The sequence below is a fragment of the Rhizohabitans arisaemae genome, from assembly GCF_025996515.1.
GTDB classification, from domain to species: domain Bacteria; phylum Actinomycetota; class Actinomycetes; order Streptosporangiales; family Streptosporangiaceae; genus Rhizohabitans; species Rhizohabitans arisaemae.
Map to the genome: position 1 here is coordinate 114,199 of NZ_BLRH01000024.1, position 56,833 is coordinate 171,031.

The window sequence follows — 56,833 nt, forward strand, 5'->3', positions numbered from 1 at the left end:
CTCCTCCACGATGCCGTCCACCAGATCCCGGCATACGGCACAGGCGGGTGCCCCGCCGTAGGCGTACCCGCCGCACGTCGTACACCGGCGCAGGGGCGCGCCCACCGCAGGTCTCATCACAACACTTTCCCGTTCCGCTTTGCCGGTTGACCTGGTGAGTCTCTCGCATTTCCGGCCCATACAGGAAACGGCACAGGAACGGGTTCACGGCCTTCCCGGCGCGAGTGGCAGACGGGTGGGGCCGGAGTTCGCGCTTCGCGTCGGTCGTGTTCTGCGATACGGGTGAGATCGCCGTTCAACGCTTCTCGCGCAGCAGGTGGGTGCGGAGGGTTTCGCGATCGGGCTTGCCCGCGGGGGTGAGGGGGAGTTCGGCGAGGAGAAGCAGGTGTTCGGGGTGTTTGCCGCGATCGACGCCGTGCCGGGTGAGGTGGGCGGTGAGGTCGGCGAGGTCGGGGGTGCGGCCCGGGCGGGGGACGACACAGGCGGCGAGACGTTCGCCCATGAGGGGGTCCGGCACTCCGACGCAGACCACGTCCCTGACCTTCGGATGGACGGCGAGCACGGTTTCGACTTCGGCTGGGCTGATGTTGGCGCCGCCGCGGATCACGACCTGCTTGAGGCGGCCGACCAGGCGCAGGCGGCCGTCGTCGCCGAGGAGGCCCAGGTCGCCGGTGCGGACCCAGCCGTCCGCGGTGCGGTACCGGGTGTTCAGCTCCGGGGCGCCGACGTAGCACATGGGGGTCATCGGGCCGCGGGCCACGATTTCGCCGACGCCGTCGGCGACGACCTCGTCCGGGACGGGGTCGATGCGGATCTCCGCGACACGCGGGTCGGGGAAACCCACGATCACTCCAGGGCCGGAGGAATCGGGCGCGGTCTCCACCAGGCCGGTGTGGCAGTTCACCCCGTCCGCGGAGCCGTACAGGTTGACGACGGGGCAGCCGAACGCCTCCCTCGCCTCCCGCGCGGTCGCCTCGTCCAGTTGGGAGCCGCCGAGTACCAGGGCGGTCATCGGCGGCAGGGCCTCGGAAAGCCGGTCGAGCATTATCCGGATCATGGTCGGTACGGCGAGCACGTGGGTGGGGCGGTGGTCGCGGATCGCGGTGAGCGCCGCGGTGGGGGAGAAATGGTCGAGCAGGATGAGGCAGCCGCCGTGCCGGGCGAGGGTGACGGCGGTACCGTTGCTGCCGAACGCGCTGGCCAGCGGGACGAGGAAGAGGCAGCGCGGCGGGGCGCCGTCGTCGAGCAGGGTGGCCACGAAGTTGCCGCGTCCGCCCGCCAGCGCGTTGTGCGAGTACGCGACCATTTTGGGCTCGGCTTCCGAGCCGGAGGAGACCAGGATCCTGGCGGCGCCGTCGGGGTCGGGCCGGTCCGGGACGAAGGTACGGCCGTCGGCGCCGACGATCTCGGCCCACGGCGTCGCCTCCGGGGGTGTTTCACCGGGGCCGACGGCGACCACGGCGCGGAGCCAGGGAAGTTCGGGCGCGGCCTCGACCAGTTCCCGCGCGTGCGCCGTACCCCGGTGCTCGACGGCGGCGATCACCGCGCGGGCACCCGAGCGGCGAAGCAGGGAGAGGGCTTCGGTGCGGCCACGGCCCGCCGGGAACGGCAGTGCGACCGCTCCGAGCGCCGCCAGCGCCAGGTCCACCAGGACCGCGGCCCGGCCGTTCGGCAGCTGAACGGCGACCACGTCCCCCTCGCACACCCCGATTCCGCGGAGTCCGACGGCGGTGGAACGTACCAGTCGGTCAAGTTCGGCGTAGGTGAGCACGCCGAGACCGTCGATCACCGCAACCCGGTCGGGGGTGGTGCATCGATGGGCACGGAACAGGGCATACAGATCCAGATCAGGACAGGTGCCGTCGGCGGCCCACTCGCGCCGTAGCGCGGTGGGAACGAGGTCGTCCAGTCGAGAGATCATCTGAACCTCCAGGGAACAGGCGTCAGGAGCGCCTTGATCGGAGTCGGTCGGCTTGTGGCCGGTGCGATGCGGATCGCCGCTGAGGGTGGGATGAACCTCCTACGGCGTGGGGTGATCCGGTCCTTCGGAGAGGTCGACCTCCCGTCCCGATGCGGTCGGATCGGGTACGGCCGGTCGAGCCGGCAGACGCGGGTGATCGGCTTCCGCAAGTCGCCCGGCCGGGTCGGCGGGCGGACTCGGTCCACTCGATGTACGGCGGTCGCCGGTCAGGCGGGCTTCCTCGGGGTGAAGACGCCCTGCAGCGGTTCGGATACGGCCTGCCGGGTGGCGGGTCAGGCGAGTCCCCACGGGGTGTGCGGTGTGAGGATGCGGTGCTGGTCTCGGGCAGGGTTTCCCGCCTTGTGGGGACTGTCGGGTGGCTTCTCGGGTGTGGCGCCGAATGGGTGGGATCGTCGTGGTCGGGATACGGCCTGCCGGGTGGCGGGTCACGTGAACTCCCACGGGGTGGGGACCGTGAGGGCGCCGTGCTGGTCTCGGATGAGGCTTCCCGACATGCGGGGGTCGCCGGGCAGCTTCCCGAGCGCGGTGACCACCGCCGTGGCGTGCAGGCCGGACCCCCTCAGCTTTCCCACGGCCTGATCCGTGGTCAGGGACCGCAGGTCCTCCGGTGTTCCGGCGCCGCCCGCGGTGAACGCTTCCGCGCTGTCGTCCGCGAGGGCGACCCAGCCGTCGGCCGTACGGAACGGTCGTCGGAATCCCGCGGGCATCCTGGGGTCCTGCCCGTCCGCGATACGGCGCAGGGCGCGTTCGCTCAGCAGCTCGGCGGCTCCCTGCAGGGAGGAGTCCACCCGGACGCACCCCGCTTCGCCGGTCTCCCGCAGGAGCAGCGCGGCGAGGATCGCTTCGGCGCCGAGCAGGCCGCCGACCACGTCGAGCACGGTCATCAGCGACGGAGCGGGTGTCTCGTCCGCGGGCCGGAGGGCCTCGCCCAGACCGGTCCGGGCCTGCACCATGAAATCGGTGCCGACGGGCGTGTCGTCCAGCCGCCCGGCCCAGCCACCGGTGTACGCGTAGATCAGGCGGGGGTTGACCGCGGTCAGGTCGCCGTGGTCCAGGCCGAGCCGTTCCGCGGTCCCGGGCGCCCAGTTGTGCAGGAAAACGGCTGATTCGCGGGCCAGTGAGCGGAGATCGTCGCGGCCCGAGGCCGACTTGATGTCGATCTCGACCGCGCCTTTGCCCCGGTTGAGGGCGAGCCATCGGGCCGACAGGCCGCCGCAGGCCGGGGGCATTCCCCGGAGCGGATCCCCGCCGGGTGGCTCGATCCTGATCACGTCGGCGCCGAGCAGGCCGAGTACGTGCGCCGCGAGCGGGGCCTGAATCCGGCGGCCGGCCTCCAGGACGGTGAACCCGGCGAGCGGCCGCTCCTCGCCGAGTCCCCTGATCCGGACCCGGCCCCGCGGGCCTTCGTCGATCGCCGGGTACGGGCTGAGCCGCCATGGCCTGTCCTCGCGCGGCTCGACCGCCCGCTCGTCGAGCGTGCGCAACCGGCAGACCGAGGCGCGGGATTCCGCCGCGGCACGCCGTACCGCACTCCAGTCCACCGCACGGGTGGTCGCGTGGAGCTCCGGAGGCAGGGGGGAGCTCGCGGTCGCGTACCGGAACTGGAAGGCTCGCCACGCCGACCCGGCGAGCCGTTCGGAAGTCCCGATGTTTCGCCAGAAAGAGATCCAGACTTCAGGGTCGAGTGCCTCGACCTCGAAGAGGACGCCGTCGGCGGTGGTGAAAGGCGGCCCGCCGGGCGCGAACGAGACCGCCTCCTCCTCGTCGGCGCAGGCCGCGGCGAGATACTGGGCGACGGAGAACACGGCGGATCGGTCGACGGCGGTCCGTACCGTGCGTGCGGCCGGACCGCCCCTGGCCCGGCCGATCAGCGCCGCGAGCAGGCCCTGAACGGTGAGTACCGAGCAGATCGCGCTCGCGAAGTCGACGGCCAGGCCGCGCGGCTCCCCGTCCCGCCTGCCGTGCAGGTGGGCGATCCCGGTGGCGGCCTGCGCGGTCGCCTCGTCGACGACCTCCTCGTCGGGGTGGATACCGGCCCAGGCGACCTCGGCGACCAGCGGTTCCTCATCCCGGGAGGGGAGCGGGACGCCGAGCAGGCCGAGGTGGTGAACGACCGGCCGGGTCACCGTGATCGGCCCTTTGACCCGCAGGGAGGTCTCCTTGAGCGGACATACCGGACGGGCGCCGACAAGATCCGACATCGTTCCCCTCTCCCCGTGAACCGGGTGACTCTCCAAGGCCGTCTACACAGCAGTCGGCTGGAGCGTTCATCCGGTTCCCGGGGCTCGCGGAGTTTGATCGCCTGCTCGATCCGGCTTCGGCTGACGGCCCCGGGCTCGCGGCATACCGTCGATCCGGGGTTCACCCGGTCGCTCATCCGGCCGGACTCGGATCCAGACCGGCTGGGCGGTGAGGTGGCGTGCCGATACCGGATCGGATCAGGTGCCCGGAGTGCGAAGGCGCACAGGTGATAAAGATCAGCGGAACTCGGGTCGGATGCGGATTCTGTGGCGGTTCCGGCTGGACGAGCGGCGACACCTGGCCGGCCTCGCCGACGACCCAAGGCCCCGGGGAGCCCGATGACGAGAACCCCGGGGTGGGTCCGCGGAGCCGATTTCAGCCGGCCGGTACCTGGTCGAGTCTGATCTGGAGGCCGTCGAGGATCCGGTCGAGCCCGTAGGTGAAGCTCGTCTCGCTGTTGTGATCCGGGTCCTGGTCCCGGTAGGCGGCGTACAGCTCGCGGAGCCGGGGGTACGCCTGGGCCGCCTGCTCGGCGGCCGGCAGCAACGCCGCCAGCCACTCCCGGGCGCTCCGGCCGTCACGGGCGATCCTGGCGCGCACCGCGGCCTCGCCGCCGGTGATCCCCTCGCCTCCGCGGTCGTCGCCTTCGCCCTCATCCGGGACCGTAAGCCCGTGACCGCCGCCGCCCGGGAAGAGGAGCTCACCGCCGGGGCCGTGGGCCGTTGACCGTCTGGAATCCGCGAACCCCGATCTCACCGGACGACTCCGTGGGGCCGGGGTTCCGGCGTACTCCGCCGGCTCTCGACGCTTGGCCGATCTCAGCTTGATTGCACTGCAAGCGGATCTCCGGAAACAGGTTGATCACCTCAGTATTGTTCGACATTGTTCGATAAATCGTGACAAGCGACTACGGGTCCGACCACGGGAAGAAGCAACCATGCCGACCACACTGCGGGCCATGGTCGTCGCGACCGCGACGGCGTGCACCTTGTTCGTCTCCACCGGCTGCGGGATCACCGGCGGAGACATCGCGAACGCGCTGCTGCCGGTCGAGGAACCGACCATCGACCCGGCGGCGCCGTTCGCCGGGTCGCCGTCGGAGAAGTTCGGTAACGGCGCGGACGCCATCGTGATCCCGAAGGCGAAGGCCGTGGGGCGATACACCGCCAAGGACGTCGCCTACGCCTATACGTTGACCAAGAAGATCCTCACCGCCGCCTACCTTGACCGGGTCACGCTGCTTGACGGCAAGCCCGACACCTTCAAGAAGCTCCTCGATCCGAACCAGCGCAAGAACTTCCTGCGCGACCTGGATTCGAAGGACCCGGAGAAGAACACCCGAGGCTGGGTCGCCAGTTTCAGCCCCGGCACGGCGGAGCTCGTCGGCGACGTCATCAAGGTCCAGGGGAAGTTGTCGGCGGCCCCGGGCAAGGACGAGAACGGTGAGCCGGAGCTCCACGTCAAGTTCGACTACCGGTTCGTCTACGCGGTCCGCAAGCCGGGCACCGACAAGATCACCCGAGTCATGTACTACGACCGGGCGAAGGTCAGCTTCTGGCGCAACGCCCCGCGGGAGCCGCTCAAGCACTGGATTGAGGGTTCCGATGAGAGCTGGAGCGCCGGAGTGGAGTGCACGGACGACGGGTTCCTCCACCCCAGCTACCCGGGCGAGGCATCCAAGGGCACGAAGCCCTCAGGGCCCGCCGAGGACCCCTACGCCGAGTCGACCGGCTCCGCCGACGACGACGGCTGCGGGACCGTCGACGACATCTGATGCCCGGCACGCCCGCCATTTCCGATCTTGGGAGCTACCTGTGTCGTCCGTCCCCGATTCCGTCGTCGAGCCCGAGGCGTGGAACCGCGAGCTTGCGAACGCCTTCGAGGTGCTGCTGGGCAGATCGCTCGGCGCGTACTCCACGACGGCGGAGTACGCGTTCTTCACCTGGAACGATGAGATGTCGTTTCTGATGCGCGATGACTTCTTCACCGGCGCGATCGACGTGAACGCGGTCGCGCGCGGCGAACCGATCGACGACGACCACCACGATGGGGTCTCGCCGTTCGACTGGGATCAATGGCCGGTCGATCACGGACGGTCGGTGTGGCTGTTCGACGAGGGTGCACTTGGCGGGGACGGGGGTCCGGGCCGGCCGATCCATCCGGCGCTGAGGGCCGTCTCGGTCGCGTACGGCTCCCGGCGGGTGGTGTCGGGGGCGGACCTCGCCCGGGTGCTCGCCGCGCACGGCGGCCGACTGGGCGAGGTCGACGGCCCTGAGGCGATCGGAATGGTGCGGTGGCTTCAGCGGATCCGTACCGATGGAACGCTGTTCGACGCGATGCGCGCCGCGACGTGGACCATGGGCGGCCCCGGCGACCTCGCCGCGTTCGACGACGAGGTCGAGGTGGAACCGGAGCTGGAGGAGGCTCTGCGCCGGATTTCCGACCCCCGGCTGCGCGACCACCTCCGGATGCTGTGCCTGACGGAGGAATGGGCTCGCTGCGACGGCGGGTACTACCTCGGCCCGCGTGAGTGCCCGAGCGACTTGCGGTGGATCGCCGAGCAGTCTGGTCACGACGTGGTGGCCGGATGGGAGTTCGGCGAGGGGCAGGCGTCCTCGGCGATCTTCGAGATCACGTAGGGGCCACCGGCCCCGGGTGACCGGCGGGCGGGGTCAGGCGATCCAGGGCGGGAGGATCCTGCCGGTGCCGTCGGGCCCCGCGGCGTGGGTTCCGGCGGGGGCGGTGACGATCGCGGTGAATCCGTCCGGGCCCGAGGTCACCTCGCGGACCACGCCGGCCGGCAGGATCACCGTGTCTCCGGGGTGGACGGTGAGCGCCTGCCCGGGCAGGTCGACCGTCGCGCCGCCCTTCAGGAAGGTCCACACCTGCTCGGCGTCGACGACGTGGCTCGGTCCGCATGCGTCGGGGCCCATGTCGACCCGCCAGAGCGCGGTCTGGGCGCCGCCTTGGGTGGGTGAGGCCAGCGTGGTCATCACGGCGGCGGGTGTCTCGGTTCGGCGTGTTTCGGCATGGCGGATGACAGGCATCGTCGCGATCTCCTAAGATGGACAACCAGGTTGTCTAAAATAGTGAACGAGGTTGTCGATTGTGTCAACTGGCTTCGAGCTCCCGCTGAGACTGCTGCTCGGGTTCCGGGTCCTCATCGACGAGCTCCACGAGGAACTGGCCCGGCAGGGGCACCCGGGGCTCCGCCCCATGCACGGGTTCGTCTTCCAGGCGATCGGCCCGGACGGCACCACCGCGGTGGAGCTCGGCCGCAGGCTCGGCGTCTCCAAACAGGCCGCGGGCAAGACGATCGGCGCCTTGGAGCGGCTCGGCTACGTCGAGCGGGGGGAGGATCCGGACGACGCACGGCGTAAGGTCGTCCGCCTCACCGAGCGGGGGATCGACTGCCTGGTCCGTTCGGCGCACATCTTCGACGGGCTCAGAGACCGATGGGCGGCCGTTCTCGGCGAGGAACGATTGGCGGCGATGGAGGCGGACCTGCGGAAGGTCACCCCGGAGGAGCTGTTCCGGCCGGACTTCCCCCAGTGGTTCGGCGGCCACTGACCCTTTTCGGCGCCGGCTTTCCGGAGAAGGTTCCCCTGGTTTCAGGGGGTGTTCCCGATTAGGGTGATCCGTGTTTCCTCTCTTGGGATTCAATGTGTGAACCGGCGGGTTTCCGAGGCAGGGTTTCGGCTCTGCCGGCCTTGTGCCCGCCCGCCGGTTTGACCTTCTTCTGCTTCCCGCTCCGGATCGTCGTCACCCGCCGTTCACCTGCGCGCCGCATGTCACCGCTAGCGTTCGAGGGGTACGGGGGACAGCACGCGGCCGGACCACACGCTTGGGGGAGCCTGGTCCGGCCGCGTAAAGTCTTCTCGCCGGTGCCGGGCCGGTTTTCAGTCGGGGAGTACGGCGACGCCCTGGACTTCGAGGAGCATGCCCGGCTGGGGCAGGGAGTGCACGGTGATGACGGCGCTGCAGGGGCGGTTGTCCGTGGGGAAGTGATTCCGCCTGATGTCGTGGAGCAGGGGAACGTGGCGGCCGTCGGTGACGAAGACGGTCATGGTGACCATGTTCTCGATCGAACCGCCCGCAGCGCGGAGCGTCTCGTCGATCCGCTCGAAGATCCAGGTGGCCTGGGTGGTGAAGTCGGGGATGCTCTTGCCCTGTTCCACGGGGTAGGTCTGTCCGGCCAGGTAGACGGTGCTGCCACCGGTGACCTTGACGGCTTTGGAGTAGTGGCGGCCCTTCTCGACGGGCCCGGCGTAGTCGGTACGTCGCATGGTCACTCGCCGGCCTTCTGTCGTTCCTGCCACATCACGCCGCCGACTTCCTCGGTGCCGCCGAGCTGGCGCATCAACTTGAGATCGTCGCGGACGGCCCAGTGTTCGAGGATCTTGCCGTCCCGGATGCGCAGCATGTGTGCCACCGGGAAGGAGACCTGTTTGCCGGTTGGCGGGATACCGAACATCTCCGCCTGATGGGTGGCGACGAATCGTCCGAAGAACGCGACCAGCTCGCCTTCGGCGACGATGTGCTCGATCTCGATGGTGTGGTCCGGCCAGATCCGCCGGAACAGCCTGCCCAAGTTGCGCACGTTGTCCAGACCTTGCGGGGCCCCGGGTGGGGACGCGTGGTTGTAGTAGTCCTCGGAGTAGTAGAGCGAGGGATCCTGCCCGTCGGTAAGCCCTTTGCCCGCCGCCCAGAAGTCCCGCGCGATCGCCTTGTTGGCTTCCTGAGTGCTGTCCATGGAGTTGAGCCTAGGATTTACGTTACACTACTGTCAACATTACAGGTGTGTAATTTAATGGGGCTTCGGTGACCGCAATGTTTCGCTCGCTGGAGCATCGGCGCTTCCGGGTTTTCGCAGGTGGATTCGCGACCGCCACAACGGCCACCTGGATGCACCGCGTCGCGCAGGACTGGCTGATCCTCCAGCTCACCGGGAGCGGCGTCGCACTCGGCGTGATCACGGCACTCCAGTTCACCCCGATGCTCCTGCTCAGCCCCTGGGGCGGCGTGATCGCCGACCGGTATCCCCGCAGAGCCCTGCTCATCGGTACCCAGACCGCCATGGGCGTCCTCGCGACGGCGCTCGGCCTGGTCGTGATCGCCGGTGTGGCCGAGCCCTGGCACGTCTATCTGATCGCCCTGCTGTTCGGCGGGGCGACCGCCGTCGACCAGCCCGCCCGGCAGGCCTACGTCGGCGACATCGTCCCCCCGGAACTGCTCCAGAACGCGGTCGGTCTCACCGGGGCGCTGTTCAACCTCGGCCGGGTGATCGGCCCGGCGGTGTCCGGCCTCGGCATCGCCGCGGCGGGGAGCACCGCACCGGTCCTGCTGGCCACGGCGCTGCTCTACGCGATGGTCGCGATCCTGTGGCGGGTCGCGGGCGACGACGGACTGGAGAAGCGGGTGAAGCCCACTTCCAAGGCCCGTCTCCCAGATGGATTCCTTTACATCCGCAGAAATCCAGATCTGTTGCTGGTGGTGATTCTGGTTGGTTTCGTCGCCACCTTCGGGCTCAACTTCCAGCTCACCACGGCGCTGATGGCGACAGGTACCTTCCGCCTCGGAGCCGACGCCTACGGCCTGCTGTCCAGTGTCCTCGCCTGCGGGGCTCTCACCGGGGCGCTGCTCGCCGCGCGGCGCGGCGCCCCGGGACCCCGGCGGGTCGTGTTCGCCGGGGTCGTCTTCGGCCTGCTGGAACTCGCCGCCGGACTCATGCCGGACTACCCCACCTTCATGATTTCGTTGTTTCCCGTCGGTGTGGCCATGCTGACGTTCGCGACCACCGCGAGCACGACGGTGCAACTCACCTCCGACCCGGCGATGCGCGGCCGGGTGATGGGGATCTACCTGCTCGTCGTCTTCGGTGCCAATCCCCTCGGCGGCCCGGTGATCGGCTGGATGGCCGAAGCCTTCGGTGCCCGCTGGACGCTCATCGGGGGCGGCGCGGTCTCGGCGCTCGCCGCGCTCGTGGCCGGCCTGGTACTCCGTTGCCGCTCCCGGGCGGCCGGGGCCGTCACCGAGCCGCTGCCCCAGGGCACGGACACGGCCTCCGGTGATCGCTGACCGCTTCCGCATCAGGCGCCGATCAGGCGGAGGTACGGCTTGCGCCGAGCCGTCTGGCGAGCCGGCGCCAGCCGTACCCGATCGCGAACATCAGGACGGTGTAGACGACCGCCATGGCGGCGCCGAGGTTCGGCGCGTAGAGCTGCGGGGCGCTCTCGTCGATCCGGGTGAACAGCAGGACCGGAAGCGGCCTGGTCTCCGGGGTGGACAGGAAGACCGCGATGGTGAACTCCTGCGCCCCGAGCAGGAAGAGCTGCAGCCAGGCCGCGCCGAGGATCGGCATCAGCAGGGGGAGCATGATCCGCCGGAAGACGGTGAGCCGGCCGGCACCGCTGACCGCGGCGGCTTCCTCCAGGGCCGGGCTGATCTGGAGCACGCCGCTGTAGGCGATGCGGTGTGCGACGGCCATCCGGTACGCGTACGCCAGAACCAGCACCCAGATCGTCCCGTAGATCGGGATGACACGATTGATCACCAGATAGAAGAGGAAGGCGGCGAACCCGGCCATGGTCGCCGGGATCGCGATCGACGAGCTGGCCACGATGTTGAGGATCGCCGGGCCGCGCCGCCCCGACCCGCGGGCCGCCGTCCAGCCCGAGACCGCCGCCAGGATCGTGGCCAGGGTCGCGCTGAGCGCGGCGATGAGAAGGGTACGGCCGAGGGCGGCCCAGAACTCATCCGACCCGAGCGCCTGCACCAGCGGGCCGAAGGTGGCGTGCTCAAGGAGGTTGCCCCAGGTGATCGGCAGAACGTACGGAGTGATCGCCGACCAGACCAGGGAGATCATCGGCAGGAACGTCGACACACCGAGGTAGCAGACGAGAAAGGCGATCGCCGGGATCCGCCAGGTACCGAGCGGCAGCGGCGCCGCGCGGAACCCCTTCCCGGTGATGGTGGCCAGCCGGTCGGCCCGGCGGGTGAGCCGCATGTAGAGCAGGAACAGCGCGGCGACCACCACCAGGAAGACCACCCCGAAGGCCGCGCCGGCGCCGTACCGGGGAAGTTCACCGGTACGGGACTCGGTGAAACGCCAGAGCCGCATGGCGAAGATGTCGTCGCCCTCCCGCTGGCCGAACAGCAGCGGAATCTCGAACTGCCCCAGAGTGATGATCATGCCGAGCATCAGCACGCCCAGGGTGGCCGGCCAGACGAGCGGCAGGGTGATCCGGCGGATGGTCTGAATCGTGGAGGCGCCGGCCATCCGTCCGGCCTCTTCCAGGCTGCCGTCCATCGCCGACAGAATCGGGACGAGCAGGATGAACAGGAAGGTCACCCCTTGAAGCCCCTGGAGAACCGTGAAGGCGGCGAAGTCAAACGGGTCGATCGGCCCGGAGTCCCCGCCGACGAACGGCAGGGCGCGCAGCATCTGGTTGAGCAGGCCGGTCTTGGGGGCGAGCATCAACGTCCACGACTGCGCGTGGACGATCGGAGGAATGATCAGGGGAATGAGCATCAGCGCGTAGACGAGGCCGCGGCCCGGGAGATCGGTCCGGACGACGAGCCAGGCGGCGGGCCAGGCGATCACGCAGGACACCGCGGTCGCGCCCAGCACGTAGACCGCGGTGGCCCGCAGGGTCGCGCCGAGGCCTCCGGTCAGCGACCACAGTTCGGTGTAGTTTCCGAGCCCCCACGCCGAGGTCGGGGTGCCGAAGGGGAGGAACGGCCCGCGCAGCGAGGTGAGGATCTGGGTGGCCAGCGGGATGAGGAGCAGGTAGGCAATGGCCATCACGGCGATCGTGGTGGTGACGGCCATGCCGCTCGGGCGTCGTCTCACTTCTTACGCAGGTCGTCTTCCGCCTGCTGACGCAGGTCGATGAGCCGGTCGCGGTTCTCCGTCGTCTCGAAGACCGCCTGACCGCTCTCCAACCCCCGGACGAGAACGTCGAGGGTGGTCTTGGTCGGGCCGGTCAGCTTGTTCAGCGACTCGGTGGGCAGTCCCGGGAACGGTACGGCGGAGCCGGTGAACCGGGGGTCGGAGGATCGGGTGGCGAGCCAGTCCGGGTCGTAGGCGTTCCACAGGGCGTACAGCATCGCGGCGGCCGGGTTCTTGGCCTCCCGGTTGGCGCCGGCGAACTGGAGCCACACCATCATGCCGTCGAAGGGCGCCATCTTGATCGCTGGATTGGGGTTGTAGAGCTGGGCGCCGATCATGGCCTTCTTGTCGCCGCCGTACACCAGGGGTCCCGGGTTCTCGGTGATCAGCAGTGTGCCCGTGCTCTTCAGTTCGGCGGTGAGCCCGGCCATCGTCTCCTGGCCGTGCTTCAGCCCGATGCCGCCGAGGGCGCCCAGACTGAACCCGCCGATGAGCAGGTTGCCGCGCCACGCGGGGTCGGTGAACTTCTTCAGGTCGACGGGCACTTCGGTGACGTTCTTGCTGTTGTAGTGGATGCTGTTGCCGTTGACGCTGTCGGGGAGCATCTCCGGCGCCTGCGGGTTGAGCCACTCCTTGGGCACCCCGTAGTCGCTCCAGTTGATTTTGCGCCAGAAGCCCTGTTCGTGCAGCGGCTTGGCGGTGACGAGGGTGCCGGAGACGTAGTCGCTGTTGCGCTGGCCGGTGGCGGCCGCCGTGATGATCGTGGGTGCGAGGTTGAACGAGAGGCCGCGGGTCCGCACTTTCAGGCCCGGGTACTTCTTGGCGAACTCTCCGGAGACGTTCTCGTCGACCTCGTTGAAGTCCCAGATGACGACCTCGCCGCCCTCGGTCGCCTTGGCCTCCTGGTAGAGGGCGTCCATCCGCTCGCGGATCAACGGCCAATATTCGGTGTAGAAGTTCTCACATCGAGTGATCGGTCCGATCTTCTTGGCCTGGCAGGCGGGGAGTTTGGCGATGGTCGTGGCCGGGGTGGTGGGGGCCGCCGACTGATTCGCATTCGAGCCTTCCCCACACGCGCTGAGCACCAGGATCGCGACCAGGGGGACAAGAAACGGAACTCGCATGGTGACGTCCCTTCGGGGAGAGGAGTCTGGCCGGGACGCTATATTTGCGATACATAACTGTCAAGATTACAGTGCTGTAACTTAATTATGTCTGACCTGGGAAATGGCCGCTGCGAACCATCGCATCGCCGTCAGCTGCGCGGAAGTGGTCTGTCCCAGCCAGTCGAAACACGTGCTGATCACGTCGACCGGATACGCCCTGAGGAGATCGCCGAGCCGGATCGCACACGACTCCGGATCGCCGGCCAGCACCCGCCCGCTCAGCAGAAGATCCTCTTTTGCCCCGGCGGCCCGGGCCGCCTCCAGCGCGGCCTCGCCGTCCTCGTCGACCCACACCCGCAGGTTCAGCTTGACCAGGCGGTCCGTCCGCTTCAGCCCGGCACGCGCCAAGCCCTCAACCCATGCGGTGAGGCCCTTCCCGAACGCCTCGGGGGATGAGCGCGCGGCGTCCACGATCAGGTTGTGGCCGTTGCTCCCGGCCCAGGTCAGTGAGCCGCGCGCCGCGCCCTTCACCCACAGGGGCGGGGTACGGGCGGGCGCGGGAACGCAGGTCGCCTCGGTCACCGGCCAGATCGGGCCGTCATGGCTGAAGCGTGTTCCGGCCCAGGCCAGCTGTACGATCCGGCTGGCCTCGTCGAACCGGTCGAAGATCTCCGCACGCTCCAGCCCGAGCGCGTCGAACTCCGCGGGCACCATGCCCATGCCCATGCCGAACTCCAGGCGCCCCGCGCACAGGGCGTCGAGGAGCGCGTAGTCCTCGGCCACCTGGAACGGATGCCGGAGCGGCAGGATCGCCACCTCGCTGCCGAGGCGGAGCGTGCCGGTCCTGGCCGCCATCGCCGCCAGCAGGACGGCGGGGTTGGGGACGGAGCCGGGGGTCAGATGGCGTTCGGGAACCCAGACGCACTCCCAGCCCAGGGATTCGGCGGCTTCGGCGATCGACAGGGCGTCTGCGGGGAAGGGCAGATCGGACAAATGGAGATGTAGACGCATGAGTCCTCCGCGGCAGGGTGAAGTGGCGGCAGACTAGATCAGCGTTACAGTCGTGTCAACGAATTGCGGGCAGAAGCAGATCCACCGCGCGTTCGGCCCAGTCCGGGCTGATCTGCGAAGATTTCAAGTAGGTGGCGTGGAAGACGCCGATGATCAGGTCGACGAGCGTGTCCAGGTCGACGTCGTCCCGGATGTCACCGCGGTTCTTCGCCTGTTCGAGCATGTCGCGGATCATCTGGCGCCTGGGCCGCACCACACCCTCACGGAACAGCTCCAGGAGCTCGGGCCGGTGCTGTTCCTCGACCAGGACCGCTCCGGTCATCGCCATGCCCTTGTGGCCGGTCGCCGCCTCACGGAGATCCTCCAGGTGGAGGATGAGATCGGTGCGCAGATCCCCGCGTGTCTTCGGCGGTGTGGTGTCCGAGCGCAGCGACCTCAGCGCCTCTTTGACCAGCTCGTATTTGTTGTCGAAGCGGCGGTAGACCGTCGGCCGGGTAACCCGCGCCTCGTCGGCGATCTCCTCGATGGAGATCCGGTTGAACCCGCCGGCCGCGAAGAGCCGCCGTGCCGCGTCGAGGATCGCCCGGTCGATGCGCGGATCGCGCCTCCGTCCGCGATTGGGCGGGGTGGCGGAGGAGGTTATCTCGGACATCCCGGATCGCCTCCAACTCGTGTGCCGGGGATACGCCGCGTTCAGGGTAATGCCAGACGACCGAACCCGCACTCAACGCGGTCTTGCGGCGATCCGATTCACCCGCGTAACGTAAATGCCGCTTGTATCCAATCTTGGTTGCCGAGGAGACCCTGTGAACCGGGAACCGCGTGCGCTCGACGTAACCAACCTTGTCAAGAGCTATGAATCCGGTGGGCCACGCGTGGTGGAGGGGGTTGGTTTTCGTATCCCAGAAGGAAGCTTCTATGCGCTTCTGGGACCGTCCGGATGCGGGAAGACCACCACGCTGCGCTGTGTGGCCGGACTTGAACGACCCGACGGGGGTGTCATCAGGCTGGGAGACGAGATCGTCGCGGGACCGGGCGTCCACGTGCCCCCGGAGAAGCGGGACATAGGGATGGTCTTCCAGAACTACGCCATCTGGCCGCACATGACGGTCTTCGAGAACGTCGCGTTCCCGCTGCGGGTCGCCAAACGACACACCAAACGGGAGATCGCCGACCGGGTCGGGGAGATGCTGGCACTCGTCCGTCTCGAAGACTTCGCGGGGCGCCCCGCGACACTGCTCTCCGGCGGTCAGCAGCAGCGGCTCGCGCTGGCCAGAGCGCTCGCCCCCAGCCCCCGCCTGCTCCTGCTGGACGAACCTCTGTCCAACCTGGACGCGGGGCTCCGCGACCGGATGCGCGCCGAGATCAGAGAACTCCAGCAGAGCCTGCGGATCACCACGCTGTACGTGACCCACGACCAGGGGGAGGCCCTCAGCATGGCCGACCGGGTCGCGGTGATGCATCAGGGCGTGATCGTGCAGGAAGGCGTGCCCCGCGAGATCTACCACCGTCCGTCCTCGCATTTCGTGGCCGACTTCGTCGGCACCGCCAACCTGATCGCCGGAAGGGTCGTCGGCCGCGACGGCTCCGGCCATGCCGAGGTCGACGTGCTGGACGGCCGGCTCAGGCTCCGCTGCCACACCGGGGACGCCACCGGGGAGGCCGTCACGGTGTCGATCCGTCCGGAGGACATCAGGCTGCACGCCTCCGCGCCACCCGGTGTGCCGGGGGTGGTCAAGGGCAGTCTCCGCCGGGCGGAGTTCCTCGGCGATCACCTTGACTGCAGCGTCGACGTGGGGGGCGTCGTCCTGCGGGCCAGGCAGTCCTCACACGGTGTCCCGAGCGCCGGGCAGGACGTCTACCTGGAGATCCCCCCGTCGCTCTGCGGTGTCCTCACCGCCGTCTAGGTCCGCGCTTTTACGTGGGGAATATGTTTCTTTGGCTAGTTTGTGGGGGTAGGGGGAAACGGCACGCGGCCGGACCACACGCTCGGGGGGAGCCTGGTCCGGCCGCGTAAAGCCGCACCGGTGGCCGCAGGGCCGTACCGGATTCAGTCCGACAGCTCGGTGATCACCTCGGTGAGCTTGTCCACCGCCCAGGAGAGGTCCTCCTCGGAGACGACCAGCGGCGGCGCGAGCCGGATGGTCGAGCCGTGGGTGTCCTTGGCGAGGACCCCCTTGGCCATCAGCGCCTCGCAGACCTGGCGTCCGGTGGCGAGCGAGGGGGCGATGTCGATCCCCGCCCACAGGCCGCGGCGCCGTACCGCCACCACTCCGTGCCCGAGCAGCGGGGTCAGCCGGGTGCCGAGGAACTCGCCGAGCGCCCGGGCGCGCTCCTGGTACTCGCCGGTCGCCAGCATCCGGACGACCTGGAGGCCGACGGCGCAGGCCAGCGGGTTGCCGCCGAAGGTGGAACCGTGCTGGCCGGGCTTGAGCACCCCGAGGATCTCGGCGTCGGCCGCGACCGCGGAGACCGGGACGACGCCGCCGCCCAGCGCCTTCCCCATGAGGTACATGTCGGGAACGACGTTCTCGTGGTCGCAGGCGAAGGTCTCCCCGGTCCGCCCGAGGCCGGACTGGATCTCGTCGGCGATGAAGAGGATGTCGTGCTCCGTGCAGAGGGAGCGGATCTCGCTGAGGTAGCCGTCCGGGGGAAGGAGCACCCCGGCCTCACCCTGGATCGGCTCGACCAGCACCGCCACCGTGTTGTGGTCGACGGCGTCCCTGATCGCGTCCACCGAGCCGTACTTCACGATCCGGAAACCGGGCGTGTACGGGCCGTAGTCGGCTCGCGCGTCCGGGTCGGTGGAGAAGCTGACGATCGTGGTGGTCCGGCCGTGGAAGTTGTCCTCCATCACGATGATGTTGGCCTTGTCGGGCTCGACGCCCTTGACCTGGTAACCCCACTTCCGCGCCACCTTGATCGCGGTCTCCACCGCTTCGGCGCCGGTGTTCATCGGCAGGATCATGTCCTTGCCGGTGAGGTCCCCGAGTTCCGCACAGAACGCCGCGAACTGGTCGTGATAGAACGCCCGGCTGGTCAGGGTGAGGCGGTCCAGCTGGTCGCGGGCGGCCTTGAGGATCTCCGGGTTGCCGTGCCCGAAGTTGAGGGAGGAGTACCCGGCGAGGCAGTCCAGGTAGCGTTTGCCCTCCACGTCGACGACCCACGCGCCTTGGGCCTCGTGGATGACGACCGGGAGCGGATGGTAGTTGTGGGCGGTACGGCGGTCCGCGAGTTCGATGATCTGCTTGGTCGTGCTCATGGCCGGATCTCCAGAGTGCAGCACTTCGGCCCGCCGCCCGCCTTGCGGAGCTCGGAGAGGTCGACGGGGATGACCGAGAAGCCGCGGTCCCTGAGCTTGTTCGTCAGGTTGACGGCTTCCATGTTGATGATGATGTTGCGACCGTCGCTGACGGCGTTCAGACCCAGAACGGCGGCATCCTCCTCGTCTGCGGTGATCGCATCGGGAAAGAGTGTCTCCAAAACCCGCCTGCTCCCGTCGGAGAACGCGCCGGGGTAATAGGCGGCGTTGCGGCCGTCGAGCGGGAAGAGCGCGGTGTCCAGGTGGTAGTAGCGCGGGTCCGACAGCTTCAGGGTGATCACCGGCTTGCCGAGGAACTCCTGGGCCTCCTTGTGCGCGGTGATGTCGGTGCGGAATCCGGTGCCCGCGAGGATGAAGTCGTCCATCGCGAGGAAGTCGCCTTCACCCTCGTTGGTGAAGGTGGCCTCCATGGTCGGGAACCCGTGGTCCGCGAACCACTTGAGGTAGGCGGGGCCCTCGGCGGCGCGCTCGGGGTTGGCGAATCGGGCGCCGTAGACCAGGCCGTCGACGACCAGGGCTCCGTTGGCCGCGAAGACCATGTCCGGCATACCCTCGATCGGGTCGATCAGGCTGACCCGGTGCCCAAGGCGCTCGTAGGCCGCCCGCAACTCCTCCCACTGTCGCAGCGCCAAGGCCGGGTCGGTCGGCGCGCTGGGGTCCATCCACGGGTTGATCGCGTACGTCACCGTGAAGAAATCCGGCCGGCACATCAGGAAATGCCTGCTATGGGAGCGTTCACTGCCTGGTCCGCTCTCCTGGGCCGTGGCAGGCGAGCTTGCGAACGCGGGCAGGGTCGTAGACACCATTGAATGCTCCATAGCGAGAGAGAAGTCCCCCCGGAAATCCGGGCAGGCGGCTCATTCAGCCTAAAATCGCCCTTACGGTCGATCCAAGCGTGTCTATTGCGAATCCACGGCAATCTGTTGCGGAGTGATCGGCAGTTCCGGCGATTCATTGCGTAGGGGGTTCAGGAGGCGGGAGAGCACGATGGCGCTCTTGGTTCGGACCACGAACGGATGCGCGCTGATGCGCTCGATCACCTGCTCGACGTGGTGCATGTCCCGTGCCCGGATGTGGACCAGCGCGTCCGCCTCGCCGGTGATCGTGCAGGCGCCGACGATCTCCGGGAAGCGGGCGACCGCGGTGGCGATCTCCTTGGGCGAGGTCCGGCCCTGGCAGAACAGCTCGACGTACGCCTCGGTGGTCCAGCCCAGCGCCGCGGGCTCGACCCGCGCCGAGAAGCCGGTGATGATGCCGCTCGCGAGCAGCCGATCGACCCGACGCTTCACTGCCGGCGCGGACAACCCAACTTGTCCACCTATTTCGGCATATGTCGCGCGAGCGTCTTCGATCAAGGCGCTGATGATCGAACGGTCTAGTTGATCCATCTCCACGGACACCTGTATACCGTGGCGCGACCGCCCGGCCGTCCTCTCAGAGCAGGGTCAGCCACTTCTTGTACCCGGAGGCGAACGGCTCCGCCCCGTTGCTCACCGAGTCGAACAACCAGGCGCACGCCGTACGGGCGCCGCCGACGATCTCGGGCGGGTAGGAGTAGCGGACCCGGTGCTCGGCGAACTCGTCCTCGTCGTCGATGAAGACGGTGCCGTCGCGCCTGCGCAGCACGTCGAGATCCAGGTCGATCATGGTCACCTGGTCGTCGGTCCAGGTCGGAACGGTCGTGACGTCGCAGTAGATCTCGGTCTTGTGGGGGACGTCGTTGAACGAGGCCGTCCACCAGCCCTCCCGGGGGAAGAGCATCACATAAGGGAAGGTGTAGACGATCGGTGGCTCCGAGCCGCGCTGCCCGGTCGAGCCCGCCGGCGCCCCCAGCCATACCCCGTGCTCGTCTTCGCCGAGTTTCCTGAGGGTCATATGCCAGTGCAGGCTTCCGTCGTACTTGCGGTAGACGACGTTGATAGTCACGTTCACGTACCCTAACGGGGGTGAGTCTCTACCGTGATGAGGGTGTGGTCCTGCGGACCCAGAAACTTGGCGAAGCAGATCGAATCATCACAATTCTCACCCGGAGAACCGGGCGGGTCCGCGCCGTCGCCAAAGGCGTCCGCCGGACCAAATCCAAGTTCGGCGGCAGGCTGGAGCCGTTCAGCCATGTCGACGTGCAGTTCCACACCGGGCGGACCCTCGATGTGGTGACCCAGGTCGAGGTGCTGCACCCGTACGGCGCACGCCTGGCCCAGGACTACCCGCGGTACACCACCGGGATCGCGATGCTGGAGACGGCGGAGAAGCTGACCGTGGGGGAGAAGGAGCCGTCGCTCCGGCAGTTCCTGCTGCTCGTCGGGGGACTGCGGACCCTGGTGGAGAACACGCACGAGGCCCGGCTGATCCTCGACGCCTACTTCCTCCGCTCTTTGGCGGTCGCCGGATACGCTCCGTCGCTGGACAAATGCGCCCGATGCGGATCCGAGCACATCCGCGGGTTCGCGATCGTGGCCGGTGGGGCGGTCTGCGGAGCGTGCCGTCCGGCCGGCGCGGCCACACCCTCGGCGGAGTCGCTGGCGCTGATGCGGTCGTTGCTGCGGGGCGACTGGGCGGCCGCGGACGTCTCCCAGTCCCGGCATCGCGGCGAATGCAGCGGACTTGTCGCCGCTTATCTGCAATGGCACCTCGAACACGGAATACGCTCTCTCCGACACGTAGAAAGAGAGAGCGATGCCCCTTCCTCCGTCCCCGCATCCTTCGGGGGCAACCCCGCCACCCATCCCGCGTGACCTGATCCCGCGCCATGTCGCGATCGTCATGGACGGGAACGGCCGCTGGGCCAAGGAACGAGGCCTGCCCCGTACCGAGGGACACAAGATGGGGGAGGCCTCGCTTTTCGACGTCATCGAGGGTGCGATTGAGCTAGGCATTCCGTATTTGTCGGCGTATGCGTTCTCGACGGAGAACTGGAAGCGTTCCCCGGACGAGGTGCGCTTCCTCATGGGCTTCAACCGGGACGTGATCCGCCGCCGCCGGGACGAGCTCAACGCGCTCGGCGTCCGGATCCGCTGGGCGGGGCGGCCCGGCCGGCTGTGGAAGAGCGTCATCAAGGAGCTGCAGGACGCCGAGGTCATGACGGTCGGCAACAAGGTGATCACCCTGCAGTTCTGCGTGAACTACGGCGGCCGCGCGGAGATCGTCGACGCGGCGCTCCGGCTGGCCGACGACATCGCCCACGGCAAGGTGCGCCCCGGCCGGGTCGACGAGAAGGTCTTCGCCCGCTACCTGGACGAGCCGGGCATCCCCGATGTGGATCTCTTCCTCCGGTCCTCGGGCGAGCAGCGCACCTCCAACTTCCTCCTCTGGCAGTCCGCCTACGCCGAGATGGTGTTCCTGGACACGCTCTGGCCGGAGTTCGACCGCCGCCATCTGTGGAGGGCGTGCGAGCTGTACGCGAGCCGCGACCGCCGGTACGGCGGGGCGATCCCCAACGTGGTGACCGGCGTCTGAGTCAGGCGTTCTCCACCGCTTTGCTGCGCGCCCGGTAGGCGGCGACGTGCACCCGGTTGCCGCAGGAACTGTCGCAGTAGACGCGGGAGCGGTTCCGCGACTCGTCCACGTAGACGGCCGAGCAGTGCGGGGCGGTGCAGACCCGCAGCCGTCCCGCCTCTCCCATGACGACCACCTGGGCGAGCGCAATCCCGCAGTCCGCGGCGAGGTGCTCGGTGATCGAGGCGCCGGGGGCGAAGTAGTGGATGTGCGGGGCGTAGCCGTCGTGTTCGCTGATCCGCGGGGTGGTCCGCGCCCCCGAGAGGATCTCGTTGAGCCGTTCGATCGCCCGGCCGGGTTCGGTGAACACCTGGTGGAAGGCGTCCCTGAGGGCGCGAACCGAGGTCAGATCCCGCTCGGTCAGCTCTGTCACCCCGCTGATCCGGTGAGCCGCCACAAAATCGCCCAGGGCGTCGACGGATGGGAGCCCCTCCTCGTCGGCCGCCCGGGGGGATGTGTTGATCAACCCCACGACCACGGCGAGTGAGTCCGTCATGTCATGAGTGAAAACCACGTTGACTCCTGAATGGCTCACGGCCAAGCTTGTCTGGCAGCGTACCTTGGAAACACTCCTAAGCCGGTGGATCATGCCTGTATTCGCTGCGGTCCTGGGGGCACTCGTCATCGCCACCAGCGCCACCCTCGTCGCCCTCTCCGGTGCGGAACCCGCCACCGTGACCGTCTTCCGCTGCGCGTACGCCGTACCCCTCCTCGCCGCGCTGGGGTGGTGGGAACGGCGACGCCACGGCGCGCTTCCCCGGAAGACGACCCTGTACGCCTGGATCGCCGGGGCGTTCCTCGCCGGGGACCTCGTCCTGTGGCACCACTCCATCGGCTACGTCGGCGCCGGGCTCGCCACGGTCCTCGCCAACCTGCAGGTGATCTTCGTGGCCGTCGCGGCGTGGTGGCTGCTCGGCGAACGGCCGTCCAGGAACGTCGTGATCGCCATCCCGGTCGTGTTCAGCGGGGTCGTCCTGCTCTCCGGGCTCTTCGACACCGCCGCGTACGGGGAGAACCCCCTGCTCGGCGTCCTGTTCGGCATCGGCACCTCGATCTCGTACGCGGCGTTTCTCCTGGTCATCCGGCACGGCTCCACCGACCGGCGCCGCGTCGCCGGTCCCCTCGCCCACGCCTCCGCCGCGGCCGCGCTCACCGCCCTGGTGCTCGGGCCGGTCGACCTCGTCCCGGAATGGCCCGCGCACGGCTGGCTTCTCGTCCTCGCGATCGGGCCGCAGGCCGTCGGCTATCTGCTCATCACCTACTCGCTGCCCCGCCAGCCCGCGGCGTTCACCTCGTTGCTCCTGTTCGCCCAGCCGGTCGGGGCGATCGTCCTCTCCGCCGCGGTCCTGGACGAACGCCCCTCCCCGCTCCAGCTCGCCGGCTGCGTCGTGATCGCCGCCGGAGTCCTGTACGGCTCCCGCAGCCGCTCCGCCAAGTCCACCGAACCCGACCCGCCCGAGCCCGGCGACGAAAGCGCGGCCGGACCCGGCCCGGAGCCCGGTACGGCCGCAGGCCCGGCCGCCCGGTAGGTCCGCGGTGGCCACGTGATCGCTGTCGTCTACAAGGCGTCGCGGAGGGCGGCGATCGCAGCCGTCTCGGCTTGATGGATGTGCAGGATCCGGGTCCCGAGGTCGGTGAAGACGGCGTCGACGTCGTCGAGCGGAGGCTTGTGGTCGTACTCCCCGCGGAGCCGCCACAGCCGGGCCGCGGCCTCGGCGGCTTCGGCCTGCCCGGAGCCGCCGTCGGCGACGACGCTCGCCCGGACGGCCGAGGTGAGCTCGCGGAGTTCGGCGAACTCGGGTATGTCGGCGGGCAGGGCAGCCTCCGCGAGCGCCCGCCACTCCTCCGCGATCTCCCGGAACCGGGCGGCGATCCCGCCGAGCTCAGGCCGGTCCAGCAGGGTGGACGCCTCGTCGAGGAAGTCGGCGTAGAGGTCGCGGAGGTGGCCGCCGTCCATGCCCAACCCGGATACGCCCTCCCAGATCGACATCAGCGCCCCGGTGAGGCCGGTCCCGTCCGCGAAGACGTTCGCCCACGCCTTGGCCCCGCGCCGGTCGGTCATCATCCGCCCCCACTTGCGCCAGGCGGGCAGGGAGAAGGAGTCGGATGATCCGCTGAGGTGGTCGGCGCAGTCCCGCAGGCCGGCCTGGACCGCGTCGGCCAGCCTCTCCTCGGTGATCGAGGCAGGCTCGATCAGGTAGAGCACGTTCTTGTAGGAGGACACCCGGGCGCGCGCGGCGTCCAGGGCCTGACCGGGGATCCGCAGCGGGGCGAGGTTGCGGTCGTCGATCCACACCCCGGAGTCGTCGCGCCGGTAGGCGAGCACCGGGTGGCCGCCGTATCCGTCGAGGTGGGCGGGGAGGTGCCAGTAGCCGATGTGGTAGCGGTCGGGCCGGATGACGCAGGGCCGGCCCGCGTCGAGCTCGGCGCCGAGCCGGGCGGACGCGCCCTTGGCGCCCCCGGTGCGGTGGATCTCCACCGGGAGGCCCAGCCGGGCGCCGGTCTTCTCGAACCAGCGGTCGCCGTACTGCCATTGGTTGCAGAAGCCGAGGACGACGACCTTGGTGCCGTGCGCCTTGAACTCCCAGAGGATGTAGCCGGCGCCGATTCCGCCGCCGACGCCGAAGGCGAGGGGTTCGCTGAGGGACACGCCGTGGTGGGCGAGGAGGTTGACGATCACGGAGCTGTCCGGGTTCCGCCCGCCGCGCAGGGTGTATCCGTGGTCGGACACGGCGGAGGAGGGGCCGACGAGGTGGGCCCGGGCGGCGGTGTAGCTCTCGCCGGTCTTGGCCATCCGCGCGCGGATACGGGCCTTAAGCTGCTTCTTGCTGGTCATCGGGAGTCCTGTCCGGCCGCCGGTCGACGGCAACCCACGCTTGCGCGCCCCGGCGGTCCTCAGGATCATGAGACCGGCGTCGCGCTCCCGAGGCACACCTGGTCCCCTTTGCCTCCGCTGGGACGGGCCGCGTGGGGGCCCGCTCAAGGAGGTTGGGCGTGGGAGTTCGCCAGACCGAAGTTTACGGAAAGGATCCGGGCATGGACAACCGGCAATCCCCAGGCCTTCGGGCCCGGCTTGAGCACAAGAGCGCGCCGGCGCTGATGTTCTTCCACCGCACGCCGCGCTGGGTGACCCCGGTCGTGATGGTGGCCCTGCTCCTGGCGGGTTTCGTGTTCCGCGACTGGCGGGGTGCGCTCGCCCTTCTGCCGGTGCTGGGGTTCGTCGGCTGGCTCGCCTTTCTCTCCTGGCCTTCGCTCGGGGCCATGGGCAAGCTGCTGCGGGTCGCCCTGATGACCTTCCTCGCCCTCCTCCTCCTGAGTGATCTCGGTTTGATGTCCTGATCGACAATTCGGCGACTTTGACAATCGTTTTCATTCTTGTCCATACTTAGACCGTGAAATACGACTTCTCCGGTTTTCAGGTGCGTATCCCCGTCAAAGTCGCCGGCATCTTCGCCGGCCTGAGCCTGATGGCCGTCACCGCCTGCGGTGGCGCCGAGACAGGCACCCGGCAGGCCGGGGCCGAGAGCACCGACAAGACCGAGATCGTCGCCTCCGTCTATCCGCTCGCCTGGCTCGCCGAACGGGTCGGCGGGCCGGGCGCCGAGGTCACCACACTCACCAAGCCCGGGACCGAGCCGCACGACCTGGAACTCACCCCCCGGCAGGCCGTCGAGATGGGGAAGGCCGACCTCACCTTCTACATCCGCGGCATCCAACCCGCCGTCGACGAGGCCGTGACCGACCACGCCAAGGACGCCTCGTTCGACGCGCTCACCGCCGTCACCCCCCTCACCGTGGACGGGGTCGTCGACCCCCACCTCTGGCTCGACCCCAGCCGCCTGGCCACCGTCGCCACGCAGCTGGGTGAGCGGCTCGCCGCCCGCGACCCCGGGCACGCCGCCGGGTACCGGGAGCGCGCCACCGCGACCGCGGCCGCGCTGACGACCCTCGACGCCGAGTTCAAGCAGGGACTCGCCACCTGCTCCGGACGGACGTTGGTGACGAGTCACACCGCCTTCGCATACCTTACGGATCGGTACGGGCTTCGCCAGGTCGGTGTCAGCGGCGTGGACCCGGACAGTGAGCCCAATCCGGGCCGGATCGCCGAGGTGGCGGAAATCGTGAAGCGGGAGAAGGTGAGCACGATCTTCTTTGAGACGTTGGCGAGCCCCAAGGTCGCCGAGGTCGTGGCCGCGGAGACCGGGGCCAAGACGGCGGTCATCGACCCGCTGGAGGGTCCGCCCGCCCAGGGCGACTACCTCACCGCGATGCGGGCCAACCTCACCGCGATCAAGACCGGGCTCGGCTGCTCATGAGCGATCCCGTCTTCCGGCTGAGCGAGGGGAAGGTCACCCTGGGCGGGCGGCCCGTGCTCCGGGGCGTCGACCTCGTCGTCGGCCCCGGTGAGGTGGTGGCCGTCCTCGGGCCCAACGGCTCGGGCAAGTCGACCCTGGTCCGTACCCTCCTCGGACTCGTCCCCCTCGCCTCCGGAAGCGTGGAGATCTACGGGCGGACGCCGCAGCGATTCCGCGACTGGCGGCGCATCGGCTACGTGCCCCAGCGGCTCACCGCCGGAGGCGGGGTGCCCGCGACCGTCCGCGAGGTGGTCGCCTCCGGCCGTATCGCCCGCCAGCGGCGTTTCCTCCCCGCGTCCGCCGCGGACCGGGCCGCCGTGCGGGACGCGCTCGCCGAGGTCGAGCTGGCCGACCGGGCCGGCGACCCCGTCCAGCATCTCTCCGGCGGGCAGCAGCAGCGGGTGCTGATCGCGCGGGCGCTCGCCGGGCAGCCCGACACCTACGTCATGGACGAGCCGACCGCGGGTGTGGACGCGGCCAGCCAGCAGGCGCTCGCCGCGAGCATGAGGCGGGTCGCGGGCGAGGGCAAGACGGTCGTCCTCGTCGCGCACGAGCTCGGCCCGCTCGCGCCCGTGATCACGCGGGTGGTCGTCCTCACCGATGGGGAGATCGTCAAGGACGGGCCGCCCTCGATCGCGGACACCTCCCAGGAGCACTGCCATCCCCATGAGAGTGTGTGGCCGTGATCGAGCTCCTCCAGTACGACTTCATGCGGCGGGCCCTCATCGCCGCGCTTCTCGTCGGTCTTGTCGCCCCGACCGTCGGGACCTTCATCGTCCAGCGCAAGCTCGCCCTGCTCGGCGACGGCATCGGACACGTCGCCCTCACCGGGGTCGCACTGGGGTTCCTCACGGGCACGGCTCCCGTGCTCACCGCCGTCGTCGTCGCGATCCTCGGGGCCGTCGCCATCGAGATCGTCAGGTCGCGCGGCCGGACCAGCGGCGACGTCGCACTCGCCCTGCTGTTCTACGGCGGGATCGCCGGCGGCGTCCTGCTGATCGGGCTCGCCCCCGGGGGGAGCAACGCCACCCTCCTCGGATACCTGTTCGGCTCCGTCAGCAGCGTCTCCGTCCAGGACGTCGTCGTGGTGGCGGTGCTCACCGCGGTCGTGCTCGGGGTCGTCGCCGCGTTCGGCCGGGAGCTGTTCGTCCTGTGCCAGGACGAGGAGGTGGCCCGGACGTACGGGCTGCCCGTGCGCTTCCTCAGCCTGCTCATCGCGGTGACCGCGGCCGTCACCGTGGTGATCGCGATGCGGGTCGTCGGACTGCTGCTCGTCAGCGCCCTCATGGTGGTCCCCGTCGCGGCCGGGCAGCAGGTGGCCCGGAGTTTCCGCGGGACGATGCTGGTGGCGATGGGGGTCGGGGTCTTCGCCGCCGTCGGGGGACTGACGACGGCCTTCCAGGCCGATGTGGCGCCGGGCGCCGCGATCGTGCTGATAGCGCTGGGATTGTTCGCCATCGCGCTCGTCGCCGGTAGATTCTTGCGACGGAGGTCATTGTGAGCACGCGACGCGAAACCGTACGCCAGGCCCTCGCGACGAGCGAGGGTTTCAGAAGTGCGCAGGACATCTACGCCTCCCTGCGAGCGGAGGGCGCGAAAGTCGGTCTGACCACGGTCTACCGGCAGCTTCAGGCCCTCACTGAATCCGGCGAAGTGGACATGCTCCGTACCGACGACGGGGAGTCGGTGTACCGGGCGTGCGCCACCGATCAGCACCATCACCACCTCGTCTGCCGTAAATGCGGCAGGACCGTCGAGGTGGAGGGCCCGGCCGTCGAACGCTGGGCCGAGGCCGTCGGCCTCGAACACGGGTTCACCGACGTCACCCACACCGTCGAGATCTTCGGCACCTGCGGATCCTGCGGGCAGCCGTGATCGCCGTCACCCGGTTCACGGTCCCGGCCGAGGAGGCCGAGTCCTTCACCGGCCAGGCACGTTCGGTGCTGACCGCCCTGGAGACCATGCCCGGGCACGACGGCGGACGCCTCGCCCGGGCCATGGACGACCAGGACCTCTGGCTCATGATCACCGAGTGGGAGGGAGCCGGGTTCTACCGGCGCGCGCTCTCCAACTTCGAGGTGCGGATGGCGATACTTCCGCTCATGACCTACATGATCAACGAGCCCGGGGCCTACGAGCCGGTCTGAGCCGAGCCCGGTACGGGCTTCGCCGGGTCTGCTTGAGCCGCCTGAGGCCGTACCGTGCCCGGTCGATCGCCTGAGGGGCGGGGCGTGCGGGTAATGCGCGCTGGGGACGCTCGGCTTCCCCTAAGCTGGATACCCCGCGGTGCGTGTCGTGCCGCGGCAGGCCGTCGTTTCCGGACGGCCGAATCTTTTTGAATCCGCAACTCTTATTGAATCCGCAACGCCGACCGCCAGCCGGATGGAGCCTTCTCAATGGCACGTCGCACCGACGTCATGGACACCATCGTCAATCTCGCCAAGCGCAGGGGTCTCGTCTACCCCTCCAGCGAGATCTACGGAGGCCTCCGCGCCTCCTGGGACTACGGTCCGCTCGGCGTCGAGATCAAGAACAACGTCAAGCGCCAGTGGTGGAAGGCGATGGTCCAGGCGCGCGAAGACGTCGTCGGCATCGACTCCTGCGTCATCCTCGCCCGCGAGGTGTGGGAGGCCAGCGGCCACGTCAAGGAGTTCGTCGACCCGCTGACCGAATGCCAGTCCTGCCACAAGCGGTACCGCGCCGACCACCTTGAGGAAGCGTACGCCGAGAAGCACGGCAAATCCCCCGAGCACGGGCTGAAGGACCTGAGCTGCCCCAACTGCGGCACCAAGGGCGCGTTCACCGAGCCCCGGATGTTCAACGGCCTGCTCAAGACCTTCCTCGGCCCCGTCGAAGACGAATCCGGCCTCGCCTACCTGCGGCCCGAGACCGCGCAGGGCATCTTCATCAACTACCTCAACGTCCAGCAGTCCGCGCGGCGCAAGGTCCCGTTCGGCATCGGCCAGATCGGCAAGTCGTTCCGGAACGAGATCACCCCCGGCAACTTCATCTTCCGGACCCGCGAGTTCGAGCAGATGGAGATGGAGTTCTTCGTCAAGCCGGGCACCGACGAGGAATGGCACCAGTACTGGATCGACGAGCGGATGCGGTGGTACGTCGACCTCGGCATCACCCCCGAGAACCTGCGCTTCTACGAGCATCCGCAGGACAAGCTGTCGCACTACTCCAAGCGGACCGTCGACATCGAGTACCGGTTCAACTTCACCGGCTCCGAGTGGGGTGAGCTCGAAGGCGTCGCCAACCGGACCGACTTCGACCTCGCCACCCACGGCAAGGCCTCCGGCACCGACCTGTCGTTCTTCGAACAGGACAGCGGCGAGCGCTTCGTGCCGTACGTCATCGAGCCGGCGGCCGGTGTCGACCGGTGCGTCCTCACCTTCCTCATGGACGCGTACGCCGAAGACGAGGCGCCCAACGCCAAGGGCGTGCTGGAGAAGCGCACGGTCATGCGGCTCGACCACCGGCTCGCCCCCGTCAAGGCGGCCGTGCTCCCGCTCAGCCGCAACGCCGACCTCTCGCCCAAGGCGCGCGACCTCGCCGCCCGGCTGCGCCGCCGCTGGAACGTCGAGTTCGACGACGCCGGGGCGATCGGCCGCCGCTACCGCCGCCAGGACGAGATCGGCACCCCGTTCTGCATCACCGTCGACTTCGACACCCTCGAAGACCAGGCGGTCACCATCCGGGAACGCGACTCCATGAAGCAGGAGCGCGTCGCCCTCGACCAGGTCGACTCCTACCTCCGCCAGCACCTCAACGACTGATCTGGTCGGTCAAAGCCGGGGCGGGTGATTCACTCGCCCCGGCCCCGTTTGAGCGGTTGTTTGATCAAGGTCTGACCTGCGACGATGCACTACCGCCGGGTCGCTGCAAAAAAGCACCCCTCAACCGCTGGCAAACGCCAGTCTGACCTGCGACTTTACCCTCGGTCCCAGATCATCCCTGGAGGGATAGAAACCCGTTGCACCGCTCGTTCTTCTCGATGCCGCCGGGTCCCAGATCATCCCTGGAGGGATCGAAACTGCAGCAGGCTGAGGAATCTGGTCCGCGTGGCCCTGGTCCCAGACCATCCCTGGAGGGATAGCAACCTGGTGAGGATGCCGACAGACCATCCGTCCATGAGTTCACGATCATCCCTGGAGGGATAGCGACCCCAGGCTCTTACCGAGAATGGTGATGTCGATTCGGTTTCTGATCAATCCCTGGAGGGATTGCGACCACCGCGCCTCTATGCCATGGGGCGATTCGACGGGTTCCCGATCGCTTTTGGCGGGGTGGCGAGTTGTGCGTGTGGTGGGAGTGCGGTGACGGGTGAAATGGGGGTGCCCGCGACCTGAAGGTCGCGGGCACTTGGCGTTTGGGGTGGTCAGCCGCCGTATTTCTGGGTGAGCTTGACCTGGCCGGCGCTGACGATCAAGCAGGCGACGCTGCGGGTGGAGTTCCAGGTGTCCTCGGTCGGGGGGATGGGCATGGCCTGCAGCTCCTTGTTGTCGCGGAGCGCGGGGGTGAGCCGTTCCCGGCAGCCTGCCTGGCCGAGTTCTATCGCCTGGTCGATTCCGGGGTAGTCGCCGGGGGGCAGGTCGTACTCGGCGAAGACCTCGGCGTCATGGGGCTTGTCGCAGGGCACCTGGGCGAGCGGGGCTTGGCCGCCGTGGATGCCGTTGATGCACTGGCCGACCTGCGGGACGGTCACCACGTCCCGGGCGGCGGTGGGCCGGCCGTTGTCGGTTCCGGAGCCGAGAAGGTTGATCACCGCGAAGACCAGAAGGTAGACGAGCACCCAGAGCCCGGAGACCGCGAGCCCGGCGATGGCCACGCCTCGTCCACGGTCACCGAGCCGCCTGACCTGCCGGAGCGCCAGGACCCCGAGGATCAGAGCCACCGGGACGAGGCCGACGATGCCACTGGCAAGGGTGGCGACGGCGAGGGGGTTTGTCCGCTTGGGTGGGGCTTCGTGACGGTAGTTGATGAGTGGCTCAAAGCTCTCCTCGTACTCGCCTGATTGAGGAGGCGGGGTGACCGGGGGGTCGGTGAGGTCTGGGGCTTGGCTCATCGGAGAACGATCCCACGACCGCCGATGGCCGCAAAACCGAAAGACCCAGATCGGTTGGCTGATTTCCCGGGTCGTCCGCGCGGCTCGACGGTGTCGCCGCCGCGGTGGAGGGGGCGGCCGAGGCCGTACCGGACGGCTCTTCCGGGTCGCGGCGGGATCGGGAAATGACAGTGGATTGTTGCGGGGCTTGACGTAAACGGGGGGCGGAATTGGTCTGGACCAATTCCATGAAGGTTAAGTGAAGGCTCAGTTGGGGCATGCGTTGAGTGAGGGAATTGGGTTGACGCCGGGTACGTAAAATCCAGGTAAACATATTGGATTAGACCGCTGCATGGGCATCTACCTGCGATAACGCCATTTTTCAACTACGGTGAAGTTTCCCCCGGTTTGTTGTCGGTAGAGTCGCGGCACGAGCGGGAAGGCGCGTGTTGTCGCAGTACTCGAAGGAGCGTGGCGTGCCCAAGTATGTATACGACTTCACCGAGGGCAACAAGGATCTAAAAGATCTGCTTGGCGGTAAGGGAGCCAATCTCGCGGAGATGACCAATCTCGGGCTGCCCGTTCCGCCCGGCTTCACGATCACGACTGAGGCGTGCCGTCACTACCTGGAGCACGGCGGTGTTCCGGACGGACTCGACACCGAGATCGCCGATCAGCTCGCCCGGCTGGAGGAGCGGATGGGCAAGCGGCTCGGCCAGGCCGACGACCCGCTGCTGGTGAGTGTGCGTTCCGGGGCGAAGTTCTCCATGCCCGGCATGATGGAGACCGTCCTGAACATCGGGCTCAACGACGAGTCCGTCCAGGGCCTGGCCCGCCAGTCCGGGAACGAGCGGTTCGCCTGGGACTCCTACCGGCGGCTCATCCAGATGTTCGGCAAGACCGTGCTCGGCATCGAGGGCGACCTGTTCGAGGACGCGCTCGAGGCCGTGAAGGCGGCCAAGGGCACCGAGGACGACCTGGATCTGGACGCCGGGGACCTGCAGAAGCTGGTCGGGACCTACAAGGAGATCGTCCGGGCGCACGCGGGGCGGGAGTTCCCCGGCGACCCCCGGGAGCAGATGGACCTCGCGGTCAAGGCCGTCTTCGACTCCTGGAACGCGCCGCGCGCCGTACTGTACCGGCGTCAGGAGCGGATCCCCGTCGACCTCGGCACCGCCGTGAACGTCTGCGCCATGGTCTTCGGCAACCTCGGCATGGATTCGGGGACCGGTGTCGCCTTCACCCGGGACCCGGGCTCCGGCCAGCAGGGCGTCTACGGCGACTACCTCTCCAACGCCCAGGGCGAGGACGTGGTCGCGGGCATCCGGAACACGATGCCGCTGCAGGAGCTGGAGAGCATCGACGCCCCGTCCTACGCCAGGCTCATGGAGATCATGGAGATCCTGGAGAACCACTACCGGGATCTGTGCGACATCGAGTTCACCATCGAGCGCGGCAAGCTGTGGATGCTGCAGACCCGGGTGGGCAAGCGGACGGCCGGCGCGGCGTTCCGCATCGCCATGCAGCTCGCCGACCAGGGGCTGATCGACCTCGACGAGGCGGTCATGCGGGTCACCGGCGGCCAGCTCGCCCAGCTCATGTTCCCCCGGTTCGACGACTCGGCCGCCACCCGGCAGATCGCCAAGGGGATGAACGCCTCTCCGGGCGCCGCCGTCGGCAAGGTCGTCTTCTCCTCCGCGCGGGCCAAGGAGCTGGCCGACCGCGGGGAGGACGTCATCCTGGTCCGCCGGGAGACCAACCCCGACGATCTCGTCGGCATGATCGCGGCGCAGGGGATCCTCACCTCCCGGGGCGGTAAGACCAGCCACGCCGCGGTCGTCGCCCGGGGGATGGGCAAGACCTGTGTCTGCGGCGCCGAGGACCTCGACGTGGACGTGGAGGCCGGGCGGTTCACCACCCATGAGGGGCTTGTGGTCGCCGAGGGCGAGGTCGTCTCGATCGACGGCTCCACCGGTGCCGTCTACCTCGGCGAGGTCCCGGTCGTCCCGTCCGCGGTGGTGGAGTACTTCGAGGGTTCGGGCGACCTCTCCGACGATCTCGTCCAGGCGGTGCACCGGATCATGGAGCGGGCGGACTCGGTCCGCCGGCTCGGGGTGCGCGCCAACGCCGACAACGCCGAGGACGCGGCGCGGGCCCGCAGGTTCGGCGGGCAGGGCATCGGCCTGTGCCGTACCGAGCACATGTTCCTGGGGGACCGGCGGCAGCTGGTCGAGGATCTGATCCTGGCGGAGTCGGCCGGGGAGCGGCAGGCGGCGCTGGACGCGCTGGAGCCGCTGCAGCGATCCGACTTCATCGAGATCTTCACGGCGATGGACGGGTTGCCGGTCACGATCCGGCTGATCGACCCGCCGCTGCACGAGTTCCTCCCGAACCTCACCGAGCTCTCGGTCAAGGTCGCCCTCGCCGGGGACGACGCCGACCCCAAGGACCTGCGGCTTCTGGCGGCCGTGAAGCGCCTGCACGAGCAGAACCCGATGCTGGGTCTGCGCGGGGTACGGCTCGGCCTGGTCATCCCCGGACTCTTCGCGATGCAGGTACGGGCCATCGCCGAGGCCGTGGTGGCGCGCCGCGCGGCCGGCGGCGACCCCCGGGCGGAGATCATGATCCCGCTCGTCGGGGCGGTCCAGGAGCTGGAGGCCGTACGGGACGAGGCCGTGGCGATCCTGCGCGCCAACGGGATCGGCCCCGACGGTGAGTCGCCCGTCCTGATCGGCACGATGATCGAGGTTCCCCGTGCGGCGCTGACCGCCGGGCAGATCGCCGAGGCGGCGGAGTTCTTCTCCTTCGGCACCAACGACCTGACCCAGATGACCTGGGGGTTCTCCAGGGACGACGTGGAGGCCTCGTTCTTCAGCCGCTACCTGGAACTGGGCGTCTTCGGGGTCTCCCCGTTCGAGAGCCTGGACCGGGACGGCGTCGGCCGGCTCGTGCGCATCGCGGCGGAGGAGGGCCGGAAGACCCGCCCCGACCTCAAGCTCGGGATCTGCGGTGAGCACGGGGGCGACCCCGACTCGGTGCACTTCTGCCACGAAACCGGGCTCGACTACGTCTCCTGTTCCCCGTTCCGTATCCCCGTCGCCCGGCTCGAAGCCGGTCGGGCGGCCCTGACCTGCGGCGATTCCGACACCCGCTGATGATCGTCCCCGCGTGGCGTGATCGGCCACGTCACGCGGGGATCACCACCGGCGGCTGAGGCCGCGGCTTCGCCCCGTACGCCGGATTCCGTCGGCACCCGTTCGCAGCCTTCGTCGGAAGGCCCCGACCGGCCGTCGGCCGTTCCGGATGCCGGATGTGAGCGGACCGTAAGCCGGGACGTCTTGTGTGATCTTGCCGGTGTTGGTTCAGTGAGGGATCATTGCCGATACCGAGCCGAGGAAGAGACATGCGTCGTCCTGGCCCGCTCTACACGCTTATCTTCGGCCTGCTGGCGACCATGGTCATCGCCATGTTCGGCCGGACCGGGGTGACGGCGCAGGCGTCCGCCCCGGCTGCCGTCGGCACCCCCCGGGTCACCCCGTCGGCCGCTCCGACGCCCACGGCCTCGCCGTCGGCGAAACCCGCGGCGAAACCGTCGGCGAAACCGGCTTCGACGACGAGGAAGGTGTACGCGGCCCGGATCCCCGCACTCCGCGCGGTGATCGGCGTCGTGGTGACGGGCGGGTCGGCCATCGCCTACGTGTGCGACGGGCGCCGGCTCGAGGCCTGGCTGCGCGGCAAGGTCAACGCCGACGGGTCCGTCGTCCTGACCGGCCCCGGCGGGCAGGTGGTGGCGGCGGTCGGCGACCGTTTCCTCGGCGGCGCGGTGCAACTCAAGGGCGGTGACCCGGTGGGCTTCTCGGCCCCGCCGGTCAGGCCCCCGTCGGGGCTCTACCGCCTGACGGCGACGCTGCGCGGCGCCAAGGTCGTGGGCGGTTGGATCGTCACCCCGGACGGACGCCAGGTGGGCGTGGTGAAGGTCGGGACGAGCGTGCGGAGCGCGCCCGCCTACGATCCGGGCACCGACGCCGTCGAGGTGGACGGAGAACGTCTCCCCGTGGCCCCCGCCGACCCGGCCGCCCCGTGATCGCCCGGTACGCGCCGGCCGAGACGGATCGGCCTCGGGGGAACCGGGCCGCGCAGGGGCCGTCTCGCAGGGCGGGTTCGGGCGTCGGGCAGCCTGCGGTCGTACGGGATCGGTCTGCTCCCGAGGTAGGAGGAATGGGATGAACCGTTCGATCGGTCTGTGGCTGGCGCCGCTGTTCGCGGGGGGAGCGGTCGCCCTGGTCCTCGGCGTCTACGGGCGGGTCCATCCGCCGGCCCGCGAGCTGATCGTGTCGTTCGGGTTCTCCACCGTGCTGACGATGAAGGTGTGGTTCGGCACCTTCGCCGTCCTGCTCGCGGGGGTCCAGGTGGTGACCGCGCTCGCCATGGGCGGGGTGCTTCGGCTGCCGGGGGGACGGCGGCCGTGGGCCGCGGGCGCGCATCGCTGGTCGGGACGGCTGGCGTTCCTGTTCACCCTGCCGGTCGCCTTCCACTGCCTGTACTCGCTCGGCCTGCAGTACTCCAGCCCGAGGGTGCTCGTGCACAGCGTGGTCGGGTGCCTGCTCTACGGCGCCTTCACCACCAAGATGCTGATGCTCAGCCGGGAGAACGCCAGGTTCGGCGCGGTCGCCGTCGTCGGCGGGGTGGTTTTCGCGGGATTCGTCGGGGTCTGGCTGACCTCGTCACTGTGGTTCTTCGCCACGGTCGGCATCCGGGTCTGACCACCCCGGACACCGGAAAATCCGGCTCCCCCCGGAGCCGGGTTCTCATAGGCGTCAAACCGGCCGTTCGCAAGCCGCGGGCTCCGGCACTCCGCGGGTCTACAGGTGCGGGGAGACCGCGGGGAGGAGGTCCTTGAAGGTGCGGCCGGCGCATTCGGCGCCGATGGCGGTCATGGTCCAGCCCTCCTCGCCCCGGGAGACCTTCGCCATGATCTGGGCGGCCTGCTCGGTGGAGATGCTGAGGTCGTAGCGGGCGAGTTCGTCGCCGCTGTCCGCGTCCACGAGGCGGCAGAACGCGTTGTCGACCTTGGAGAGGCGGTGTCCGCTGAAGGAGTTGACGGTGAACACGAGGTGGCTGACGCCGTCGGGGACCTTGGCCAGGTCGACCGTGATGCTCTCGTCGTCGCCTTCGCCGGAACCGCTGACGTTGTCCCCGCTGTGGACGACGGCGCCGGCTTCACTGGTCAGGTTGCGGAACCAGATGGAGTCCACGAGTTCGCCGGCCGCGTTGAACAGCATGCACGACGCGTCGAGGTCCACCGCGTGCGTGCGCACCCCCTCGGGGCGTCCCTTCCGGCCGTCCGCGTCCCAGCCCAGGCCCATCCGGACCACGCCGGGGGTGCCACCGCCGGGCTTGACGAGTGCCACCTGCTGGCCCTTGGACAATGAGATTGACACGCGGATCTCCTTCTCTCGTTGCGTACCGGGTCACGGTAGGAACCGCCGGTTGCGGACCACTTGATCGGTACTTGATCCTTAAGCGGGCTCGATCGCCGGTACTTTGGCACCGCCTGTGACGCAGGTCAAGCAGATCGTGGCGTCGCCGACCCCGGAGGGGTCTAGGCTCTCTAGACCTATGAGCCACTACAGCGTCGACGACCAGGCGAGATGGATCGACGAACCTCCGGGAAACCTGGAGCGCGGCCCGTTCGAACGGGACCGGGCCAGGGTGCTGCACAGCGCGGCGCTGCGGCGGCTGGCGGCCAAGACCCAGGTGGTGACCCCGGGGGAGAACGTCGGCTTCGGCCAGCACAGCCCCCGCACCAGGCTGACCCACTCCCTTGAATGCGCACAGATCGGGCGCGAGATGGGGCAGGCCCTCGGGTGCGACCCGGACCTGGTGGACACGGCGTGCCTCGCCCACGATCTCGGCCATCCGCCGTTCGGCCACAACGGCGAGGCGGCGCTGGACGCCCTCGCCGGGCCGTGCGGGGGGTTCGAGGGGAACGCGCAGAGCCTGCGCCTGCTCACCCGGCTGGAGGCCAAACGGGTGACCCCGTCCGGCGAGAGCGTGGGGCTCAACCTGACCCGCGCGGCGCTCGACGCCTCCTGCAAGTACCCCTGGCCGCGGGTGGAGGGGCGCAAGTCCTTCGGCGTCTACCCGGACGACCTGCCGGTGTTCACCTGGATCCGGCAGGGGGTGCCGGACGGACGGGTCTGCTTCGAGGCCCAGGTGATGGACTGGGCGGACGACGTCGCCTACTCGGTGCACGATCTTGAGGACGCGCTCCACTCCGGCCACGTCCACCTCGGCGCGCTGCTGGATCCGGGGGAGCGGCGGGACGTCTGCGCGCTGACCGCCAAGGAGTACGCCGCGGACGCGGGCACGGCCGAGCTGGAGGAGGTCTTCGCCCACCTGGTGAGCAGGTCGTTCTGGCCGGTCCGCTACGACGGGACGATGTCCTCCCTGGCCGGGCTGAAGAACCTCACCAGCGAGCTGATCGGCCGGTTCTGCGGCGCGGCGGAGGAGGCCACCCGGGCCGCGTACGGCTCGCCGCGGATCCGGTACGGCGCCACGCTGGTCGTGCCCAGGACCCAGCGGCTGGAGTGCGCCCTGCTCAAGGGGGTCACCGCCCACTACGTCATGTCCCGGGACGACCACCATGCGGCCCAGGCGGCCCAGCGGGACCTCATCGGTGAGCTCGCGGCGAAGATGACGCCGGGCGCCCCGGACACGCTGGAGCCCGCGCTGCGCCCGGCCTTCGAGGCGGCGACGGGCGACGCCGCGCGGCTGCGGGTGGTCGTGGACCAGATCGCGGCGCTGACCGACGCGTCGGCGATCGCCTGGCATCGCCGTCTGGTCCGTTGAATACTGGGCCCATGGCGACCTACGTGATCATCGGAGCGAGTCTGGCGGGCGCGAAGGCGGCCCAGACCCTCCGCGAAGAGGGCTTCGACGGGGAGATCGTCCTGGTCGGGGCGGAGAACGAGCCGCCCTATGAGCGGCCTCCGCTCTCCAAGGGCTATCTGCTCGGGAAGTCGGAGCGGGGGAAGGTCTTCGTCCACGACGCGGACTGGTACCGGGCGAACCGCGTCGACCTCCGCCTCGGCACGACGGCCACCCGGATCGACCGGGCCGCCAAACAGGTGCTGCTTTCGGCGGCGGATTCCGGGGAGAGCACGCGGCAGCCGTACGACAAGCTGCTCATCGCCACGGGCGCCACCCCGCGCAGGCTCCCGGTGGAGGGCGCCGATCGGGTGCGCTACCTGCGTACCCTGGCCGACAGCGAGGCGCTGCGCGAGGCCTTCGCCGCGGGCGGGAACGTCGTCGTCGCCGGGGCGGGGTGGATCGGCCTGGAGACGGCGGCCGCGGCCCGTCAGGCGGGCTGCGAGGTCACGGTCGTGGAGCCGGAGCGGACCCCGCTCTTCCGGGTGCTCGGCCCCGAACTCGGCGAGGTCTTCGCCGGGGTGCACCGGCGCAACGGCGTCCGGTTGCTGCTCGGCGAGGGTGTGGCCGAGGTCCGCGAGCGCGAGGTGGTCACCACGGCGGGCACGGTCCTGCCCGCGGATGTGATCGTCGCGGGAATCGGCGCGGCACCCGAGGCGGGGCTGGCGCGGGACGCGGGCCTGGAGGTCGACGACGGCGTCGTGGTCGACCAGTCGCTGCGGACCGGCGATCCGGACGTCTACGCCGCCGGTGACGTGGCCTCCGCGTTCAACCCGCTGCTCGGACGGCGGATCCGGGTCGAGCACTGGGCCAACGCGCTGAACTCCGGTCCGGCGGCCGCGCGGTCGATGCTCGGCCGGGAGGTCGTCTACGACCGGGTGCCGTACTTCTACACCGATCAGTTCGAGCTGGGGATGGAGTTCTCCGGGGATGTGACCGGCTACGACCGGGTCGTCTACCGGGGCGGGACGGAGGACCTGGCCTTCATCGCCTTCTGGCTCCGTTCCGGGCGGGTGATCGCGGGGATGAACGTCAACGTCTGGGACGTCGTCGGGGACATCCAGGGCCTGATCCGCTCGGGTGCGCCGGTCGACGTCGGGCGGCTCGCCGACGGGAGTGTGCCGCTCACGGAGGTCGCGACCTCCGCCTGATTCCCGGGTCGTGAGGGACCGGCCGCGGAGCGGCCCCTCACCCTTGGAGGAGTATGTCCGTCGCCTGCGCGGTCAGAGCAGCCTGGTGACGCGGTCGTCGAGCGGGTCGGCGGGGACCGGGGTCCTGGGGTCGGCGGGCTTGGGCGCCGGCTGGGACCGGCACAGGGTCTTGCATCGGGGGGTCGCCCCGAGCCGCCGCTTCACCGCGATCACGACGGGGGCGGGGGAGTAGGTGCTGTTGCCGTTGCGCCAGGCGTCGAGGTAGTTCCACGGGCCGACCATGCCCCGGCGGACGTACCAGTACTTCTTCGCGGTCTCCCAGGAGATGGCGAAGTAGAGGTTGGTGCCTTTGCCGCGGGCGTCGCCCGAGTCGCCGATCGTGCCGAGGACCTGGCCGGCGCTCACCCGCATGCCCGGTTTGAGGCCGCGTGTCACGGTGGCGAGGTGCCCGCCGAGGTAGCGGACGCCGTCGTCGCCGATGATCGTGACGTAGCGGCCCTCCCGGGTCGCGCCGTGGTCGACCTTCGGCCGCCACCGGTCCCGGGTGTTCACCTCGTGGACGCGTCCGCCGATCGGGGCCACGAAGGAGCAGCCCCGCTGGGCCCAGACGGTGGTCTTGGGCAGGACGAGCAACCGCTTGGTGTAGGTGACCGGGCAGTCCTTGACCGGGAAGACGTACCGGTACGGCGAGAGCTTGGGCGGCGGAAGCCGTACCGGATCCGCCGGCTTGGGACGGATCGGCGGCGCCGGCGGCGGGTTCGTGGAGGTCGGGGCCGGCTCGGTCACCGGTTCCGGGGTGGGCGTCGGCGAAGCCGCGTCCGTGCTCGTCGCGAGGGTTTGGGGGGTCGGCGCGGGCGGTGCGACCGAGAGGCTGTTCACCTGGTCGCCGACACCGCAACCCGACGCGAGTAGCGCGGTTAACGCCGCGATTCGCAGGAGATGCCCCGACTGCATGATGTGCACCCGGTTGACGCTACCGAAACCAAGCTTTTCCTATCTAGCGGACCTCCCTTTTGGTACCTCCCATTCCGGCTCGGATCCCCACGATCGGGCGATCAAGGAGAGCGCGCGGCTAGACTCTCGGCGTGGCAGGTCGGATCAGTGACGAGGACATCGCCCTCATACGTGAACGGTCGCCGATCCATGAGGTCATCGGCGACCATCTGCAGTTGCGCAGCGCGGGCGGGGGGTCCCTGAAAGGCCTGTGCCCGTTCCACGACGAGAAGACACCCTCGTTCAACGTGACCCCCGCGCGGGGCCTGTACTACTGCCACGGCTGCGGCGTCGGCGGGGACGTGATCGACTTCACCATGAAGATCGACCACCTCAGCTTCGCCGAGGCGGTCGAGCGGCTCGCCGCCCGCGCCAAGATCCAGCTCCGGTACGAGCAGGGGGGATACGTACCCCGCAGGGAGCAGGGGGAGCGCACCCGGCTCGTCGAGGCCCACAAGGCGGCCGAGGAGTTCTACCGGGAGAAGCTGGGCAGTCCGGGCGCCTCCGCGGGCCGGCGGTTCCTCGCCGAGCGGGGCTTCGAGGCCGCCGACGCGGAGTACTTCGGGGTGGGCTACGCCCCGGCGGAGTGGGACGCCCTCAGCAGGCACCTGGTCGCCCGGGGGTTCGCCGTGGCCGAGCTGATCAAGGCGGGGATCGCCAAGGAGGGCCGGCGCGGGCCGATCGACCGGTTCCGGAACCGGCTGGTCTGGCCGATCCGCGACCTCACCGGGGACGTGATCGGGTTCGGGGCGCGCAAGCTCGACGAGTCCGAGGACGGGCCGAAGTACCTGAACACCCCGGAGAGCCCGATTTACAAGAAGAGCACCGTGCTCTACGGGGTCGACTTCGCCAAGAAGAACATCGCCAAGGAGTCCCGGACCGTCGTCGTGGAGGGCTACACCGACGTGATGGCCTGCCACCTGGCGGGCGTCGGCACCGCGGTCGCCACCTGCGGTACGGCCTTCGGCGGCGAGCACGTCAAGGTGATCCGGCGCCTCATGCTCGACCAGGACGCGCACCGCGGGCAGATCATCTTCACCTTCGACGGCGACCTGGCGGGGCAGAAGGCGGCGCTGCGGGCCTTCGACGAGGAGCAGAAGTTCGTCACCCAGACCTTCGTCGCCATCCAGCCCGACGGCCTGGACCCGTGCGAGCTCCGGGTCAAGCAGGGCGACGCCGCGGTCCGCAAGCTGATCGAAGAGGATCACCAGCCGCTCTTCTACTTCGCGATCCAGCGGATCCTCGCCCGCTACGACCTGACCACCAACGAGGCCCGGCTCAACGCCCTCGACGAGGCGGCGCCCCTGGTCGCCACGATCAAGGACAAGGCCCTCCGGCAGATGTACGCGGTGGACCTCGACCGGTGGCTCGGGCTCATGGACGAGCGATTCGTGCTCCGGCGAATCTCGGAGATCGCCTCCCGGGCGACCGCGGGCGCCGGACGCGCGGCCCCGGCGGTCCAGGCGGCCCGCCGCAAGCCCGACGCCGCCGACCCCGCCGTCCACGTCGAGATCGAGGCCCTCAAACTCGCGATCCAGCATCCGGCGCTGCTCGGGCCGGGGTTCGACATCCTGGACGAGTCGGTCTTCACCGTGGCCGAGCACGCGGCGGTCCACCGGCTGATCGTGAAGTCCGGCGGGGTCGCCGCGGCGGGCGCGGGTGGCCGGGAGTGGGTTGAGCTGCTGAGGGAGGCCGCCGACACCCAGGAGCTGCGGTCGCTGGTGACCCGGTTCGCCGTCGACGCGCTCCGGTCCGACGGGGAGGCCGAGGAGCGGTACGGCGCCGCGATGCTGGCCCGGCTGGAGGAGCTGGCGGTGGTACGGGGGATATCCCAGGTGAAGGCGCGACTGCAGAGGTTGAATCCGGTTACCGAGCAGCAGGAATACAACCGCCTGTTCGGTGAGTTGATCGCGTTGGAGCAGCATCGCAGGACGCTGCGCGAGCGCGCCATCGGAAGCCCATAAAAAGATTCAATAGCCGGTGGTCTTGGGGCCCAAACCCTTATTGAGATCTCTATTGCATATCGCTTGTCCGCTTACTTTTAAAGTAAAAATAGGCCCCCCCTTTTTGTGGCTCCATGCCGCAGACTGTGTTCCGTGGGTGCATCGGTGCTACCAAGCCAGACGCCATCGGTCGACCAGGTGGCGGATCTCGTCGTACGCGGCAGAGAACGGGGAAGTGTCACCGTCGACGATGTCGCTGCCGCATTGGACCGTTCGGAACTGCCGGCCGACGCGTTGGAGCGCGTCGTACGCCTCCTCGCGGAGCAGGGAGTCGAGGTCCTTGAGCCCCACGGGGACGAGGACCTCGGGCGAGCCGAGGATGAGGACCCCGGCAAGCGGGCGCCGACCAGTGATCTTGTCCGGATCTATCTGCGGGAGATCGGGCGGGTCCCGCTTCTCACCGCCGAGGAGGAGGTCGAGCTCGCCAAGGCGATCGAGGCCGGCCTGTTCGCGGAGGAGAAACTCGGCGCGAGTCTGGTCAGGCTCGCCCGGTTCGATCTGGAGCAGCTGGTCTGGGATGGGACACGGGCCAAACAGCGTCTGATCGAAGCCAATCTCCGGCTCGTGGTTTCGATTGCGAAACGCTATGTCGGCCGGGGCATGTTGTTCCTGGATCTCATCCAGGAAGGAAACCTCGGCCTCATCCGCGCGGTGGAGAAATTCGATTACACCAAGGGTTATAAGTTCTCCACCTATGCCACCTGGTGGATTCGCCAGGCCATCACCCGGGCGATCGCCGATCAAGCGAGAACGATTCGCATTCCCGTGCACATGGTGGAGACCATTAACAAGCTGGTGCGCGTTCAGCGTCAGCTCCACCAGGATCTCGGGCGGGAACCGGCGCCGGATGAGATCGCGGCCGAGATGGACCTCCCGGCCGACCGGGTGGTGGAGATCCAGCGGATCGCCCAGGAACCCGTCTCCCTCCAGTCGCCCATCGGTGAGGAGGACTCCGACCTGGGCGACTTCATCGAGGACGCGGACGCCGTCGTCCCCATCGAGGCGGCGGCCTTCATCATGCTCCAGGATCAGCTGGACGAGATCCTGGCCACCCTCTCGGACCGGGAGCAGCGCATCATCCAGCTGCGCTTCGGCCTCACCGACGGGCATCCGCGGACCCTGGAGGAGGTCGGCCGGGAGTTCGGGGTGACCCGGGAGCGGATCCGGCAGATCGAGTCCAAGACGCTGGCCAAGCTCCGCCATCCGACCAGGGCGCAGATGCTCCGGGACTACCTCGACTGACCGCGGGTTCGGGTGGCGCCGCCTGCGCCGTTCGTCGGCGCATGGCGTCATATCGGCCGGTGGTCGTACAAATGCTTAAAGCTACGCCCTTGAATCGGATTAAGGTCGATCGCAAACGGGCAAAGATCCGGCGATGGAGGCGCGGCCCGCTCTCGACGATGCCGCACTCGGGCGCGATGCATGGAGCGTGCTCGACGCGAACTGGACGGGGCTGGCAACCCATCCCTCACCTGGCATTTATCCGCACCAGTGGAGCTGGGACTCGGCGTTCACGGCGCTGGGCATGGCACGGAGGAACCCGCGGCGTGCCCGGGAGGAGCTGCGGAGCCTCTTCCGCGGCCAGTGGCGCGACGGCATGCTCCCGCACATCGTCTTCCACTCCGCCGACCGGAGCCTGTACTTCCCCGGGCCCGAGGTGTGGCGGTCCCTCGACCACGACGACGCCCCGCGCGGGGTCGCCACGTCGGGACTGACCCAGCCGCCGCTGCACGCGTACGCGCTCTGGTGGATGTGGCGGAACGGGAGCGGCCTCGACCGCGAGAGCCTGCGGGGGTTCGTCCGCCGTCTCTGGCCCGCCCTGCTGGCCCAGCACGCCCACCTCGCCCGGGTGCGCGACCTCGGCGGGGGCGGGCTCGCCGCGATCGTCCACCCGTGGGAGTCGGGGATGGACGACAGCCCCGCCTTCGACGCGCCGCTCGCCGCGCTCCCGGTGGTCCGCCGGGACTACCGGCGCGACCCGGCCGGGGCCGAGAGCGACCACGACCGCTACATCTGGCTCGCCGCGGGCTACCGGGACTCCGGATACGCCGCCGGCTACCTGCGCGAGGAGCATCCGTTCGCGGTCGAGGACCCGATGTTCAACGGGATCTGGCTCGCCTCCACCTGGGCGCTGGCGCAGCTCGCCCCGGTGATCGGCCGTGATCCGGCGCCCTACGAGGAGGACGCGGCCAGGATCCGGGCCGCGCTGATCGAGCGGCTGTGGAGCCCGTCGAGCGGCGCCTTCCTCGCCCGTGACGTGCGGGCCGGACGGTCGATTCCGATCTGCACGGTCGGCGGGTTCGGGCCGCTCCTCGACCCGGGGCTGCCGATGGAGTACATCACCGCGATGGTGGCCCTGCTGGAGTCGCCTCGGTTCATGGGCGCGGCGGGGTATCCGGTGCCGAGCTGCGAGATCCGGGCGCCCGAGTTCGATCGGACCCGGTACTGGCGCGGCCCGACCTGGGTGAGCGCCAACTGGCTGCTCTGGCGGGGGTGCTGTGTGCACGGGATGACCGGTCTGGCCGACATCATCGCGTCGAGCACCCTCCGGCTCGTCCGCCAGGCGGGGTTCCGTGAGTGTTTCGATCCCTTCGACGGAACCGGCCGCGGTTGTCGTGATTTTTCGTGCTCTGCGGCCCTGGCGCTCGACCTCCTCACCACAAGCCGTAGCGTGTAGTCCATGGGGTTCTCACTACGCCGCCGCAAGCCGCCCGCGCCCGCCACCCTGGAACGGGGCGAACGGGTGCTCGCCTTCGGCACCGCGTCCGAGGACGCCTACGTGGTCGCCACCGATCAGGCCCTCCATCTGCCCGGGGGGACGCGCCTGCCCTGGTATCGATTCGATCACGTTCGATGGCGGGAAGGGCACCTGAGCATCCAGGACACCGACGGTGAGAAGTACGCCGTGCCGCTGGTCCACGAAGGGCGGCTCCCCGAGGTGGTGCGGGAGCGGGTGACCTCGTCGATCGTGGTCAACCGGCATGTCCGGCTGGACGAGCGGGGCGGGGTCCGGCTGGTCGCCAGGCGGGTTCCGGGGGCCGCCGAGTTCACCTGGACGCAGGTCTTCGACGCCGGGTTGGACCCCGAGGACCCCGAGGTCCGGGAGCTCGCCGCGGAGGCGTTGCGCCTCATCCGCCTTCGGCTCGGGGCCTGAGGCGCCGCCCGCGGTCAGCGGGTCGTCGGATGCGACGTGCGGGAGGTGCGCCGGGCTTCGGAGTTCGCGGCGTCGCGCATCGCGGGCACCCGCTCGGCGAGCTTGGTGGAGACCCGCTCCTTGACGTCCTCGTAGAGCTTGGCGGACTGGGCCTGGAGCAGGCCCGCCGTACCCTGTACGGCGGGGTTGTCGGCGAATCTGCGGGTCACCCGTTTGATCTGCTCGTACCGTTCACGGCCGGCGCGACTGCCCATGATGTAGCCGATCGCGAGTCCCGCCAGGAAGCTAACCCGATAACGCATTGTCGTCTCCGCGAGGTCGTGGACATCGGTGGCCCAACCCGTGCGCAGGGCTCTGGTTTTGGCGAGGACCTACCCCCTCCTCGGCTGTGCAACACGCACACCCTCTCATGCGCTAACCTTAGATCCGCGCCGCAGGGCAGAGCCGAAAACACAAGGCTCAGGTTCTTGCTGCCGATCCCGCGTAGCTCAATAGGCAGAGCGTCCGGCTGTTAACCGGCAGGTTACAGGTTCGAGTCCTGTCGCGGGAGCCATCCACCAGGGTGCGGACCTAGGTTCGCACCCTGTGACATTTCCCCCATACCCCCTCCACAGGCGTTCACACCGCGGGCCGCGAGGTCGTGTCGCCTGGCGGGCGGCCGCCGGGTTTGCCACACTCGGCGCTGTCCCCCACGTTCGCGACGGGGGACGCATGGGTGCCGCACCAGGGCTGAAGATTCTGATCGGCACGGCCGCCGCCTTCATCGTCCTGGCCGGGCTGCGGGAAGTCTCCTCGATCGCCGGGCCGGTCTTCCTCGCCCTCACCCTGATGATCGCGGTAAGCCCGCTGCGCTCCTGGCTGGTCCGTCGGGGCGCCCCGGTCTGGGTGACCGTGGCCGTGCCGCTCGGCGCGGTCCTGCTGACCCTGCTGGCCCTGCTGTTCGCGCTCATCCTCGCCCTGGCGCAGCTCGCCACGCTGGTGCCCTCCTACTCGCATCAGCTGAACTCACTCGCCCAGGCGGTGACCGGGTACGCGGCGAAGCTGGGGATCAAGAACGAGCAGATCCAGAAGGCCGTCACCACCTTCGACCCGACCAAGATCCTCGAATTGGTCCAGGGCTTCCTCTCCGGCCTGCTCAGCGTCTCCACCGCGTTCGTCCTCATCGTGGTGCTGCTGGTGTCGATGAGCCTGGACACCGGGGCGCTCGTCCGCAGGCTCGTCCGGATCGCGCCGGGCCGGCCGGATCTGGTGCAGGCGCTGGCGAACTACGCCCGGGGCACCTGTCGCTACCTGGTGGTCTCCTCGGTCTTCGGGCTGATCGTCGCGGTGCTGGACACCGGCCTGCTCGCCGTCCTCGGGGTGCCGCTCCCCATGCTCTGGGGGCTGCTGGCGTTCATCACCAACTACATCCCCAACCTGGGGTTCGTCATCGGCCTGGTTCCCCCGGCGCTGCTCGGCCTGCTCCAGTCGGGGTGGGTGACGATGCTGCTCGTCGTCGTCGGGTACTGCGTGATCAACTTTGTCATCCAGTCCTTGATCCAGCCGAAGTTCCTCGGCCAGGCGGTGGGGCTCTCGGTCACCCTCACCATGCTGTCCCTGCTCGTGTGGGCCTACGTGCTGGGAGCGCTCGGCGCGGTGCTCGCCGTACCGCTCACGGCGTTCGTGAAGGCGGTGCTGGTCGACAGCGACCCGCGGCTGCGCTGGGCCGGTGATCTGATGGCCGACTCGGGCATGGAGCGGCGGGCCGCCTGAGCTCCCCGGCGTGCTTGCCGATTCGCCGGACAAATCACTCTCAGTGCAGCAGACTTACCCGTGCGCATTGAGTACGTCGCGCCAGTGCCCACCAAGCGGCTTAGGGCACCGCTTTGTGGGATTTCACCCGGAACGCACGGAGTTCTGTTAGCGCTGCGGATGGGTGGAAGCGTGCTTGCCTGGCTGAAGATTCCTGTGACGACGCCCGACCTCGCCGAACCGGCGTCGGCCGCGCCCGACCCGGTGCGACCCGAACAGGCCGAGGAGTTCATCCGCCTCTACCACGCGGAGAACCCGGAGGCCGGAAGCGTGTCCCGGCGGTTGCGCGCCGTCATGCTGGAAATCCTCCGTACCGGGACGTACCAGCACACCGAGGACGAGCTCGTCTTCGGGGCGCGGGTCGCCTGGCGGAACAGCAACCGGTGCATCGGCCGCCTCTACTGGCGCTCCCTGCGGGTCAGGGACCGGCGTGACGTCCGTACGGCCGACGGCGTGGCCGCCGAGTGCGTCGCCCACCTCCGGGAGGCGACCGGGGGCGGCCGGATCCGCCCGACCATCACGGTGTTCGCCCCCGACGAGCCCGGCCGCCGCGCGCCGCGGATCTGGAACGAACAGCTCATCCGGTACGCGGGATACCGGGCCGCGGACGGTTCGGTCATCGGGGACGCCCGGTACGCCGACTTCACCGCCACCGCCCGGCGCCTCGGCTGGCCGGGCGGTCCGGGCACCCGGTTCGACGTACTCCCGCTGATCATCGAGGCCGAGGACCGCCGCCCGACGCTGCACACCGTGCCCGGCGACGCGATCCTGGAGGTGCTCATCCACCATCCGCACCACCCCTGGTTCGCCGAGCTCGGACTGCGCTGGCACGCGGTGCCGGCGATCTCCGGCATGTGCCTGGAGATCGGCGGGATCTGTTACCCCGCGGCGCCGTTCAACGGCTGGTACATGGGGGCCGAGATCGGGGCGCGCAACCTCGCCGACACCGGCCGGTACAACCTGCTGCCGGTCGTCGCCGAACGGCTCGGCCTGGACACCTCCCGCGAACGCACCCTCTGGCGGGATCGGGCGCTGGTCGAGCTCAACGTCGCGGTGCTGCACTCGTTCGCCGTGGCCGACGTGAGCATGACCGACCACCACACCGAGGCGCGGCGTTTCCTCACCCACCTGGAACGGGAGGAGCGCGCCGGGCGGGTGTGCCCGGCCGACTGGTCGTGGATCGTTCCGCCGCTCTCCGGCGCGGCCACCCCCGTCTTCCACCGCTACTACGACGATCTGCGGCTGAGACCCGAGTTCGTGTACCACCCCGCCGAGAGGCCGTGCCCGGGGCCGGCCTGAGGAGAGCTGGGCCTTCCCAGGCCCTCCAGGATGCTGTATTCGGTATTACAGAAGGGGTTGACAGACTTTCATGGATTACCTACCGTTTAACTAGGTAATCTCCTCCGTGGAAATTCAAGCTGCTCGTCAGATGAGAGTCCCCGACAGATGGGAGGTGTGTTCGCACGCGCACACTCGTGTTGAGGGCTGGGGGGTCCTCTCACCGAAAAGGTCGCGCGGCCGGATTCGTGGTCTCCGGTCGTGCGACCTCGCGTTCCCGGCCCCGCTATCCGACGCGGCGCGCCCCCGCGGCGGGCCGCACCGGGAAGATCCGCGGCGGCTTCCAGCCGCGTTCGGCATAGGCCCGCTCCACCTCCTCGGCCACCCGGGGAACCCGGTCCACCGGGACCAGCGCGATCGCCGATCCACCGAAGCCCGCCCCCGTCATCCGGCCACCCCGGGCCCCACCCCGCACCGCGGCCTCCACCGCGACGTCCAGCTCCGGGCAGGAGACCTCGAACTGGTCGCGCAGCGACAGATGCGAGGCGACCAGCAACCCGCCCAGCTCCGGTACGGCCTTGGCCCGCAGCAGGCCGAGGAACGAGTTCACCCGGTGGTTCTCGATGATCACGTGCTGGGCCCGGCGCCGCAGCACCGGTTCCCCACCCAGCCGGCCGAGCGCGTCCGCCACGTCCGTCACCTCGCACAGGGCGTCCACCCCGAGCAGGCGGGCCGCCTCGGCGCACTCCCGGCGTCGTTCCCGGTACCGGCCGTCGCCGAGCTCCCGGCGGACACCCGTCTCGACGACCAGCAGCTCCATCCCCGCGGCGCCCGGGTCGAAGCGGACCGCCCGGCTCGCCAGGGAGCCGCAGTCCAGCATGAGCGCGTGCCCCTCCACGGCGAGCGCCGACACGGCCTGGTCCATGATCCCGCAGGGGACGCCCACGAAGTCGTTCTCGGCCCGGCGGCAGATCCCGGCGATCTCCATCGGAGTCAGCCGCAGGTCGTACAGGTCGTTCAGGGCGGTCCCCACCGCCACCTCCAGGGCGGCAGAGGAGGCGAGCCCCGCCCCGCGCGGAAGGTCGCCGTCGACGAGGACGTCGGCGCCGCCGACCCGGTGCCCGGCCGCGCGCAGCGCCCAGACGACGCCCGCGGGGTAGGCCGCCCATCCGGTGACCGTGCCCGGCTCCGGTCGCGCGATCGTCACCGGCGGGCCGGGCTCCTGGAGGGAACGCACCCGCAGGACCCCGTCCTCGCGGGGGGCGACCGCGGCGTCGACGCCGAGGGGGAGGGCGATCGGCAGGACCAGGCCGCCGTTGTAGTCGGTGTGCTCGCCGATCAGGTTGACCCGGCCGGGCGCGTGCCACACTCCGGCCGGCGCGGTGCCGTAGCCCTGCTGAAAGGCCTCGATAGGGGTCACGGGAGGTGAGTCTAGCCAGACCGCCTGATACCGTTTCGATGCGCAACGTGTAGCGAAGTCCGGTGTGAGCCCGGCGCTGTCCCGCAACTGTCATGACCCCCGTCAACGGGTCCGAGCCAGGTCGCCTCACCTGCGCAGACGAAGTCGACCCTCGTGGGAAGGGCGATCCGTCCAGACGGGTCCGTCACTCCCCGGCAACCATGGAGGTCCCCCTCGTGAGGCCCGTGCGCGCCTTCGGCGCGGCAGTGTTGCTGGGCGCTCTAACCCTGGCCGGATGCGGCCAGGCGACGACGCCCTCGTCAGCCCCCCCATCAACCCCCGTGAGCTCCGCGCCCGCCCCGTCGGCGGCGGCCTTCCCGGTCACCGTGACGGCAGGCAATGGAAGTGTCACCATCCCGGCACGTCCCCAGCGGATCGTGTCGCTGGCGCCGACCGCGACCGAGGTGCTCTACGCCATCGGGGCCGGTTCCCAGGTCGTCGCCGTGGACGACCAGTCCACCTTCCCGGCCGAGGCGCCCAAGACCAAGCTCTCCGGATTCAAGCCCAACGCCGAGGCGGTCATCGGCTACAAGCCCGACCTGGTGGTGGTCTCCAACGACACCGACGGCATCGTCAAGGCGCTGGAGAAGGTCAAGATCCCGGTGGTGGTGGAACCCGCCGCGGTGAAGGTCGAGGACGTCTACGACCAGATCACCGACCTCGGGGCGGCCACCGGCAACGCCGACGCGGCCAAGACCCTGGCCGACGGGATGCGCCAGGAGATCGCGGACGTCGTCGCCAAGGCCCCGAAGAAGTCGCTCACCTACTATCACGAGCTCACCCAGGACCTCTACAGCGTGACCTCGACCACGTTCATCGGGCAGGTGTACGGCCTGTTCGGCCTCACCAACATCGCCGATAAGGCGGACAAGACCGGCACGGGCTACCCCCAGCTGTCGGCCGAGTACATCCTCAAGGCCGACCCGGACCTGGTGTTCCTCGCGGACGTCAAGTGCTGCGGGCAGAGCGCCGACACCGTCGCCAAACGGCCCGGCTGGAGTGCTCTGGGATCGGTGCGGAACGGCGGGGTGATCCCGCTCGACGACGACGTCGCCTCCCGCTGGGGACCGCGCCTGGTCGACTTCGTCAAGGCCGTCGCCTCCGCCGTGGAGAAGGCCCCGTCCCCCTCGTGAGAACCGCTCTGCGCCTGGCCCTGTTCACCGCGACGCCGATCGCCTGCGTTCTCGTCGCGGTGGCGGGGCTCCTCTCCGGCGCGGCGGACATCCCGCCCGGCGAGGCGGTCCGCGCCCTGCTCGGCCTGGACACCCGGCTGAGCGTGGTCGAGTTGAACGTGCTGTTCGAGCTCCGGCTGCCGCGGGTGCTCATGGGCGCCCTCGTCGGCGGGCTGCTCGCCATCGCCGGAGCCGGCTACCAGGGGGTGTTCCGCAACCCGCTCGCCGACCCCTACCTGCTCGGCGCCGCGGCCGGGGCCGGGCTCGGAGCCACCCTCGTCATCGTCCTGGCCCCCGCCGAATCCGATTTCGGCATCCCGCTCGCCGCGTTCGCCGGCGCCATCGGGGGCGTGCTCCTCGCCTACCTGCTCGGCAGCACGACCGGGCGCGGCGGAGGGCAGACCACCCTCGTGCTGGCCGGCGTCGCGGTGGCGTCGTTCCTCACCGCCGTCCAGACGTTCGTGCAGCAGACGAGGGTGGAGGAACTCGAACGCATCTACTCGTGGATCCTCGGCGGGCTCGGCTCGGCCGACTGGGGCACCCTCGGCATGATCGCGCCCTACGCGGGCGTCTCGGTCCTCGCCCTGCTCCTGCACGGTCGTCTGCTGGACGTGCTCAGCGTCGGCGACGACGAGGCGTCCGCCCTCGGCCTGCGGGCACCCCAGGTCCGCCTCGTCATCGTGGCGGCGGCCTCCCTGGCCACCGGGGCGGCCGTCGCGGTGAGCGGTCTGATCGGCTTCGTCGGCGTGGTGGTCCCGCACGTGGCGCGCCGGCTCATCGGCGCCTCGTACCGGCTCATCCTCCCGATGTCCCTGCTCATGGGCGCCGGCTTCCTCATGCTCGCCGACCTGGCGGCCCGGACCGTGGTCGCCCCCGCCGAGCTGCCCCTCGGCCTGGTGACGGCCTTCGTCGGGGCGCCGTTCTTCGTGCTGGTGCTCCGCGCCACCCGGCGGGTGGAGATATGACGCTCTCGGTACGGGGCGTCTCGGTCGCGCTCGACGGCCGCCCGGTGCTCTCGGAGGTCTCCCTTGAGGCCCCGGGCGGCTCCTGGACGGCCGTGATCGGGCCGAACGGCGCGGGGAAGTCGACGCTGATGCGGGCCATGGTCGGCCTGGTGGCCTACCAGGGTGAGATCGCCGTCGAGGGCAGGCCGGCTCGGGGGCTGAAGCCGCGGGAGCGGGCCAGGCTGGTGGCCTACGCCCCGCAGTCCCCGACCCTGCCCCCGGAGATGACCGTCCTCGACTACGTGCTGCTCGGGCGGTCGCCGTACATCCCCTATCTCGGCGCGGAGAGCCGGAACGACCGGCGGGTGGCGGCCTCGGTACTGGCTCGCCTGGACTTATCGGATATGTCGGGTAGGCGGTTGGCGAAGCTCTCCGGCGGCGAGCGGCAACGGGTGGTGCTCGCCCGGGCGATCGCGCAGGAGGCGCGGATCCTCCTGCTGGACGAGCCGACCTCCGCGCTCGATCTCGGCCATCAGCAGCAGGTCCTGGAGCTCGTCGACCGCCTCCGGCTCGCCGACGCGCTCACCGTCATCACCACATTGCATGACTTGTCGCTTGCGGCGCAGTATGCCGAAACCATGGTGCTACTCTCCCGGGGTGGTGTCGTCTCCTCCGGACCCGCGGCCGCCGTACTCACCGCGGAGACCGTCGCCGAACATTTCGGGGCGAAGGTGACGGTGTCGGTCGGCGGGGACGGACGGCCGACCATGGCGCTGGAGCGGCCGTGAGACTGGAGCTGCTCTGGCGGGAGGAGGACGGCGTCCGGCTGCCCGCACTGGTGTGGCGGGCCGGGCCGGGCCTGCGGATGATCTCCTCGGCGATGCTCGGCGGCGGCATCGGCCCGATCGAGTGGGTGATGAACGCCCAGGTCGTCGCCGGATACTCCCGGATGGACCCGGTGGATCACCTGGGTGAACTCGCCGACGCGGCCGGTCTGCACGGCCCCGGGGTGGGCATGCTCACCGCCGCCTCGGTCGACCGCCGTACCGCCGCCGCCGACGAGGGCGTCCACGCCGTCGCCACCGTCGGGCTGCGGGTGCCCACCTGGGCCGCCGCGCCCGCGGGTGCCGTGGACCGGGAACTCGCCCCCATCCGGGTGCCCGGAACGATCAACATCGTCGTCTCCCTGCCGGTCCGGCTGACCGACGCCGCGCTGGTCAACGCCGTTATGACGGCGACCGAGGCGAAGACCCAGGCGCTGCTCACCGCCGGGTACGCCTGCACCGGAACCGCCAGCGACGCCCTCTGCGTGGCCGCGCGAGCCGACGGGACCGCCGAGGAGTTCGCCGGTCCGCGGTCGGAGTGGGGAGCCCGGATCGCGCGCGCCGTACACGACGCGGTCCTTTCGGGCGCGCGGGCGTGGTCGGCGCGGGGTACAGGCGACGCCGGCGACCCGGGGCGGCCTCCGCCGAACCGTCGATAGGTCACGACGGCCCGTCGTTCCCCGGTCGACGCCCGGACTCCTTCCGCACTTGGGTGATCTCCACGGCCTGCTCGGTGACGTAGGCGCCGTCGGAACCGTGGAGCCACAGCCGGTCGGAGTCGGGGAGCATCTCCTGGAAGACCACCCGCCGATGGGCGTAGTGGACGAAGTGGTCCAGGAGGAGGAGCGAGAAGTAGCTGTCGAAGTCGAAGAACCGCGGCTTCCCCCACGGGGCGGTCGCCGCGTCGGCGTCCCCGTCGTCCTCGCCCCGATCGGTGTCGATCTTCACGAAGACCCGGGTGGGCAGATCGTGCTCCCGCTGCCAGCGTCGCCACGCCAGGAACCACTTGGCGTCGTCCTGGCCGCGGCGCGGCAGGTTGGCCGGGTCCGCCGTCCAGGTGCGGCGGGTGAGGACGAGGTCGCGGTGGCGCAGCCGGGGGCGGCCGCGGACGGACGCGTTCCCGTGCAGGCGGTCGACGCCGTCCCAGACGGACAGGTCGGCCGTGGAGTACGGCGAGAACAGCAGCAGGGCCCGCTGCGTCTCCGGCAACGCGAGGGGCCGCAGGCCCAGGTAGACGGGGATGATCTCCTTCCCGAGCCTGGGCGACCACAGCATCAGCCGCCCCTCGGCCTCGTCGTGCACCACCTCAAGCTCGGTCACCGCGATCCGCGCCTCCTCCGGCACCGAACCGCCGTCGCCCGGGCAGACCAGCTCGTAGTCGGTCATGGGCGGGTGCAGGCTGAGGTTGGCGGTCGCGTGGCCCTCGGTGAGTTCGGCGAAGACGGCGTTTCCCGGCTGCAGTTCTTCCAGGGTGGTACGGAGCTCCTTGACCAGCCCGGCATCGTCGAAGCAGTGGGCGAAGCGGGAGAACAGCAGGGTGAGACCACTGTGGATCCGGTTGACCACGGCCAGCGGACGGCCTCCGTCGTCGCCCGTCTGAAGGAGGAACCCGTACGGGTTGTACCGGCCCGCCGACGCGGGAATCCGGGCCGCCACCGCGTCGAAGAACCCGTCGTCGAGCACGAGCTCGTCGGCGCCGTACGGCAGCGACCCCCGTGCCTGGCGCATCCGGGCGGCCAGGTCGCGGCGCGCCTCGTCGAGCTCGGTGATCTCAGGGAGCCGGAGCGGGTTGTCCTGGGGCACGTACTCCCCGTCGGCGTCGAACGCGCGGCGATGCCGGGCCGCCTGGAAGGCGTGGCCGGGGAAGTCACGGTGGAACTCGTGCACAAGCAGCGGCAGGTCGCGGCAGAGCCCGCCCTTGCCGTACCGGGCCACGAAGAACCCCTTGAGGGCCAGTTTCCCCGGCAATGTCAGGTCGAACAGCGGCAGGATCCGCGTCAGGTTGTTCAACGCGGTGAGGACACCCTCGTCCCAGAGCCCGAGGTCGGCGGTGGCCGATACGCCGGGGTGCGAGACGTCCTCATGCAGCAGGGTTCGCGGGAGGGCGGCCTGTTTGGCGCCGAGCCCGTACCGGATCTCGCCCAGCTCGTCCCCGATGCTCCGGGTCAGCCGTCGGCGTTCCGTCAGGCCGGCTTCGCCGTACGCGGCGACGTGGCCGGAGACGGTGTCCAGCCGTTCGGCCGTCGCCCGTGCCCAGGGCCGGTCCAGGGAGGCGACGCGGATGCGGTAGTCGTCCAGCGGGTCCGGGCTGTGGACGTCGATCCGGAGCGCCGGCACCTGCAGGAGGCCCAGCCGCATGAGCCAGTGGAGGTACGGCTTCAGGGTTCCGCGCTCCCGCGCCAGGGGGTCGAGCCAGTGGAGACGCATGGCGAGCTCGCCCATCGGCAGTCCGGGTTCCCGGTCGAGGATGCTCACGAGGTCGCGCAGGACCGTCCCGGCCGGCACCCCCGTGTCGTCCCCGGCGCCCCGCCGGAGCTTGCGGTCGACGGCGCGGAAACCGGAGGTCAGCTCGATCGGCACGTCGGCGCTGAGCTCGGGATCGGCGACGACCGCGTCCGTCAGGCGGGCCAGCGCCGCCACGTTGATCCTGACGTGTCCGCGGGTGGGATCACCGAGGCCGTCCATGGTCAGCGCGTCGGGCGCGCAGGCGCCGAAACGGCCGAGCGCGACCGTGGTGAGCGTGCTGAAGGGACTGGTCTTGCAGGCGGCGCGGTATACGTGGTTCAGCAGCGACCGTTCGATGTGGCGGGTGTGCGCGTCCAGCCGCTCGGCCGGCGTGTCCAGGTAGGCGTCCAGGTCGCCGTCGAGTGCGGGGGAGGCGAGCTGGAGGCCGTGGCGAAGCCGCGGATCCGCGGCGATCTCCCGGAGCCGGTCCCGGCGCTCCTCGGTTTCGTCGGCGAGGAGTTCGCCGCCGATCGCGCACAGCCGTTCGTGCCCCAGTTTGGTTTCCAGCCAGGCCAGTACGGCGAAACGCGCCCGGTCGGTCAGCCGGGCGGCGTGCGCCCGGACGGCGTCCGGGTTGCGGGGTCTGCGGGAGTTGAGGACGTCCCTGCGCAGCGTGACGAGGTGCGGCCGCAGGTCGGCGGGCACGTCGGTGGCGACGGCCCGCAGCGCCTCGGCGGTGGGCAGGCGCTGGGCCGCCAGCGCCTCCTCGGCGGCCAGCACCCGGTCGGCCCAGGCCGCGCTGTCCGGGAAGCGCAGCGTGGCGGCGGTGTTCACCGGAAGTCCGCCGATGCGCAGCATGAACAGCGGGTTGAGCACCCACGCGGTCGCCTCCGAGCCGGTGGTCGAAGTCATGACGTCCCCTCTCAGGCGATCCGGACCTTCATGAGCGTGGCGCCGTCCGCTGTGATGTCTCGCCTTCGACGGGCGAGGACGCCGGGGATCGGGCTCACACCGGACACCGGGCATCCGGTGCCGATCGTCTGGTGGAACGCCGGACGAACCCGTCAGGGCGTTCCGGCGGGGCGCCGCCGCATCGGCCGGAGTCCGCGGCCGGCCGCGTCGTCCCCGTGGGGGACCGCGGCGCCGTGCTCTTCCGCCGGGATCTCCGCACGGCGCCGGAGCACGACGTGATCGTGATGGACCGGACCTCGCCCGAACAGGCCCGGCCGGGGCTGTCGGAAGCGGGCCGCGCTCGGTTTGCTTGAGGGCACGATGATGCTTTGGCCGGATACGACGGTTTCCGCCGATCCGAGAAGGTGGAACTCAACCCCCATGGCGCCTCCCCGATTGACTCAGGTGAATTGACGCTAAGAGTTGTTGGTCACACAAGTCAAGGCTGGTCGGCGGAGTGGACATAGTTCTACAAATCCGGATTGTTCATCAGGCGAAATCCTGGCCACCCGCCGGGGGCTCGCCGTATCGGCTGGGACCGCGGGAGCCGGACCCCGGATACGCGAAAGGCGGCCCACCGCCGGGTGGGCCGCCTTTCGTCCGGATCAGCCGCCGGCGACGGGGACCTTGGCCGGAGGGAGATACGGGCCGGCCGGAGCGGACCGCCGCAGCGTCACCGTCACGGCGGTGGCAACCGAGGCGACCAGCAGACCGAAAGCGATCAGGGTGGTGCCGTCCGGGTGAACGAGCGGCTGGCCGCGGAGCGCCTGCCAGGTGGCCAGCGCGACCAGGCCCGCGTACCCCGTTCCGGCGACGACGATCAGCCGGACGCGGGTGCCTTCGTCACGGAGGACCGCGAACCGGGCGGCGAGGGCGAGCAGGAGGAGGGCGGCGAGCGGCAGCAGCTGAAGCGCGTGCATACCGATGAAGTGGGGGATTCTCAGGTCGCCGCCGGTGGTGCTCCAGCCGATCACGGGAATCCCCGGTCCTCCGTCGCGCACCCCGACGCTGTGCGCTCCGATGAGCCCCTTGACGACCCCGGCCTGCTGCTCCGCGGTGGGGGAGGTCATCAGGGCGCCGAGCCCCATGCCCGCCGTTGAGAGGATCAACCCGAAACGGATCGCCCAGGCGCCCGCTCGGTCCGCGTGCCGGTCGAGGAGGACCAGGACGGCCGCCACGATGTTGGCGATGAAGAGCAGGACGACCGCCAGCCCCATGATGCCGAAGAGCTGGGCGTCCAGCTCGGTGGAGACGTTGAAGTGACTGCGGAGCCCCCGGGCCGCCTG

General features: G+C 69.7%; 54 protein-coding genes and 1 tRNA gene (2 of these 55 running past the window's edge). 31 read left to right on the plus strand and 24 right to left on the minus strand.

The features are described from left to right. From RUR_RS10805 to RUR_RS10820, 4 genes are all read right to left on the minus strand, one after another. Positions 1–117 carry the 5' end (the start) of a hypothetical protein gene (locus RUR_RS10805; RefSeq protein ID WP_283134835.1) on the minus strand. The gene continues 468 nt to the left of window position 1, outside the view, so the window shows 117 of its 585 coding nt (coding positions 1–117); its start codon is at positions 115–117; its stop codon lies off the left edge, out of view. A 178-nt stretch (positions 118–295) separates the two neighbouring features. Next, a complete protein-coding gene (locus tag RUR_RS10810; RefSeq protein WP_283134836.1) occupies positions 296–1,921 on the minus strand; it encodes a class I adenylate-forming enzyme family protein in 1,626 nt (541 codons plus the stop codon). A gap of 485 nt (positions 1,922–2,406) precedes the next feature. Next, on the minus strand, positions 2,407–4,182 hold the full coding sequence (locus tag RUR_RS10815; RefSeq protein WP_283134837.1) for a CoA transferase: 1,776 nt from the start codon (positions 4,180–4,182) through the stop codon (positions 2,407–2,409). Between the two features lie 415 nt (positions 4,183–4,597). Then, complete coding sequence (locus RUR_RS10820; RefSeq protein WP_283134838.1) at positions 4,598–4,978, minus strand: hypothetical protein; 381 nt, start codon at positions 4,976–4,978, stop codon at positions 4,598–4,600. Between the two features lie 181 nt (positions 4,979–5,159). On the opposite strand from RUR_RS10820, the gene RUR_RS10825 reads away from it, so the two are divergent. Together RUR_RS10825 and RUR_RS10830 are read left to right on the plus strand one after the other, a co-directional pair. Continuing rightward, complete coding sequence (locus RUR_RS10825) at positions 5,160–5,996, plus strand: hypothetical protein (RefSeq protein ID WP_283134839.1); 837 nt, start codon at positions 5,160–5,162, stop codon at positions 5,994–5,996. Between the two features lie 40 nt (positions 5,997–6,036). Next, on the plus strand, positions 6,037–6,861 hold the full coding sequence (locus RUR_RS10830; RefSeq protein WP_283134840.1) for a hypothetical protein: 825 nt from the start codon (positions 6,037–6,039) through the stop codon (positions 6,859–6,861). Positions 6,862–6,894: 33 nt separating this feature from the next. Here RUR_RS10830 and RUR_RS10835 read toward each other — a convergent pair whose 3' ends face one another. Beyond that, positions 6,895–7,269, minus strand: coding sequence for a cupin domain-containing protein (locus RUR_RS10835; protein ID WP_283134841.1), 375 nt, complete (start codon positions 7,267–7,269; stop codon positions 6,895–6,897). Positions 7,270–7,330: 61 nt separating this feature from the next. Here RUR_RS10835 and RUR_RS10840 point away from each other — a divergent pair, with 61 nt between their 5' ends. Next, positions 7,331–7,792, plus strand: a complete 462-nt coding sequence (locus tag RUR_RS10840; protein WP_283134842.1) for a MarR family winged helix-turn-helix transcriptional regulator — start codon at positions 7,331–7,333, stop codon at positions 7,790–7,792. A gap of 329 nt (positions 7,793–8,121) precedes the next feature. Here the strand turns inward: RUR_RS10840 and RUR_RS10845 are convergent, their stop codons facing one another. Further along, the gene (locus RUR_RS10845) at positions 8,122–8,508 is read right to left on the minus strand and encodes a RidA family protein (protein WP_283134965.1); all 387 of its coding nucleotides are present in this window, start codon (positions 8,506–8,508) and stop codon (positions 8,122–8,124) included. Between the two features lie 2 nt (positions 8,509–8,510). Next, complete coding sequence (locus RUR_RS10850; protein WP_283134843.1) at positions 8,511–8,975, minus strand: ester cyclase; 465 nt, start codon at positions 8,973–8,975, stop codon at positions 8,511–8,513. A 77-nt stretch (positions 8,976–9,052) separates the two neighbouring features. Here RUR_RS10850 and RUR_RS10855 point away from each other — a divergent pair, with 77 nt between their 5' ends. Further along, positions 9,053–10,300, plus strand: a complete 1,248-nt coding sequence (locus tag RUR_RS10855; RefSeq protein ID WP_283134966.1) for an MFS transporter — start codon at positions 9,053–9,055, stop codon at positions 10,298–10,300. A 22-nt stretch (positions 10,301–10,322) separates the two neighbouring features. On the opposite strand, the gene RUR_RS10860 is transcribed toward RUR_RS10855, so the two are convergent. The 4 genes from RUR_RS10860 to RUR_RS10875 form a co-directional block, all read right to left on the minus strand. After that, positions 10,323–12,026, minus strand: coding sequence for an ABC transporter permease (locus tag RUR_RS10860; RefSeq protein WP_283134844.1), 1,704 nt, complete (start codon positions 12,024–12,026; stop codon positions 10,323–10,325). Between the two features lie 44 nt (positions 12,027–12,070). After that, a complete protein-coding gene (locus RUR_RS10865; protein WP_283134845.1) occupies positions 12,071–13,237 on the minus strand; it encodes a hypothetical protein in 1,167 nt (388 codons plus the stop codon). An 81-nt stretch (positions 13,238–13,318) separates the two neighbouring features. Further along, on the minus strand, positions 13,319–14,230 hold the full coding sequence (locus RUR_RS10870; protein ID WP_283134846.1) for an LLM class flavin-dependent oxidoreductase: 912 nt from the start codon (positions 14,228–14,230) through the stop codon (positions 13,319–13,321). A gap of 55 nt (positions 14,231–14,285) precedes the next feature. After that, positions 14,286–14,882 (minus strand): TetR/AcrR family transcriptional regulator, encoded by a 597-nt coding sequence (locus RUR_RS10875; RefSeq protein ID WP_283134847.1) that lies wholly within the window; start codon positions 14,880–14,882, stop codon positions 14,286–14,288. Positions 14,883–14,997: 115 nt separating this feature from the next. Between RUR_RS10875 and RUR_RS10880 the strand changes: the two genes are divergently transcribed. After that, entirely contained in the window at positions 14,998–16,137 is a 1,140-nt protein-coding gene (locus RUR_RS10880) for an ABC transporter ATP-binding protein (RefSeq protein WP_283134848.1), read from the plus strand. Positions 16,138–16,280: 143 nt separating this feature from the next. Here the strand turns inward: RUR_RS10880 and rocD are convergent, their stop codons facing one another. The 4 genes from rocD to RUR_RS10900 all read right to left on the minus strand — a co-directional run bounded on the left by rocD (position 16,281) and on the right by RUR_RS10900 (position 19,478). Then, the gene (gene rocD / locus RUR_RS10885) at positions 16,281–17,492 is read right to left on the minus strand and encodes an ornithine--oxo-acid transaminase (protein ID WP_283134849.1); all 1,212 of its coding nucleotides are present in this window, start codon (positions 17,490–17,492) and stop codon (positions 16,281–16,283) included. Continuing rightward, positions 17,489–18,262 (minus strand): dimethylargininase, encoded by a 774-nt coding sequence (gene ddaH, locus RUR_RS10890; protein WP_283134967.1) that lies wholly within the window; start codon positions 18,260–18,262, stop codon positions 17,489–17,491. Before ddaH ends, rocD begins: the two co-directional genes overlap by 4 nt. A 189-nt stretch (positions 18,263–18,451) precedes the next feature. Then, positions 18,452–18,946, minus strand: a complete 495-nt coding sequence (locus tag RUR_RS10895; RefSeq protein ID WP_283134968.1) for an Lrp/AsnC family transcriptional regulator — start codon at positions 18,944–18,946, stop codon at positions 18,452–18,454. Between the two features lie 40 nt (positions 18,947–18,986). Then, on the minus strand, positions 18,987–19,478 hold the full coding sequence (locus tag RUR_RS10900) for a DUF402 domain-containing protein (RefSeq protein WP_283134850.1): 492 nt from the start codon (positions 19,476–19,478) through the stop codon (positions 18,987–18,989). A gap of 20 nt (positions 19,479–19,498) precedes the next feature. Here RUR_RS10900 and recO point away from each other — a divergent pair, with 20 nt between their 5' ends. Then, a complete protein-coding gene (recO, locus tag RUR_RS10905; RefSeq protein ID WP_283134851.1) occupies positions 19,499–20,287 on the plus strand; it encodes a DNA repair protein RecO in 789 nt (262 codons plus the stop codon). Next, complete coding sequence (locus tag RUR_RS10910) at positions 20,229–21,008, plus strand: isoprenyl transferase (RefSeq protein WP_283134852.1); 780 nt, start codon at positions 20,229–20,231, stop codon at positions 21,006–21,008. Before recO ends, RUR_RS10910 begins: the two co-directional genes overlap by 59 nt. A 1-nt stretch (position 21,009) precedes the next feature. Here RUR_RS10910 and RUR_RS10915 read toward each other — a convergent pair whose 3' ends face one another. Beyond that, complete coding sequence (locus tag RUR_RS10915) at positions 21,010–21,543, minus strand: CGNR zinc finger domain-containing protein (RefSeq protein WP_283134853.1); 534 nt, start codon at positions 21,541–21,543, stop codon at positions 21,010–21,012. Positions 21,544–21,634: 91 nt separating this feature from the next. Between RUR_RS10915 and RUR_RS10920 the strand changes: the two genes are divergently transcribed. Then, on the plus strand, positions 21,635–22,576 hold the full coding sequence (locus RUR_RS10920) for a DMT family transporter (protein ID WP_283134854.1): 942 nt from the start codon (positions 21,635–21,637) through the stop codon (positions 22,574–22,576). Between the two features lie 29 nt (positions 22,577–22,605). Here RUR_RS10920 and RUR_RS10925 read toward each other — a convergent pair whose 3' ends face one another. Continuing rightward, a complete protein-coding gene (locus RUR_RS10925) occupies positions 22,606–23,883 on the minus strand; it encodes a BtrH N-terminal domain-containing protein (RefSeq protein WP_283134855.1) in 1,278 nt (425 codons plus the stop codon). Positions 23,884–24,083: 200 nt separating this feature from the next. Here RUR_RS10925 and RUR_RS10930 point away from each other — a divergent pair, with 200 nt between their 5' ends. From RUR_RS10930 to RUR_RS10960, 7 genes are all read left to right on the plus strand, one after another. Then, positions 24,084–24,386 carry a DUF6703 family protein gene (locus RUR_RS10930; RefSeq protein ID WP_283134856.1) on the plus strand — a complete coding sequence of 101 codons (303 nt, stop codon included), beginning with the start codon at positions 24,084–24,086 and terminating at the stop codon, positions 24,384–24,386. Positions 24,387–24,439: 53 nt separating this feature from the next. Further along, a complete protein-coding gene (locus RUR_RS10935; protein WP_283134857.1) occupies positions 24,440–25,363 on the plus strand; it encodes a metal ABC transporter substrate-binding protein in 924 nt (307 codons plus the stop codon). Next, positions 25,360–26,088, plus strand: coding sequence for a metal ABC transporter ATP-binding protein (locus RUR_RS10940; protein WP_283134858.1), 729 nt, complete (start codon positions 25,360–25,362; stop codon positions 26,086–26,088). Before RUR_RS10935 ends, RUR_RS10940 begins: the two co-directional genes overlap by 4 nt. Beyond that, positions 26,085–26,903: a metal ABC transporter permease gene (locus RUR_RS10945; protein ID WP_283134859.1), complete on the plus strand. Its 819-nt coding sequence runs from the start codon at positions 26,085–26,087 to the stop codon at positions 26,901–26,903. The genes RUR_RS10940 and RUR_RS10945 overlap by 4 nt, the downstream gene beginning before the upstream one ends. After that, positions 26,900–27,277 (plus strand): Fur family transcriptional regulator, encoded by a 378-nt coding sequence (locus tag RUR_RS10950; protein WP_283134860.1) that lies wholly within the window; start codon positions 26,900–26,902, stop codon positions 27,275–27,277. Before RUR_RS10945 ends, RUR_RS10950 begins: the two co-directional genes overlap by 4 nt. Continuing rightward, a complete protein-coding gene (locus RUR_RS10955; RefSeq protein WP_283134861.1) occupies positions 27,274–27,549 on the plus strand; it encodes an antibiotic biosynthesis monooxygenase family protein in 276 nt (91 codons plus the stop codon). The genes RUR_RS10950 and RUR_RS10955 overlap by 4 nt, the downstream gene beginning before the upstream one ends. A 249-nt stretch (positions 27,550–27,798) precedes the next feature. Then, positions 27,799–29,184: a glycine--tRNA ligase gene (locus RUR_RS10960; protein WP_283134862.1), complete on the plus strand. Its 1,386-nt coding sequence runs from the start codon at positions 27,799–27,801 to the stop codon at positions 29,182–29,184. Positions 29,185–29,786: 602 nt separating this feature from the next. Here the strand turns inward: RUR_RS10960 and RUR_RS10965 are convergent. After that, entirely contained in the window at positions 29,787–30,473 is a 687-nt protein-coding gene (locus RUR_RS10965) for a DUF4190 domain-containing protein (RefSeq protein ID WP_283134863.1), read from the minus strand. 455 nt (positions 30,474–30,928) lie between these two features. On the opposite strand from RUR_RS10965, the gene ppdK reads away from it, so the two are divergent. From ppdK to RUR_RS10980, 3 genes are all read left to right on the plus strand, one after another. Further along, entirely contained in the window at positions 30,929–33,607 is a 2,679-nt protein-coding gene (gene ppdK, locus RUR_RS10970) for a pyruvate, phosphate dikinase (protein WP_283134864.1), read from the plus strand. Positions 33,608–33,855: 248 nt separating this feature from the next. After that, the gene (locus tag RUR_RS10975; protein ID WP_283134865.1) at positions 33,856–34,536 is read left to right on the plus strand and encodes a hypothetical protein; all 681 of its coding nucleotides are present in this window, start codon (positions 33,856–33,858) and stop codon (positions 34,534–34,536) included. Between the two features lie 139 nt (positions 34,537–34,675). After that, positions 34,676–35,215, plus strand: coding sequence for a DUF6529 family protein (locus tag RUR_RS10980; protein ID WP_283134866.1), 540 nt, complete (start codon positions 34,676–34,678; stop codon positions 35,213–35,215). 99 nt (positions 35,216–35,314) lie between these two features. On the opposite strand, the gene RUR_RS10985 is transcribed toward RUR_RS10980, so the two are convergent. After that, a complete protein-coding gene (locus tag RUR_RS10985) occupies positions 35,315–35,893 on the minus strand; it encodes a TerD family protein (RefSeq protein ID WP_283134867.1) in 579 nt (192 codons plus the stop codon). A gap of 178 nt (positions 35,894–36,071) precedes the next feature. Between RUR_RS10985 and RUR_RS10990 the strand changes: the two genes are divergently transcribed. Beyond that, positions 36,072–37,304 (plus strand): deoxyguanosinetriphosphate triphosphohydrolase, encoded by a 1,233-nt coding sequence (locus RUR_RS10990; protein ID WP_283134868.1) that lies wholly within the window; start codon positions 36,072–36,074, stop codon positions 37,302–37,304. Between the two features lie 11 nt (positions 37,305–37,315). Then, a complete protein-coding gene (locus RUR_RS10995) occupies positions 37,316–38,533 on the plus strand; it encodes an NAD(P)/FAD-dependent oxidoreductase (protein ID WP_283134869.1) in 1,218 nt (405 codons plus the stop codon). Between the two features lie 72 nt (positions 38,534–38,605). On the opposite strand, the gene RUR_RS11000 is transcribed toward RUR_RS10995, so the two are convergent. After that, a complete protein-coding gene (locus RUR_RS11000) occupies positions 38,606–39,487 on the minus strand; it encodes a M23 family metallopeptidase (protein ID WP_283134969.1) in 882 nt (293 codons plus the stop codon). A 131-nt stretch (positions 39,488–39,618) separates the two neighbouring features. On the opposite strand from RUR_RS11000, the gene dnaG reads away from it, so the two are divergent. From dnaG to RUR_RS11020, 4 genes are all read left to right on the plus strand, one after another. Then, positions 39,619–41,490 carry a DNA primase gene (dnaG, locus tag RUR_RS11005; protein WP_283134870.1) on the plus strand — a complete coding sequence of 624 codons (1,872 nt, stop codon included), beginning with the start codon at positions 39,619–39,621 and terminating at the stop codon, positions 41,488–41,490. Between the two features lie 144 nt (positions 41,491–41,634). Next, a complete protein-coding gene (gene rpoD, locus RUR_RS11010) occupies positions 41,635–42,771 on the plus strand; it encodes an RNA polymerase sigma factor RpoD (protein WP_283134970.1) in 1,137 nt (378 codons plus the stop codon). Between the two features lie 133 nt (positions 42,772–42,904). After that, the gene (locus RUR_RS11015; protein WP_283134871.1) at positions 42,905–44,206 is read left to right on the plus strand and encodes an amylo-alpha-1,6-glucosidase; all 1,302 of its coding nucleotides are present in this window, start codon (positions 42,905–42,907) and stop codon (positions 44,204–44,206) included. Between the two features lie 3 nt (positions 44,207–44,209). Further along, positions 44,210–44,683 carry a hypothetical protein gene (locus RUR_RS11020; RefSeq protein WP_283134872.1) on the plus strand — a complete coding sequence of 158 codons (474 nt, stop codon included), beginning with the start codon at positions 44,210–44,212 and terminating at the stop codon, positions 44,681–44,683. Positions 44,684–44,697: 14 nt separating this feature from the next. Here RUR_RS11020 and RUR_RS11025 read toward each other — a convergent pair whose 3' ends face one another. Beyond that, positions 44,698–44,985, minus strand: a complete 288-nt coding sequence (locus tag RUR_RS11025; RefSeq protein WP_283134873.1) for a YtxH domain-containing protein — start codon at positions 44,983–44,985, stop codon at positions 44,698–44,700. Positions 44,986–45,160: 175 nt separating this feature from the next. Between RUR_RS11025 and RUR_RS11030 the strand changes: the two genes are divergently transcribed. The 3 genes from RUR_RS11030 (at position 45,161) to RUR_RS11040 (ending at position 47,773) form a co-directional block, all read left to right on the plus strand. After that, a tRNA-Asn gene (locus tag RUR_RS11030) sits at positions 45,161–45,236 on the plus strand. Positions 45,237–45,394: 158 nt separating this feature from the next. Beyond that, entirely contained in the window at positions 45,395–46,435 is a 1,041-nt protein-coding gene (locus RUR_RS11035; protein ID WP_283134874.1) for an AI-2E family transporter, read from the plus strand. Positions 46,436–46,606: 171 nt separating this feature from the next. After that, a complete protein-coding gene (locus RUR_RS11040; RefSeq protein WP_283134875.1) occupies positions 46,607–47,773 on the plus strand; it encodes a nitric oxide synthase oxygenase in 1,167 nt (388 codons plus the stop codon). Positions 47,774–48,038: 265 nt separating this feature from the next. On the opposite strand, the gene galK is transcribed toward RUR_RS11040, so the two are convergent. Further along, complete coding sequence (gene galK / locus RUR_RS11045; protein ID WP_283134876.1) at positions 48,039–49,172, minus strand: galactokinase; 1,134 nt, start codon at positions 49,170–49,172, stop codon at positions 48,039–48,041. Positions 49,173–49,387: 215 nt separating this feature from the next. Here galK and RUR_RS11050 point away from each other — a divergent pair, with 215 nt between their 5' ends. The 4 genes from RUR_RS11050 to RUR_RS11065 are packed head-to-tail and all read left to right on the plus strand — an operon-like array spanning position 49,388 to position 52,810. Further along, entirely contained in the window at positions 49,388–50,344 is a 957-nt protein-coding gene (locus RUR_RS11050; RefSeq protein WP_283134877.1) for an ABC transporter substrate-binding protein, read from the plus strand. Next, entirely contained in the window at positions 50,341–51,348 is a 1,008-nt protein-coding gene (locus RUR_RS11055; protein WP_283134878.1) for a FecCD family ABC transporter permease, read from the plus strand. The genes RUR_RS11050 and RUR_RS11055 overlap by 4 nt, the downstream gene beginning before the upstream one ends. Then, positions 51,345–52,115: an ABC transporter ATP-binding protein gene (locus RUR_RS11060; RefSeq protein ID WP_283134879.1), complete on the plus strand. Its 771-nt coding sequence runs from the start codon at positions 51,345–51,347 to the stop codon at positions 52,113–52,115. The genes RUR_RS11055 and RUR_RS11060 overlap by 4 nt, the downstream gene beginning before the upstream one ends. Beyond that, positions 52,112–52,810, plus strand: coding sequence for an adenosylcobinamide amidohydrolase (locus tag RUR_RS11065; RefSeq protein WP_346349033.1), 699 nt, complete (start codon positions 52,112–52,114; stop codon positions 52,808–52,810). Before RUR_RS11060 ends, RUR_RS11065 begins: the two co-directional genes overlap by 4 nt. A 1-nt stretch (position 52,811) precedes the next feature. Here RUR_RS11065 and RUR_RS11070 read toward each other — a convergent pair whose 3' ends face one another. Both RUR_RS11070 and RUR_RS11075 read right to left on the minus strand, forming a co-directional pair. Next, complete coding sequence (locus tag RUR_RS11070; RefSeq protein ID WP_283134880.1) at positions 52,812–55,508, minus strand: lantibiotic dehydratase; 2,697 nt, start codon at positions 55,506–55,508, stop codon at positions 52,812–52,814. Between the two features lie 644 nt (positions 55,509–56,152). Continuing rightward, positions 56,153–56,833 carry the 3' portion of a hypothetical protein gene (locus RUR_RS11075; RefSeq protein WP_283134881.1) on the minus strand. It continues 291 nt past the right edge of the window, so the window shows 681 of its 972 coding nt (coding positions 292–972); the start codon falls outside the window, past its right edge — the gene reads right to left on this strand; it ends in the stop codon at positions 56,153–56,155.

Bases quoted from the DNA above. Each gene is read 5' to 3' on its own strand.
- RUR_RS10810 (WP_283134836.1), bottom strand. From the start codon at position 1,921: ATGATCTCTCGACTGGACGACCTCGTTCCCACCGCGCTACGGCGCGAG.
- RUR_RS10815 (WP_283134837.1), bottom strand. From the start codon at position 4,182: ATGTCGGATCTTGTCGGCGCCCGTCCGGTATGTCCGCTCAAGGAGACC.
- RUR_RS10825 (WP_283134839.1), top strand. From the start codon at position 5,160: ATGCCGACCACACTGCGGGCCATGGTCGTCGCGACCGCGACGGCGTGC.
- RUR_RS10835 (WP_283134841.1), bottom strand. From the start codon at position 7,269: ATGCCTGTCATCCGCCATGCCGAAACACGCCGAACCGAGACACCCGCC.
- RUR_RS10845 (WP_283134965.1), bottom strand. From the start codon at position 8,508: ATGCGACGTACCGACTACGCCGGGCCCGTCGAGAAGGGCCGCCACTAC.
- RUR_RS10850 (WP_283134843.1), bottom strand. From the start codon at position 8,975: ATGGACAGCACTCAGGAAGCCAACAAGGCGATCGCGCGGGACTTCTGG.
- RUR_RS10855 (WP_283134966.1), top strand. From the start codon at position 9,053: ATGTTTCGCTCGCTGGAGCATCGGCGCTTCCGGGTTTTCGCAGGTGGA.
- RUR_RS10860 (WP_283134844.1), bottom strand. From the start codon at position 12,026: ATGGCCATTGCCTACCTGCTCCTCATCCCGCTGGCCACCCAGATCCTC.
- RUR_RS10865 (WP_283134845.1), bottom strand. From the start codon at position 13,237: ATGCGAGTTCCGTTTCTTGTCCCCCTGGTCGCGATCCTGGTGCTCAGC.
- RUR_RS10870 (WP_283134846.1), bottom strand. From the start codon at position 14,230: ATGCGTCTACATCTCCATTTGTCCGATCTGCCCTTCCCCGCAGACGCC.
- RUR_RS10875 (WP_283134847.1), bottom strand. From the start codon at position 14,882: ATGTCCGAGATAACCTCCTCCGCCACCCCGCCCAATCGCGGACGGAGG.
- RUR_RS10880 (WP_283134848.1), top strand. From the start codon at position 14,998: ATGCCGCTTGTATCCAATCTTGGTTGCCGAGGAGACCCTGTGAACCGG.
- rocD (WP_283134849.1), bottom strand. From the start codon at position 17,492: ATGAGCACGACCAAGCAGATCATCGAACTCGCGGACCGCCGTACCGCC.
- ddaH (WP_283134967.1), bottom strand. From the start codon at position 18,262: ATGTGCCGGCCGGATTTCTTCACGGTGACGTACGCGATCAACCCGTGG.
- RUR_RS10910 (WP_283134852.1), top strand. From the start codon at position 20,229: ATGCCCCTTCCTCCGTCCCCGCATCCTTCGGGGGCAACCCCGCCACCC.
- RUR_RS10915 (WP_283134853.1), bottom strand. From the start codon at position 21,543: ATGACGGACTCACTCGCCGTGGTCGTGGGGTTGATCAACACATCCCCC.
- RUR_RS10920 (WP_283134854.1), top strand. From the start codon at position 21,635: ATGCCTGTATTCGCTGCGGTCCTGGGGGCACTCGTCATCGCCACCAGC.
- RUR_RS10925 (WP_283134855.1), bottom strand. From the start codon at position 23,883: ATGACCAGCAAGAAGCAGCTTAAGGCCCGTATCCGCGCGCGGATGGCC.
- RUR_RS10930 (WP_283134856.1), top strand. From the start codon at position 24,084: ATGGACAACCGGCAATCCCCAGGCCTTCGGGCCCGGCTTGAGCACAAG.
- RUR_RS10940 (WP_283134858.1), top strand. From the start codon at position 25,360: ATGAGCGATCCCGTCTTCCGGCTGAGCGAGGGGAAGGTCACCCTGGGC.
- RUR_RS10960 (WP_283134862.1), top strand. From the start codon at position 27,799: ATGGCACGTCGCACCGACGTCATGGACACCATCGTCAATCTCGCCAAG.
- RUR_RS10965 (WP_283134863.1), bottom strand. From the start codon at position 30,473: ATGAGCCAAGCCCCAGACCTCACCGACCCCCCGGTCACCCCGCCTCCT.
- RUR_RS10975 (WP_283134865.1), top strand. From the start codon at position 33,856: ATGCGTCGTCCTGGCCCGCTCTACACGCTTATCTTCGGCCTGCTGGCG.
- RUR_RS10980 (WP_283134866.1), top strand. From the start codon at position 34,676: ATGAACCGTTCGATCGGTCTGTGGCTGGCGCCGCTGTTCGCGGGGGGA.
- RUR_RS10990 (WP_283134868.1), top strand. From the start codon at position 36,072: ATGAGCCACTACAGCGTCGACGACCAGGCGAGATGGATCGACGAACCT.
- RUR_RS10995 (WP_283134869.1), top strand. From the start codon at position 37,316: ATGGCGACCTACGTGATCATCGGAGCGAGTCTGGCGGGCGCGAAGGCG.
- RUR_RS11000 (WP_283134969.1), bottom strand. From the start codon at position 39,487: ATGCAGTCGGGGCATCTCCTGCGAATCGCGGCGTTAACCGCGCTACTC.
- RUR_RS11015 (WP_283134871.1), top strand. From the start codon at position 42,905: ATGGAGGCGCGGCCCGCTCTCGACGATGCCGCACTCGGGCGCGATGCA.
- RUR_RS11020 (WP_283134872.1), top strand. From the start codon at position 44,210: ATGGGGTTCTCACTACGCCGCCGCAAGCCGCCCGCGCCCGCCACCCTG.
- RUR_RS11025 (WP_283134873.1), bottom strand. From the start codon at position 44,985: ATGCGTTATCGGGTTAGCTTCCTGGCGGGACTCGCGATCGGCTACATC.
- RUR_RS11035 (WP_283134874.1), top strand. From the start codon at position 45,395: ATGGGTGCCGCACCAGGGCTGAAGATTCTGATCGGCACGGCCGCCGCC.
- RUR_RS11060 (WP_283134879.1), top strand. From the start codon at position 51,345: ATGACGCTCTCGGTACGGGGCGTCTCGGTCGCGCTCGACGGCCGCCCG.
- RUR_RS11070 (WP_283134880.1), bottom strand. From the start codon at position 55,508: ATGACTTCGACCACCGGCTCGGAGGCGACCGCGTGGGTGCTCAACCCG.